This window comes from Vibrio sp. 947, assembly GCF_033339115.1.
GTDB lineage: Bacteria > Pseudomonadota > Gammaproteobacteria > Enterobacterales > Vibrionaceae > Vibrio > Vibrio alginolyticus.
This window is the reverse complement of the sequence record NZ_JAWOTX010000010.1, coordinates 57672-115342: the sequence shown is the minus strand read 5'-3', so window position 1 is coordinate 115342 and position 57671 is coordinate 57672. Positions and strand designations below refer to the sequence as shown.

Annotated in this window: 52 protein-coding genes and 1 pseudogene (2 of these 53 cut by a window edge); 26 read left to right on the top strand and 27 right to left on the bottom strand. The window is 44.5% G+C overall.

What is annotated here, in order from left to right; all coding sequences use genetic code 11:
- The 4 genes from R7Q39_RS14600 to R7Q39_RS14585 form a co-directional block, all read right to left on the bottom strand.
- Positions 1–1526, bottom strand: the 5' portion of a protein-coding gene (locus R7Q39_RS14600) for a bifunctional ADP-dependent NAD(P)H-hydrate dehydratase/NAD(P)H-hydrate epimerase (RefSeq protein WP_005387691.1). It extends 16 nt beyond the left edge of the window; only the first 1526 of its 1542 coding nucleotides appear in the window; it begins with the start codon at positions 1524–1526; its stop codon lies beyond the left edge, outside the window.
- 86 nt (positions 1527–1612) lie between these two features.
- The gene (locus R7Q39_RS14595; protein WP_005373463.1) at positions 1613–2050 is read right to left on the bottom strand and encodes a PAS domain-containing protein; all 438 of its coding nucleotides are present in this window, start codon (positions 2048–2050) and stop codon (positions 1613–1615) included.
- The gene (locus R7Q39_RS14590; RefSeq protein WP_005373466.1) at positions 2050–3054 is read right to left on the bottom strand and encodes a response regulator; all 1005 of its coding nucleotides are present in this window, start codon (positions 3052–3054) and stop codon (positions 2050–2052) included. The genes R7Q39_RS14595 and R7Q39_RS14590 overlap by 1 nt, the downstream gene beginning before the upstream one ends.
- A 367-nt stretch (positions 3055–3421) precedes the next feature.
- Positions 3422–4330 (bottom strand): aldo/keto reductase, encoded by a 909-nt coding sequence (locus R7Q39_RS14585; RefSeq protein WP_005387688.1) that lies wholly within the window; start codon positions 4328–4330, stop codon positions 3422–3424.
- A 95-nt stretch (positions 4331–4425) separates the two neighbouring features.
- Between R7Q39_RS14585 and R7Q39_RS14580 the strand changes: the two genes are divergently transcribed.
- Complete coding sequence (locus tag R7Q39_RS14580; protein WP_005387686.1) at positions 4426–4839, top strand: helix-turn-helix domain-containing protein; 414 nt, start codon at positions 4426–4428, stop codon at positions 4837–4839.
- Here R7Q39_RS14580 and R7Q39_RS14575 read toward each other — a convergent pair.
- On the bottom strand, positions 4820–5434 hold the full coding sequence (locus R7Q39_RS14575; protein ID WP_318076403.1) for a hypothetical protein: 615 nt from the start codon (positions 5432–5434) through the stop codon (positions 4820–4822). The genes R7Q39_RS14580 and R7Q39_RS14575 overlap by 20 nt on opposite strands.
- 456 nt (positions 5435–5890) lie before the next feature.
- Here R7Q39_RS14575 and clcA point away from each other — a divergent pair, with 456 nt between their 5' ends.
- Positions 5891–7294: a H(+)/Cl(-) exchange transporter ClcA gene (clcA, locus tag R7Q39_RS14570; RefSeq protein WP_318076402.1), complete on the top strand. Its 1404-nt coding sequence runs from the start codon at positions 5891–5893 to the stop codon at positions 7292–7294.
- A 261-nt stretch (positions 7295–7555) separates the two neighbouring features.
- A complete protein-coding gene (locus R7Q39_RS14565) occupies positions 7556–8503 on the top strand; it encodes a TDT family transporter (protein ID WP_005373475.1) in 948 nt (315 codons plus the stop codon).
- A gap of 44 nt (positions 8504–8547) precedes the next feature.
- On the opposite strand, the gene folE is transcribed toward R7Q39_RS14565, so the two are convergent.
- A complete protein-coding gene (gene folE, locus R7Q39_RS14560; RefSeq protein ID WP_005373478.1) occupies positions 8548–9201 on the bottom strand; it encodes a GTP cyclohydrolase I FolE in 654 nt (217 codons plus the stop codon).
- Between the two features lie 288 nt (positions 9202–9489).
- Here folE and moeA point away from each other — a divergent pair, with 288 nt between their 5' ends.
- From moeA to R7Q39_RS14535, 5 genes are all read left to right on the top strand, one after another.
- A complete protein-coding gene (moeA, locus tag R7Q39_RS14555) occupies positions 9490–10725 on the top strand; it encodes a molybdopterin molybdotransferase MoeA (protein WP_318076401.1) in 1236 nt (411 codons plus the stop codon).
- A gap of 9 nt (positions 10726–10734) precedes the next feature.
- A complete protein-coding gene (gene moeB, locus R7Q39_RS14550) occupies positions 10735–11484 on the top strand; it encodes a molybdopterin-synthase adenylyltransferase MoeB (RefSeq protein WP_005387678.1) in 750 nt (249 codons plus the stop codon).
- Positions 11485–11659: 175 nt separating this feature from the next.
- The gene (locus R7Q39_RS14545) at positions 11660–13765 is read left to right on the top strand and encodes an LruC domain-containing protein (RefSeq protein WP_318076400.1); all 2106 of its coding nucleotides are present in this window, start codon (positions 11660–11662) and stop codon (positions 13763–13765) included.
- Positions 13766–13777: 12 nt separating this feature from the next.
- Positions 13778–14278, top strand: a complete 501-nt coding sequence (locus R7Q39_RS14540; RefSeq protein ID WP_053307245.1) for a hypothetical protein — start codon at positions 13778–13780, stop codon at positions 14276–14278.
- A 129-nt stretch (positions 14279–14407) separates the two neighbouring features.
- On the top strand, positions 14408–15238 hold the full coding sequence (locus R7Q39_RS14535; protein WP_053304520.1) for a sulfurtransferase: 831 nt from the start codon (positions 14408–14410) through the stop codon (positions 15236–15238).
- Between the two features lie 165 nt (positions 15239–15403).
- On the opposite strand, the gene R7Q39_RS14530 is transcribed toward R7Q39_RS14535, so the two are convergent.
- Entirely contained in the window at positions 15404–16405 is a 1002-nt protein-coding gene (locus R7Q39_RS14530; protein WP_005387670.1) for a sugar-binding transcriptional regulator, read from the bottom strand.
- A 466-nt stretch (positions 16406–16871) separates the two neighbouring features.
- Here R7Q39_RS14530 and tal point away from each other — a divergent pair, with 466 nt between their 5' ends.
- Complete coding sequence (gene tal, locus R7Q39_RS14525) at positions 16872–17822, top strand: transaldolase (protein ID WP_005373488.1); 951 nt, start codon at positions 16872–16874, stop codon at positions 17820–17822.
- Positions 17823–17947: 125 nt separating this feature from the next.
- Positions 17948–19939 carry a transketolase gene (gene tkt, locus R7Q39_RS14520; protein WP_042522667.1) on the top strand — a complete coding sequence of 664 codons (1992 nt, stop codon included), beginning with the start codon at positions 17948–17950 and terminating at the stop codon, positions 19937–19939.
- A 141-nt stretch (positions 19940–20080) separates the two neighbouring features.
- On the opposite strand, the gene R7Q39_RS14515 is transcribed toward tkt, so the two are convergent.
- The 3 genes from R7Q39_RS14515 to aroG form a co-directional block, all read right to left on the bottom strand.
- On the bottom strand, positions 20081–21643 hold the full coding sequence (locus R7Q39_RS14515; RefSeq protein WP_017635201.1) for a methyl-accepting chemotaxis protein: 1563 nt from the start codon (positions 21641–21643) through the stop codon (positions 20081–20083).
- Positions 21644–21852: 209 nt separating this feature from the next.
- Positions 21853–23025, bottom strand: coding sequence for an MFS transporter (locus tag R7Q39_RS14510; RefSeq protein WP_213914925.1), 1173 nt, complete (start codon positions 23023–23025; stop codon positions 21853–21855).
- 159 nt (positions 23026–23184) lie between these two features.
- A complete protein-coding gene (gene aroG, locus R7Q39_RS14505; RefSeq protein WP_318076399.1) occupies positions 23185–24237 on the bottom strand; it encodes a 3-deoxy-7-phosphoheptulonate synthase AroG in 1053 nt (350 codons plus the stop codon).
- Positions 24238–24696: 459 nt separating this feature from the next.
- On the opposite strand from aroG, the gene R7Q39_RS14500 reads away from it, so the two are divergent.
- The gene (locus R7Q39_RS14500) at positions 24697–25689 is read left to right on the top strand and encodes an OmpA family protein (RefSeq protein WP_054577773.1); all 993 of its coding nucleotides are present in this window, start codon (positions 24697–24699) and stop codon (positions 25687–25689) included.
- 88 nt (positions 25690–25777) lie between these two features.
- On the opposite strand, the gene R7Q39_RS14495 is transcribed toward R7Q39_RS14500, so the two are convergent.
- Complete coding sequence (locus tag R7Q39_RS14495; protein ID WP_054574702.1) at positions 25778–26380, bottom strand: beta-phosphoglucomutase family hydrolase; 603 nt, start codon at positions 26378–26380, stop codon at positions 25778–25780.
- Between the two features lie 76 nt (positions 26381–26456).
- On the opposite strand from R7Q39_RS14495, the gene arfB reads away from it, so the two are divergent.
- Together arfB and R7Q39_RS14485 are read left to right on the top strand one after the other, a co-directional pair.
- Positions 26457–26870: an alternative ribosome rescue aminoacyl-tRNA hydrolase ArfB gene (gene arfB / locus R7Q39_RS14490; RefSeq protein WP_017635196.1), complete on the top strand. Its 414-nt coding sequence runs from the start codon at positions 26457–26459 to the stop codon at positions 26868–26870.
- 100 nt (positions 26871–26970) lie between these two features.
- Positions 26971–28740 (top strand): methyl-accepting chemotaxis protein, encoded by a 1770-nt coding sequence (locus tag R7Q39_RS14485; protein ID WP_318076398.1) that lies wholly within the window; start codon positions 26971–26973, stop codon positions 28738–28740.
- A gap of 89 nt (positions 28741–28829) precedes the next feature.
- On the opposite strand, the pseudogene vmeZ reads toward R7Q39_RS14485, so the two are convergent.
- Positions 28830–31232 (bottom strand): annotated as a pseudogene (gene vmeZ / locus R7Q39_RS14480) (multidrug efflux RND transporter permease subunit VmeZ); the annotation flags it as partial.
- An 84-nt stretch (positions 31233–31316) separates the two neighbouring features.
- On the bottom strand, positions 31317–32444 hold the full coding sequence (vmeY, locus tag R7Q39_RS14475) for a multidrug efflux RND transporter periplasmic adaptor subunit VmeY (RefSeq protein ID WP_054577771.1): 1128 nt from the start codon (positions 32442–32444) through the stop codon (positions 31317–31319).
- 419 nt (positions 32445–32863) lie between these two features.
- Here vmeY and R7Q39_RS14470 point away from each other — a divergent pair, with 419 nt between their 5' ends.
- On the top strand, positions 32864–33328 hold the full coding sequence (locus tag R7Q39_RS14470; protein ID WP_005373515.1) for a dCMP deaminase family protein: 465 nt from the start codon (positions 32864–32866) through the stop codon (positions 33326–33328).
- An 82-nt stretch (positions 33329–33410) separates the two neighbouring features.
- Here R7Q39_RS14470 and pepT read toward each other — a convergent pair whose 3' ends face one another.
- Positions 33411–34640, bottom strand: a complete 1230-nt coding sequence (gene pepT / locus R7Q39_RS14465; RefSeq protein WP_054577770.1) for a peptidase T — start codon at positions 34638–34640, stop codon at positions 33411–33413.
- 170 nt (positions 34641–34810) lie between these two features.
- Positions 34811–35674 carry a DUF6279 family lipoprotein gene (locus R7Q39_RS14460; protein WP_318076397.1) on the bottom strand — a complete coding sequence of 288 codons (864 nt, stop codon included), beginning with the start codon at positions 35672–35674 and terminating at the stop codon, positions 34811–34813.
- A 261-nt stretch (positions 35675–35935) separates the two neighbouring features.
- Here R7Q39_RS14460 and R7Q39_RS14455 point away from each other — a divergent pair, with 261 nt between their 5' ends.
- Entirely contained in the window at positions 35936–36109 is a 174-nt protein-coding gene (locus tag R7Q39_RS14455; RefSeq protein WP_005373524.1) for a hypothetical protein, read from the top strand.
- A gap of 91 nt (positions 36110–36200) precedes the next feature.
- Here R7Q39_RS14455 and R7Q39_RS14450 read toward each other — a convergent pair whose 3' ends face one another.
- Positions 36201–36815, bottom strand: coding sequence for a response regulator (locus tag R7Q39_RS14450; RefSeq protein WP_318076415.1), 615 nt, complete (start codon positions 36813–36815; stop codon positions 36201–36203).
- Positions 36816–36819: 4 nt separating this feature from the next.
- On the bottom strand, positions 36820–38556 hold the full coding sequence (gene narQ / locus R7Q39_RS14445; RefSeq protein WP_318076414.1) for a nitrate/nitrite two-component system sensor histidine kinase NarQ: 1737 nt from the start codon (positions 38554–38556) through the stop codon (positions 36820–36822).
- Positions 38557–38803: 247 nt separating this feature from the next.
- On the opposite strand from narQ, the gene napF reads away from it, so the two are divergent.
- The 6 genes from napF to R7Q39_RS14415 all read left to right on the top strand — a co-directional run bounded on the left by napF (position 38804) and on the right by R7Q39_RS14415 (position 43418).
- A complete protein-coding gene (gene napF / locus R7Q39_RS14440) occupies positions 38804–39289 on the top strand; it encodes a ferredoxin-type protein NapF (protein WP_005373529.1) in 486 nt (161 codons plus the stop codon).
- Between the two features lie 47 nt (positions 39290–39336).
- The gene (locus tag R7Q39_RS14435; RefSeq protein WP_005373535.1) at positions 39337–39645 is read left to right on the top strand and encodes a chaperone NapD; all 309 of its coding nucleotides are present in this window, start codon (positions 39337–39339) and stop codon (positions 39643–39645) included.
- Entirely contained in the window at positions 39642–42131 is a 2490-nt protein-coding gene (napA, locus tag R7Q39_RS14430; RefSeq protein ID WP_005389060.1) for a periplasmic nitrate reductase subunit alpha, read from the top strand. Before R7Q39_RS14435 ends, napA begins: the two co-directional genes overlap by 4 nt.
- A 78-nt stretch (positions 42132–42209) precedes the next feature.
- On the top strand, positions 42210–42665 hold the full coding sequence (locus R7Q39_RS14425) for a nitrate reductase cytochrome c-type subunit (RefSeq protein WP_005389061.1): 456 nt from the start codon (positions 42210–42212) through the stop codon (positions 42663–42665).
- 28 nt (positions 42666–42693) lie between these two features.
- On the top strand, positions 42694–43272 hold the full coding sequence (locus tag R7Q39_RS14420) for a NapC/NirT family cytochrome c (RefSeq protein ID WP_005373542.1): 579 nt from the start codon (positions 42694–42696) through the stop codon (positions 43270–43272).
- An 11-nt stretch (positions 43273–43283) separates the two neighbouring features.
- A complete protein-coding gene (locus R7Q39_RS14415; protein WP_005373546.1) occupies positions 43284–43418 on the top strand; it encodes a TIGR02808 family protein in 135 nt (44 codons plus the stop codon).
- Positions 43419–43588: 170 nt separating this feature from the next.
- Here R7Q39_RS14415 and phaC read toward each other — a convergent pair whose 3' ends face one another.
- From phaC to R7Q39_RS14395, 4 genes are all read right to left on the bottom strand, one after another.
- Positions 43589–45364: a class I poly(R)-hydroxyalkanoic acid synthase gene (gene phaC / locus R7Q39_RS14410; RefSeq protein ID WP_318076396.1), complete on the bottom strand. Its 1776-nt coding sequence runs from the start codon at positions 45362–45364 to the stop codon at positions 43589–43591.
- Between the two features lie 66 nt (positions 45365–45430).
- Entirely contained in the window at positions 45431–45778 is a 348-nt protein-coding gene (locus R7Q39_RS14405) for a phasin family protein (protein ID WP_005373550.1), read from the bottom strand.
- A gap of 44 nt (positions 45779–45822) precedes the next feature.
- Positions 45823–47031, bottom strand: coding sequence for an acetyl-CoA C-acetyltransferase (locus tag R7Q39_RS14400; RefSeq protein WP_033906557.1), 1209 nt, complete (start codon positions 47029–47031; stop codon positions 45823–45825).
- A 12-nt stretch (positions 47032–47043) separates the two neighbouring features.
- On the bottom strand, positions 47044–47784 hold the full coding sequence (locus R7Q39_RS14395; protein WP_005373555.1) for an SDR family oxidoreductase: 741 nt from the start codon (positions 47782–47784) through the stop codon (positions 47044–47046).
- 739 nt (positions 47785–48523) lie between these two features.
- On the opposite strand from R7Q39_RS14395, the gene R7Q39_RS14390 reads away from it, so the two are divergent.
- Positions 48524–49144 carry a LysE family translocator gene (locus R7Q39_RS14390; protein WP_021035942.1) on the top strand — a complete coding sequence of 207 codons (621 nt, stop codon included), beginning with the start codon at positions 48524–48526 and terminating at the stop codon, positions 49142–49144.
- Positions 49145–49159: 15 nt separating this feature from the next.
- On the top strand, positions 49160–49426 hold the full coding sequence (locus R7Q39_RS14385; RefSeq protein ID WP_017635186.1) for a hypothetical protein: 267 nt from the start codon (positions 49160–49162) through the stop codon (positions 49424–49426).
- Positions 49427–49486: 60 nt separating this feature from the next.
- Here R7Q39_RS14385 and secF read toward each other — a convergent pair whose 3' ends face one another.
- The 4 genes from secF to R7Q39_RS14365 form a co-directional block, all read right to left on the bottom strand.
- Positions 49487–50389, bottom strand: a complete 903-nt coding sequence (secF, locus tag R7Q39_RS14380) for a protein translocase subunit SecF (RefSeq protein ID WP_005373567.1) — start codon at positions 50387–50389, stop codon at positions 49487–49489.
- A 2-nt stretch (positions 50390–50391) separates the two neighbouring features.
- On the bottom strand, positions 50392–52230 hold the full coding sequence (gene secD / locus R7Q39_RS14375; protein ID WP_005373570.1) for a protein translocase subunit SecD: 1839 nt from the start codon (positions 52228–52230) through the stop codon (positions 50392–50394).
- 164 nt (positions 52231–52394) lie between these two features.
- On the bottom strand, positions 52395–52874 hold the full coding sequence (locus R7Q39_RS14370) for a hypothetical protein (RefSeq protein ID WP_047101211.1): 480 nt from the start codon (positions 52872–52874) through the stop codon (positions 52395–52397).
- A 168-nt stretch (positions 52875–53042) separates the two neighbouring features.
- Positions 53043–53711 carry an SH3 domain-containing protein gene (locus tag R7Q39_RS14365; protein WP_047101210.1) on the bottom strand — a complete coding sequence of 223 codons (669 nt, stop codon included), beginning with the start codon at positions 53709–53711 and terminating at the stop codon, positions 53043–53045.
- A 103-nt stretch (positions 53712–53814) separates the two neighbouring features.
- Here R7Q39_RS14365 and R7Q39_RS14360 point away from each other — a divergent pair, with 103 nt between their 5' ends.
- Positions 53815–54363 carry a hypothetical protein gene (locus R7Q39_RS14360; RefSeq protein WP_047101208.1) on the top strand — a complete coding sequence of 183 codons (549 nt, stop codon included), beginning with the start codon at positions 53815–53817 and terminating at the stop codon, positions 54361–54363.
- Positions 54364–54889: 526 nt separating this feature from the next.
- On the opposite strand, the gene R7Q39_RS14350 is transcribed toward R7Q39_RS14360, so the two are convergent.
- Both R7Q39_RS14350 and R7Q39_RS14345 read right to left on the bottom strand, forming a co-directional pair.
- Positions 54890–55513 (bottom strand): class I SAM-dependent methyltransferase, encoded by a 624-nt coding sequence (locus R7Q39_RS14350; protein WP_005373579.1) that lies wholly within the window; start codon positions 55511–55513, stop codon positions 54890–54892.
- A gap of 5 nt (positions 55514–55518) precedes the next feature.
- Positions 55519–55974 carry an Lrp/AsnC family transcriptional regulator gene (locus R7Q39_RS14345; RefSeq protein ID WP_005373581.1) on the bottom strand — a complete coding sequence of 152 codons (456 nt, stop codon included), beginning with the start codon at positions 55972–55974 and terminating at the stop codon, positions 55519–55521.
- Between the two features lie 148 nt (positions 55975–56122).
- Between R7Q39_RS14345 and R7Q39_RS14340 the strand changes: the two genes are divergently transcribed.
- Both R7Q39_RS14340 and R7Q39_RS14335 read left to right on the top strand, forming a co-directional pair.
- A complete protein-coding gene (locus tag R7Q39_RS14340) occupies positions 56123–57049 on the top strand; it encodes a DMT family transporter (protein WP_025767932.1) in 927 nt (308 codons plus the stop codon).
- Positions 57050–57143: 94 nt separating this feature from the next.
- A protein-coding gene (locus R7Q39_RS14335) for a flagellar brake protein (protein WP_054577766.1) crosses the window boundary here: on the top strand, positions 57144–57671 show its 5' portion. It continues 135 nt past the right edge of the window; only the first 528 of its 663 coding nucleotides appear in the window; the start codon lies at positions 57144–57146; the stop codon falls past the right edge of the window.

The window sequence follows — 57671 nt, the reverse complement described above, 5'->3', positions numbered from 1 at the left end:
TCTTGGGTGATAGCGGTACGAAGAGTGCTAACGACATCACTTGCCAAAAGACCAATTTGACCATTCTGACTCACGTTTATATCAGCAGCATGACTGTGAAGAACCACACCTAAACGTGCGGCAACAGAAATTGGTAAACCTTTGGCTAGTAATGCACCAATGACTCCAGATAACACATCTCCCATTCCCCCCGTCGCCATTCCGGCGTTACCCGCTAGACAGACGTACATTCTCGTTCCATCGTAAATAAGCGTCCCCGCGCCTTTTAAAACCACTACACCGCCATAACGCTCTTGCAGTTGTCTTGCAGCAGAGTATCGGTCACTTTCTATTTGTTGAATGGTTACATTTAGTAGTCGAGCTGCCTCTCCAGGATGCGGCGTGATCACTCGATGGTTGTCGCACACTAGAGTGCCATCGCATCGCTGGCTCAGCATCGCTAGAATATTGAGGCCATCAGCATCAACAACTTTAGGTTTCTGCTCTTGAGCCAGATATTGATAGGCTTGATAAGCCCACTCATCATCTCCAAAGCCAGGACCAAACACTAATACGTCAGCCCAGCGAATGCGTTTAGTTAAGTCGTTCTCAGTATCCCTGAGTAAGTCAGCGGTGATGCTCTGGCTCATTACTTCTGGGCAACCAACCTGCAGTGGAATAAGGCTACTCGTGTGAGTAATTGCGGCAGTTAAACCCGCTCCGGCTCTAATCGCAGCGGAGGAACATAAACGAATCGCTCCAGACATCCCTTGATTGCCACCAACACAAAGCAACTTCCCGTTGTCACCTTTATGGACCGTTGGATTTGGCTTGGGCATTAATCTTGAAACAACCTGATGATCAATACCTAATGCACTTTCTACTTCGATAGTATCAAACTTAGTATTGACGCCTAAACCACAAAAGTAGAGCTCGCCAACTCGATCTCTCGCTTGTCCAGTGCATAAGCCTTGCTTAACCCCAATGAAGGTTACAGTATGCTCGGCACGAATAGCATCACCTAAAACTGCACCTGTATTAGCACACAGACCAGAAGGAACGTCGACTGCAATCACAGGGGTATGAATTTGATTAATTTGGTCAATATAGCGACGATACTCCGAACGAACCTCACCGCTTAAACCAGTGCCTAACATGGCATCGATGATCACATCTGCTTCTAGCAATGCGGTATTCCATTCATCCCAATCATTGTTAACACCGTCGATTGACTGCCAGTCTTGGTATGCGCGCAAAGCATCACCTTTTAGCACAGATACATCACCAATTTGGAAAACATGTACATTGAGTTGAGCTTGTTTCGCAAGAGATGCAAATACGTAACCATCGCCACCGTTATTCCCTTTACCGCAAATCACTAAGATATTTTTTGATTTAGGATACAGATGTAAAAAGCGCTCATACACGGCCATACCCGCGCGTTGCATTAAGCTATACATAGAAACACCAGCCATTTGCGCAGCCAGCGTTTCACCGTTTTTTACTTGCTCAGCGGTGTAGAGTTTTAGGGCGAGATTAAAGTCCATATTCACGTTCTACGCATTGGGAAACACAATTATAAGTATACAAAAAAGCCAAGGCGGACCTTGGCTTTTGAGAAAGTTTTTTATCGCTATTGATTCTGAGACATCAGAGCTTCAGCCGTCGCGTCTTGTATAGACAAAAACAACGAGTTGATTTTTCCAGTCGGTGTGCGCATTGGGTTCAACGTAACATTCTGGTACATAAACTCCGCTTGCTGCGTGACTGGTCGAACATTGCGACAGCAAAATAAGTAAGGTCGTTGTCGCCATGTGATGAAGCTGCGACAGCCTAGGTCATACACTGGTTTTGTTTTTAATTTAAACCACTCCTGTGGGATTTCAGGGAAGATATCAAATATAGAACGACCTATCGCATCATGAGACTGCAAACCACTGTGATGAGTCATAAACCCATTCCAGACCTGTACATTGTAATCTCGATCAATGACCACTAAGCCCATGTCGACGTTTTGTACCATATCCACCATCCAATGGAATTGTTCAAACTCTGCTGGCATATTCAACATTAGAACTCCTCCATTAGATAAGACAGTTTGTTATCAAGCAGCGGCAAGGATTCATCCACAAACATAAACAACAAGTCACAACGAATCGACGTTCCTTCAATGTTGTAGCTCACTTCGAATGTCATCGTGCGGCTGAATGCTCCAGTTGTAGATTCAATGATCGAGTCAATTGAGATATGCTGACCAAGGAGTACTGGTGGACTTTGGAAGAATCGGACTTCAGACTGCTCGCCTAAACCATTTAAGAACGACCCCACCAAAATATTAGAAATATCCATTAGCAGCTCAAGCTCTTCTAGCTCTTCGCTGTCTGCTGGTACTTTCATCAACTTTTTGAGATCAGATACGCTTGAATCACTCAAAATCACTAGCGCTTCGCCAGCAATACCTTCGCCACAAAATCCCTGACAAACGCCCGATACGTTGTCATGCGACGCCAAGTCGCGTAGCGCCATGTGAAGTTCGCTCACTTCAAAGATATTGACGTTCGGCAGAGGTAGTTGCACAAACACGTCAAAGTGACGCGCCAACGCATCGGCTGCTCGACCAATTGAAACGTTAGCCACTTCCATGTAAATATCGCGACGACGTAAAATCGGTAACTCAATAGAGACAGGCGTGATAATTTGAGGACGAGGTTCTGGCTCGACCAACTCTTTAAGCGCCTTCTTGAGTTCATCTTTGGCGATCGGTTTTTGAATAAACGCTTTTGCACCCAGTGCGAACACGCGCTCTTTCGCTTTAGGTTGGATATCCCCCGACACCACAACCACCGGAGTTTTATCCCCCAACCGTTGCATGTGCTCTAGTGTTTCAAAGCCATCCATTTCTGGCATGGTCAAATCAAGAAACATCAATTTAAACTCGTTTTTTTCGAGTTCTTCTAGCGCGTTTTTTCCGTGGATAGCAAACGTAATATCGGCATTCAATGTGGCTGGTAGTGATCTCGCCATCTGTTTGCGTGCTAACGCTGAATCATCACAGATGAGTACGGGAAAAGACATTCAATCACCTTTTTATATTCCACAATCTGCGCCGGAGTCTAACAGATTGTTACAGCATGTAATACGAGAAAACTGACGAGTTTTTTATTTCTTTATTATTCAATAAGCATACGCAATATGAATGAATGAGTGAACAAAATGACTAAAAAGCAAGCATCACATTCGCTGTTTAGTGACATAAAACAAACATGGGTAAAACTCCTCCACCCAAAGTAAGCAAAAAGTTGCAGCTAACATCCAAAGCCCATTTTTGCTCGAATTTCATTCTTTCCATTTCCATAATGGGTAAACAGTAACGCGCTAAAACTAAAAAGGCACCCTGCTAGAGGATGCCTTTAATAACAATTTCATCGATAAGATATCAATTCTATGGCACACCATGACCTTTAGAAGCCACCCATACGCGATACCATTGCTCTCGAGTAAGTTCGATGTTCAATGCATTAACTGCAGTTTGCACACGCTCGATTTTACCAGAGCCAATGATTGGAATAGGGTTAGATGGCAAACGACGTACCCAGGCATAAATTACTTGGTCAATGCTCGCTGCGCCCACTTCTTCACGAATTGCTTCTAATTCGTTACGGACACGAACAGCTTGCTCACTGTCACCACTAAAAATTGAACCTCCACCGAGGCAAGACCAAGCCATTGGTCGCGTACGCAACATTTGCATTTGGTCAAGCGTTCCATCGTGAGCAACCTCAAAGTTAAGTGGGTTGATTTCCACTTGGTTAGTAACCAACGGCTTACCTAAGCGAGATTGCAGCAGTTCAAACTGGCGTGGAGTGAAGTTAGACACGCCAAAGTGCTTCACTTTGCCGACTTTGTGAAGCTCAGAAAATGCTTCTGCAACCTCGTCCGCATCCATTAACACGTCAGGACGATGAATTAAAAGTACGTCGATTTCATCCACATTCAAACGTTCTAGCGAGTTATTCACCGATTGGTAGATATGTGCTGAGCTCGTGTCGTAGTGATTGATCTTACGCTCTGGCGTTTTATCGCCACACAAATTGATGTCGCATTTCGTCACGATCTGAATTTGCTCACGAACACTCTTGTCTAAAGCTAACGCTTCACCAAACAACGCCTCACACTCGTAATTACCGTAGATGTCGGCGTGATCGACTGTCGTAATGCCTAACTCAATGTGTTGCTTAAGAAATGACAAACGCTCTTGAGCCGTCATTCCCCACTCAACTGCACGCCAATATCCTTGAACCAGCTCTGAGAACTCTGGGCCTTTTGGTGCAGTTACTACTTTTGCAACCATGGGTTTTCTCCTTCAATTGATCTGCATTCATCGTAGTCTTGTTTTCGTACCAGCTCAACGGGTAAACTTTCGCAATTCGAACTGGAGTACGAAATATGTCTTTTGCCCAACGCCTAGCCACCCTGATCGGAGAAGAAAGCATCAGCGGGTTCGCTCGACGCGTCGATGTGTCTGAAGCTTTAATACGCAAATACCTTAAAGGCAGTGAACCTAGCCTAACTAAAGCAAATCAAATTGCAATGCGCGCCAATTGCTCTCTTGAATGGTTAGCAACGGGATGTGGTTATTTATATCGCCGTGCTGAAGTCGTGGATATGGATGCGTACAAACTTGCCTTTCAACACGTTATGAATCAGCCGTTGTCAGACGATGCAGAAGAGCTACACCGCAAGCTAATTGCAGGATATCAATACCTGCGCGCTCACAAAAAATCGGATGGTTTTTTGGATGAATCAGCAATGGCGACCTTCCTATCTCTCCATAAAGAATCTAAAAACGAGTCACTTTGACCTCGATAATTTCGCCATCACTGCGCAAGTGCACATTTAAGGACGGTGATGGCGTCAGAAACTCGTCCGGTTTTACCCAAAGCAAACTTCGAATCGTTTCTTGTGGATAGCGGTTCATCAACAAAATAACTTCTTTATCGACAAGCTCGGAAGATTTCTTTTCCAGAGCTTCAACGACATCATAGTGTTCTTTTCCGATAGTGACTCTGCGTAAAACTAACCCATCCTTTCTTAAGTTGAGAAGTAAGTCATTCAGACGCTGCCACTCGTATTCAGTAAGAAACGAGAACTGAGCACTTTCTCTTCTCAAAATCACTTCACCATACAAGTGCTGCTGGTAGTACGAAAAATCATCCAAACAAAATGCGCTGATAAACGTTGAGTTGTCTCGCAACTGCACTTCGCAACCATACCAGCTTCCACTTTTTTCTATACGTTCTTTTAGATTGGAATATGGCATTGCTGACAACGTGTCTTGCCACCAGCTCGGCGTTGAAAGTGCCGGAAACGTTACCGAACAACAACATAAAGAAAGTAAGAGTCGAAGATAAAAGCGCATGCACTGCTCTAGTTGGTTCACATCGAACCAAGACATTACTAACTGCAAGAAAATGTTCAAGAGAAAAATAGTGGCAGGTGGTGATGAAAGTTATAACGCAGAAATTAAGAAGGCGCACATGTGCGTGCGCCTCTACCTCGTTACTCAATCGTGAGTGTGCGAATCGGCGATGTCTATTGATGCATCCCGAACATAAAACGAGGACTTACCGTAGGGTTTGAATCCATCCAAATTGTGTATAAAACCTCACATCCCTCCTTCTGAAGCAGTCATGTTGCTTTACATTTAAAGCATGGTTCATTTTTCTCAAAAAACAAGTTTTTTATCCTAAATTATGAGAGCAATAGCACAATCTGAGTGAATGAATAATATCGCGACACTTCGAACACTCAATAGTGAAAAGCTAAATTGCATCTTTATTGATTAGGTCTAGACTCTGCGAAGCGTATACTTTCTTTCGTCCCTTCCCCCCAGCAACAGGAGAGCTTTTTAATGACCAAACGCGAGAGAATTGTGAAATCTGTGTTGGCGCACGTACCGAAAGATGCGATTAACCAGTTTGTCTCTCGAGGGTCAACATCATTTTCTGTTCTCATTATGGCCGCCATTGTGGGTACGTTGGCTGGTTTTGTCGGTACGTATTTCGAGCTTGCCGTTCATTTCGTTTCTGAAACACGAACAGAATGGTTAAGAAGCGAAATTGGTAATGTTCTACCGTTGTGGCTGGCAGCGGTTCTCATTAGCGCACTTTTAGCTTTTATTGGCTATTTTCTTGTGCACCGCTTTGCGCCAGAAGCGGCAGGTTCTGGTATTCCTGAAATCGAAGGGGCAATGGATAATATTCGTCCAGTGCGCTGGTGGCGAGTTCTACCAGTAAAATTCTTCGGCGGCATGGGCGCACTTGGCTCAGGTATGGTGCTGGGTCGTGAAGGCCCAACCGTTCAAATGGGTGGTGCTGTAGGTCGAATGGTGACCGATATATTCCGGGTAAAGGATGACGATACCCGCCACTCCCTGCTCGCTTCTGGTGCTGCTGGCGGTTTGGCTGCGGCTTTTAATGCCCCACTCGCAGGCATTATGTTCGTTGTGGAGGAAATGCGACCTCAGTTTCGCTACTCTTTGATCTCAATTCGCGCAGTGATCATTTCTGCCATTATGGCGAACATAGTGTTTCGCGCCATCAACGGGCAAGACGCCGTTATCACTATGCCGCAATACCAGTCGCCAGAGCTTCAAACCCTATGGCTGTTTTTATTGCTTGGCGCATTGTTTGGCGTGTTTGGCGTGCTCTTCAATAAACTGATTACCGTGGCACAAGACAGTTTTGTCGCAATTCACAAAAACGATCGTAAGCGCTACTTGATTGTAGGTTCGTTACTGGGAGGCGTGTTTGGCTTGCTTCTTTTGTACGTACCCCAACTAACTGGTGGTGGTATCGGCCTTATTCCTGACATTACTAACGGTAACTACTCGGTATCTATTTTAGTTTTGCTTTTCTTTGGTCGTGTAATTACAACCCTGCTCTGTTTTGGTTCTGGTGCGCCGGGAGGCATCTTTGCACCTATGCTTGCTCTGGGAACCTTATTTGGCTACGCGTTCGGAGCAAGTGCTGATGTCTTGCTCCCTGCGCTTGATATCGAGCCTGGTGTATTTGCGATTGCGGGCATGGGTGCCCTGTTTGCTGCAACGGTACGTGCACCGATTACTGGTATTCTGTTAGTGATTGAAATGACGAATAACTACTACTTAATCCTGCCATTGATCATTACTTGTTTGGGCGCTGTGATTATTGCTCAATTGTTGGGTGGACAACCTATTTACAGCCAGTTGCTGCATCGCACAATCAAAAACGAAAAGTTACGCCAACAGGATCTACCGGAGAATCAATCAACATAACATCCTCTTTGTTATCACTTCGCTCCAGACTATCGAAGGGTTTGGAGCGATAAACTCTGCATTTTTACATCTTTTCCCAAATATTCGATACCAAACTCACAAAATTATCATTCTCTGATATTTGCCCACCACCTTTCATGAGAAACCCCTCTCCATACTTGTTAGTATTTGCTACTTAAATAGAGCATTTCATCCAAATCGTCATGTTTCGTTTCATTCAGGCAAAAATCAAATGGAGTAGATTTGAACTGGAGAAGACTTGTGCAGTTTTATAGTGTCCCGCCGTCTCAAGCCGCGTTGGCACTAGGTATGATAGGTTTAGGGCAAGCTTGGGCACTCTATGTTCCTGAGATTGGTGAACCGATACGTCCATTTTTGGCGTCACTCGGCGCACTTTTACTCGCCCCTGTACTCATAAAATATGCCGCTAATCCACGATTATTCATGGTCGACATTCGTCACCCGCTGAGTGGTAGTTTAATGGCACCAATGAGTATGGCGTTACTGATCCTTGCAGATTATCTTGCCGCTGTAGCGCCTATCATCGCTTATCCACTTTGGTTTATGGCGCTTTTGCTGCATTTTACTATGATGGTGCTGTTTTTTAGCTTTCAGCTAATGAACTTCAAAATGTCCAATATCGTACCGAGTTGGTTTCTTTATCCGGTGGGGCTGATCAGTAGTTCACTAGCCGGTTCTCAACTAGGTCACAACTTATTCTCCGAAACGTTAGCGATGATGTGCATCGGCATTTATTTCTTCATGCTGCCACTCGTGTTGTATCGTTTGGTGTTTTTCGGCTCTCTACCAAGGCGAGCAAGACCGACCCTCGCGATTATGGCCGCGCCGGTAAACTTGTCATTAGCAGCATACTTGGTGAACTTTCCCTTACCTGATCCGATACTGACAGGCGCATTGGCCGGGATCGCCATCACTATGACGTTATTGATCTACTTATGTTACTTCCGCTTACTTCGCTTGAAGTTTCAACCTTCTATCGCGGCAGTAACCTTTCCTTCCGTGATCAGCGCCATCGCAATGCATCGCTTGACCTCTTTTTTCGCCGAATCGCACCCTCACTGGCACTGGCTACACGACTTTGGTTTTCTAGAGCTCAGTATCGCGACTGTATTGGTTGTTTGGGTATCGGCAGGTTACGTCAAAATGTATTGGCCAGAAATCATGAAGTCATTTTCTAAACAAGCATAAAAAAGGATGGCGTTTGCCATCCTCTTAGAATAGTGCTTGGTTACCTAACGTAAACCGTGCAGAAACTCGGCACGCGTTGCTGGGTTGCTTTTGAAGATACCGCCCAATGCTGTTGTCGTGGTTTCGCTGGTTGCATCCATCACACCGCGAGATTTCACGCAGTAGTGTGTTGCGTCAATCGTCACTGCCACATCATCGGACTCAAGCAACGTTTGAAGTGCAACAAGAATTTGCTGAGTCATACGCTCTTGAACTTGTGGACGCTGGGCAAAGAAGCGAACGATACGGTTGATCTTTGACAGGCCAATGATCTTGCCACGTGGAATGTAAGCCACAGCAGCCTTGCCATCGATGGTCACAAGGTGGTGTTCACAAGTACTGGTCACTGTGATGTCCTTCACGCGAACCATCTCGCTCACGTTCATCTTGTTCTCAATCACCGTGATTTTAGGAAAGTTGGAGTAATCCAGACCAGAGAAGATTTCGTCAACGTACATCTTAGCAATGCGGTGAGGGGTTTCTTCTAGGCTATCGTCAGTGAGGTCAAGTTGAAGCAGACCTAAGATCTCACGCATGTGGTGTTCGATCTTCTCTTTCTTCTCTTCACGACTTACGTTGTTTGGACGCATTGGCGTTTCCAAACCGCGTTGCTCTAGCGCTTCTTTTACTAACTTCGCTGACTCGCTAAGACCTGACATTCCACTTCCTCTTTTGTTTTACTTCAGCCTTCGTACAAACCCAATCAAAATTGCATTCATACTTTTCGCTTTGAGTTGCTCAGTTCGTGTCTTTACACTAAGTCACATCAGATGAAGGTACTGAGCTGATTTTCTTGAGCTCCGCGGGCTTTTTACCCCTTTCGGATGGCTGACAAGGATACTCGGATTTTTGAATAATTACACCCATATTTTATAGGTGGACATTCTTACTCGGTCCCCTTTTTATGGTAAAGTTGCCACAAAACAAAAGAACACAGGATTTTCTCAATGGGCTGCTGCGACGCACCTGGCTTGATGCCAATTGAAGAAGCGATGGACAAAATGCTATCGCGAATCAAACCTATCCAAACAACGCTTTCTCTTCCACTTGCTGACGCACTCGGTTTTGTACTGGCAGAAGATATCTTGTCTCCTATTCACGTACCGCCATTCGATAACTCAGCAATGGATGGCTACGCTATTCGCATTCAAGATCTTGAGTCGTCTTCTGTTTTGCCTCTGGCAGGTAAATCATTTGCAGGACAACCTTTTGAAGGTGAATGGCCTCAAGGTACCTGTGTTCGCATCATGACTGGCGCAAAAATCCCACATGGTTGTGATGCCGTTATCATGCAAGAAAACACAGAAGTGACGGATGCTGGCATTCAGTTCAACCAAACTGACGTGAAGCCACAAAACAACATCCGCCCAACAGGTGACGACATCAAACAAGGCGACATCGTACTGGCAAAAGGTGCACGTTTGACACCTCGCGATATTCCGATGATTGCGTCGCTTGGTGTTAGCCATGTGACAGTAGTACGTAAGCCAAAAGTTGCTTTCTTCTCTACTGGTGATGAACTTAAACCACTGGGCGAACCGCTAGACGAAGGTCAGATCTACGACAGCAACCGTTACGGTATTAAACCACTTATCGAGAACTTCGGTTGTGAAGCCGTTGATCTTGGCATCATTCCAGATTGCCCAGAGACTCTGAAAGCAACCTTTGAACAAGCGCAAACATTGGCAGATGTGGTTGTGACCTCAGGCGGTGTTAGTGTGGGCGAAGCGGATTACACCAAAGACATTCTTGAAGAGCTTGGTGAAATCGGTTTCTGGAAGTTAGCAATCAAGCCGGGTAAACCTTTCGCATTTGGTAAGCTAAGTACAGCTTGGTTCTGTGGGCTGCCGGGTAACCCTGTTTCTGCAGTTCTTACTATGTACGTGCTTGTTCAACCAATGCTGGCAAAACTTGCAGGCCATACAGAATGGAAAGCACCCGAATCTATTCCAGCAACAACCAAAACCGCCTTTAAAAAAGCGCCAGGTCGTACCGATTACCAACGTGGTATCTATACATTGGAAGATGGCAAGTTTGTCGTTGAAACAACCGGTAACCAAAGCTCTGGTGCATTCCGCTCAATGAGCCTAGCGAACTGTTTTGTTGTATTGGAACGTGAACGCGGCCGAGTTGAAGTGGGCGAAACGGTTCAGACTCAACTATTCAACTCAACCCTTTACTAGGAAGACGTTGTGGATATTCTTTCCGATCAGGAAATGTTGCGTTACAACCGCCAAATCATTCTTCGTCAGTTTGACTTTGAAGGACAAGAAGCACTCAAACAAGCATCGGTATTGATGCTTGGTGCTGGCGGTTTAGGCTGCGCATCAAGCCAATATTTGGCGACTGCTGGTGTCGGTAAAATCACGCTGATTGATGATGATATCGTCGAGTTGTCTAACCTTCAGCGCCAAGTACTGCATCACGATGCGGATATTGGTCGTAAGAAGGTAGAATCAGCGGCCGATGCACTACGCGAGCTTAACCCGCACATCATTGTAGATACCATCGCAAAGCGTCTTGATGATACAGAGCTAAAAAGCTTGATCGAACAGCACACTATTGTTGTCGATGCATCAGATAACGTCGATACGCGCAATCAACTTAACCGCCTATGTTTTGCGACCAAAACACCGCTGATTTCAGGCGCGGCCATTCGCATGGAAGGCCAAGTGAGTGTGTTTACTTACGATGATCCAGCGCAACCATGTTACCAGTGCTTAAGTGCCCTCTTCGGCAGCGATGCGCTAAGTTGTGTCGAAGCCGGAGTAATGGCGCCTGTTGTGGGTATTGTTGGCGCAGTGCAAGCGATGGAAGCGATTAAAGTGATTGCTGATTACGGCCAACCAAAGAAAGGAAAAATTCTGATTTTGGATGCGCTCAGCATGTCTTGGCGAGAAATGAATCTGATGAAAATGCCCTCCTGTCCGGTTTGTAGTTAGTTCTATACCTCTAATCATTCCCAAAAAGCCCAACTCGATGTTGGGCTTTTTCTCATTTTGACAATCAGATTTACAACCCTTCTTCTTACAAATCTTAGCTCTATAAAATTCAACAACTTAAAAGTTGGCACATTCCTTTCATTGCATATATCACGAACCAATGAGAGGGCGAATTATGAAAAGGACATCACTACTACTTGGGTCTCTAATAGCGAGCGCTTACGCACAAGCGGCGCCATTTGATACGTGCCCAAGCCAAGCATACCTATTCCAATCAACCCCGGTTCAAATCTATGGCGTCAATTTGGTTACAGGCTCTACGACTCTTTTAGAGGACGACACAGGTTTGGCTTCGGGCATCAACGGTGTAGGCTTTAACTTCACTGACCGTTATATCTACGGCTACGACACCACAAACAAAAAGATTGTTCGTCTTGGTCAAGACTTCCAAGCAGAGACACTTAATGTTTCGGGTCTTCCTACCGACCACACGTTTTACGTAGGTGACGTTTACAACCACGTCTACTACTTGTACCGCAAAGGCAAAGGACTTTTCTCCATTGACCTTTCTCCGCTCGATTCTGATCCAAATGCGACATTGAGCATCGTGAAAATTAGCTCAACAGCGACAGTGAACCTAACCGACTTTGCATTCCATCCAGGTGATGGCTCCCTTTACGGCATCGACAACAACTCTGGTGTGCTATATCAGTTCAACCCATCAAACGGTAGCGCAACTGCGATAGGTGACACAGGTGAGAAAGGCACATTTGGTGCTGGCTACTTCGATGTAAACGGCAACTACTACGTGTCACGTAACCAAGATGGCAAAATCTATCGCGTTGACCTTTCGGAAGGTAACGCAGCCAATATCGCAGCAGGTATCGTTCCTGCGGTTGAGTTTGTATCCAACGGTCCAAGCTCAAGCCAAAATGACGGTGCACGTTGTGCAAATGCTCCGGTGATTAACGAAGACGAGCCAATTGATTTCGGTGATGCTCCAGACAGCTACCACACAACACTTGCGTCAAACGGTCCTCGTCACGAAGTGGACGGTGCAACTTGGCTTGGCTCTGTTGCTCCAGATGGTGATGCCGACGGTCAAGCAAACGACAACTCTGTGGGCACAGCCGATGAAGATGGTGTTGGTTTTGTATCCGCACTTGATCCAGGCTTAAGCTCAATTGTGAATGTGACAGCTTCTACTTCTGGCTACCTATCAGCATGGTTTGACTGGAACCGCGATGGTGACTTTGATGATGAAGGTGAGCAAGTCTTTACCGACCAATTACTGTCTGCGGGTAATAATCCCCTACCGTTTGTAGTTTCAACCGCTGCAACGGAAGGGTCTAGCTGGAGCCGATTCCGCTTTAGCCAACAAACCGGATTAAACTACGATGGTGGTTCGACATCTGGTGAGGTGGAAGATTACCCAATTACCATCACTGGTAATGGTTACTCAGTGGAATATTTCCCGAGTGCAGAAGATTACGCCACCGTCGCTTACGAAGATAACTGGCCATACACCGCAGACTACGACATGAACGATGTGGTCGTAAAATTCCGCATCACCGAAACCAGTCTTGCGGGTCATGTTGAGAGTATTCAAATTACTGGCGACCTAGCGGCTTACGGTGCAAGTTACAAAAATGGCTTCGCAATCCGACTACCGGGTGTATTGAGAAGCTCGATTGAAAACGGATTAACAACACTATCCTTCAATGGTGTAGAACAAGCATCTAATGGCTTGGAAAGTATTTCTGATGAAGCAATTTTCATCATCAGTGAAGACTTAAGCACACACGCGGCGAGCAGCTGTAGCTACTTCCGCACAGAGTCTGGCTGTGATGATAACGTCTCACTCACCTTTACCTTGAATGTGTACTTCACTGAAGGATCTGACCGTTCAGCCATTCAAGCCATGCCATACGACCCGTTCATCTTTGCAACACCGGGCACTTACCATGGCGATGGTATTACTTTCCAACCAGGGCGTAAGTGGGAAGTTCACTTAGCAGACCAAGCACCAACAGAACAGTTTGATGACCAAAACCTCTTCGGTGTCGGCGTCGATGCAAGTGACCCTGCACAAGGTGTGTACTTCAAAACAGCAAACAACTTACCTTGGGCACTGTTAATAGTAGAAGATTGGGATTGGCCGCTAGAGCGTGTAGACATGGTCGATGCATACCCTCACTTCCAAACTTGGGCTGAGTCTGGTGGCGAACTAAGCACAGATTGGCACACCGCTCCAACACCTAACAAATGCTACATTCCATAGGGAGATAACATTATGAAAGCACTTATCACAATCATCATGGGATTAGCACTAACGGCTTGTGGCGGCGGCGGTGGCGGCGGAGGTGGTAACAGTACACCACCTCCACCAACCCAAACCACCGTTGCAGAGGAAGACACAACCCAACAGGAAGAAACAACCGTAGAAGAGACTACCGTAACTGTAGAAGATGCAACCATGCAGGATCTAGTAGTACCAGATGGCTTTAGCTACAACCCAGTGACGGAAGGTACGCTCAATGTAGACATCAGTGGTTTCTCTTCACAACGAGCACACCTAAGCGTGTACAAAGAGTTTGTCGAGAACAGTTCAGGTAACTACGATGCAAAATACCCAAGCAAAGTCGCATCGGTTCCACTCAACAATGGTACAGCAAATGTCGACTTTAATGTTTCTGATAGCCAAGGTAGCCTACTTGTTGAAATTTGGTTCTATGACGGTAGTGACCCAATTCAGAAAGTGATTACTTCTGGAGACAACACTTGGACCATGTAACTGGGTAAATCGAAAGCTGTCTTTCAGAACAAATCTTCAATCTTTAACTTAAAAATCGCATCGTTCTTTTGAACATGCGATTTTTTTGTTGTAAAACAGTAAGATTATCCACCTAGCAAACTAAAGACAATGCAAGCACTGATTAGTACTGATGAACTCAATAGCCTTCTCGGCCAACCTAACGTCAAGCTCCTCGACGCTAGTATTGCGTTTCAAATCCCTTCTGAAGGTAAAAAGATTCAAGATAAGTGGATTCCAAATACTTTACGCTTTGATTACGACAATGACTTTTGCTTACCCGGTTCTTCCCTGCCGCATATGATGCCAACAGAAGAAGGCTTCAACCAAAGTGCGCTACAACTCGGTTTGAACAACGAAGATTTGATTGTGGTTTACGACAACTCTGGCACTTTAGCCGCGCCAAGAGCTTGGTGGATGTTCAAAGCTATGGGACATGATAATGTTCGAGTCTTAAATGGCGGTCTTCCAGCTTGGATTGAAGCCGGATTCCCTGTTGAAAGTACCCTATCGCAACCAAGCGAAAGAGGTAACTTTGCGGGTAAGCTCAACCAAAATGCCTTTTTGAGTGCACAAGATGTTCTTGCTCATTCAACCAATAAAAGTGCCAACATCATCGATGCCAGAGCCAAAGCACGATTCCTTGGTGAAGTGCCTGAGCCACGAGAAGGTCTACGTAGTGGTCACATTCCAAATTCGGTTTGCTTACCGTTTCAAGAACTCTTGACCAACGGTCACATTAAACCAAACTCAGAGTTGCAACAGATATTTAGCGCACTAACGATAGATAGTGACAATTCGATTATTTTTAGTTGCGGTTCCGGTGTAACCGCATGCATTTTATTACTCGCGGCGTATCAAATTGGTCTAGACAATCTGTCGGTGTACGACGGTTCTTGGACCGAATGGGGTGCTGACCACTCTCTACCTATCGAGCGTTAAGACAAGTGTCTGTTTAACATAGTATCTTACGTTTATCTAAAGATGATGTGTTCCAATAAACTAAACGCAGCTTTTAAACCAAACTTGTCATTTCGAAATAGAAACTGGCTATGAGTGATTTGTCCCTCCTCATAGCCTGACTACATCAAAAGCCGACTATTTCCGTTAGCGTTCAGATGTCGCGTTACCGTGCATTTGCTCATCTAAGTTGAGCACGGTTAATGCGTTGCTAACGCTCGTGGCGATCACGTCTATCGCTCCAGTTCTTAATGCTCCGAGTAGAGCGAGCGGCTTGCTGTTCTCTGCTGCGATCGCAATGACTTCCGAGATCGGCCGAAACTCTTCAATACCAAGTCCAATTACTCGGTCACTCATTACCGTGTTCGCTACATTACCGTGAATATCAAAGAAGTCATAACCTGCAAAATCCCCTACCACACCTTGTTGAAGTCTCGACTGAACCACTTCATCAGGCGTAAACCAACCTAAGTCGACCATGTAACTGTTTTCGCTCATGTCACCAATACCAACCAAAGCGACATCGGCTTTACGTGCTAGGTCGAGCGTTTGTTTCACGGTTGCATTTTGCATAAAGGCCAACTTCTGTTCTCTGTTTTCTGCGTAAGCCGGCGCATAAAGGGTTTCAGAGGTCCCCCCATATTTCTTCGCCAACTGACGACAAATATGGTCGGCGTTATACATACCGCCACGCGGATGAATACCACCAATGCCACACACAAATTTACAATCACGCGGCGTAATAACACCAATATGGTGAGCGACAGACGACACGTTGCGCCCTTGTCCGACCGTCACCACCATGCCGTTTTTGAGCGTGCTAGTGAGATAATTGGACACCAATCCCGATACCTGTAGTCGTTGCGCTTCTTCATTCGGTTGATCAAGAGCAACAAGCGCGCGCTTAACGCCGAATCGCTCGATCAAACGTTGTTCGATCTTGGCGCTGAACACCGGATGGTATTTAACGGTAATTTCAACAATGCCTTCATCACGCGCCTGCTTGAGCATTCGCCCAACCTTTGCGCGTGATATGGCAAATTTTCTCGATATCTCTTCCTGAGTCGCACCGTCTTGATAATACGCGACGGAAATCTCTGTCAACAAATCCGTGTTTTCAATGGAAATATCTTGATTAGAACTGCTCATGGTTTCTCTCGCCCTTTAAGAGGATCGATATTGTATGCAATAAGTGAACATATGCTCATTGACTTAGCATATGTTCTTTATCAATTTAAACGCTACATTTGCTCATCGCAATAACATTTTCTCACTACAATTTTTTACCCTCTTGGACAACGCTCAAGCTTTGAACAATAAGGGCAAACGTTTATTTGGGTTAACCACTAAACACACAGTAAAAAAACGTTGATGAAGTTCACTATAAGTCCATTTCAGCGATTGACTTTCAGCATAGATAGGATAAATATGGACACATCATTTACTCAGCTATCGATCAAATGTTCATAGCATTTGTTCGGTAACGAAATTTTCCGTAGTTGGCTGAGCAGATGTCTCATTAAATGCGATGAGACGGTTAGCTAACTCGCTTGCAAATGCACAAGCTGTGATAACAAAAATCACGCTTAAGCCCATTTAAATAGGATGATCGATTATGAGCAACAAGTTAGAGCAACTTCGTAAACTAACGACTGTAGTAGCAGACACTGGCGAAATTGATGCAATTAAAAAGTATCAGCCAGAAGACGCAACAACTAACCCTTCTCTTATCCTTAAAGCCGCTCAAATCGCAGAGTACGCACCTCTAATCGATGCTTCAATCGAATACGCTAAAGCACAGAGCAACGACAAAGCTCAACAAGTTCAAGACACTTGTGACATGCTTGCAGTAAACATCGGTAAAGAAATCCTAAAAACTATCCCAGGTCGTATCTCTACAGAAGTAGACGCTCGTCTATCTTACGATATGGAAGGCAGTGTAGCGAAAGCTCGTCAACTAGTAAAAATGTACAACGATGCTGGCATCACTAACGACCGTATCCTTATCAAACTGGCTTCAACTTGGGAAGGCATTCGCGCAGCTGAGATCCTAGAAAAAGAAGGCATCAACTGTAACCTAACGCTTCTATTCTCGTTCGCTCAAGCACGTGCTTGTGCAGAAGCGGGTGTATTCCTAATCTCGCCATTCGTTGGTCGTATCATGGACTGGTACAAAGCGAAAGAAGGCCGTGACTTCGAAGCTCAAGAAGATCCAGGCGTACTATCTGTAACTAAGATCTACAACTACTACAAAGAATACGGCTACAAAACTGTAGTTATGGGCGCAAGCTTCCGTAATATCGGTGAGATCTTAGAGCTAGCTGGTTGTGACCGTCTAACTATCGCTCCTGCTCTACTTGCAGAACTAGAAGCAGCTGAAGGTGAAGTAGTTGAGAAACTAGTTGATTCTAAAGGCGCAGCTGAGCGTCCAGCACCAATGACTCACGCAGAGTTCCTATGGGAACATAACCAAGACCCAATGGCTGTTGAGAAGCTGGCTGAAGGTATCCGCAACTTCGCCGTTGACCAAGGCAAACTAGAAGCGATGATCGAAGCTAAGCTTTAATTGCTTACCAAAAGCGAGTAGCCCGTCTACTCGCTTTTACCATCAGCACTATTTTCAAAAAATTCTATTTGAACTTGTTTCGGCGAGTTCCCTCTATTTAAATCAAATATCGAGAAGTAATCACTATGGATCGTAAACATCTAGCAAATGCAATCCGTGCGCTAAGCATGGATGGTGTTCAACAAGCTAACTCTGGTCACCCAGGTGCACCTATGGGTATGGCTGACATCGCTGAAGTTCTTTGGCGCTCTCATCTAAACCACAACCCATCAAACCCTGAGTGGGCAGACCGCGACCGTTTCGTACTGTCTAACGGCCACGGCTCAATGCTGATTTACTCTCTACTGCACCTTGCAGGTTACGAGTTGTCTATCGACGATCTGAAAAACTTCCGTCAGCTTCACTCTAAAACTCCTGGTCACCCAGAGTATGGTTACGCGCCAGGTATCGAGACCACAACGGGTCCGCTAGGTCAAGGCATCACTAACGCGGTTGGTATGGCTCTAGCTGAAAAAGCGCTAGCAGCACAGTTCAACAAAGAAGGCCACGACATCGTTGACCACTTCACTTACGTGTTCATGGGCGACGGCTGTCTGATGGAAGGTATTTCGCACGAGGCATGTTCTCTTGCAGGTACTCTAGGTCTAGGCAAGCTGATCGCGTTCTGGGATGACAACGGCATCTCTATCGACGGTCACGTTGAAGGTTGGTTCTCTGACGACACACCTAAGCGTTTCGAAGCTTACGGTTGGCACGTAATCCCTGCAGTCGATGGTCACGATGCTGACGCAATCAACGCAGCAATTGAAGCGGCGAAAGCGGATCCACGTCCTACACTTATCTGTACTAAGACTATCATCGGTTTTGGTTCACCAAACAAATCTGGTTCACACGATTGTCACGGTGCGCCACTAGGTGCAGAAGAAATCGCAGCAACACGCAAAGAACTAGGTTGGGAGCACGGTCCTTTTGAAATTCCGCAAGAAGTCTACGCAGAATGGTCAGCGAAAGAAACAGGCGCAGCTAAGGAAGCAGCGTGGAACGAGAAATTTGCAGCTTATGAAGCAGCGTACCCTGAGCTGGCAGCTGAATTTAAACGCCGCGTAAACGGTGAGCTTCCTGCACAGTGGGAAGAGAAAGCAAGCCAAATCATTGCTGATCTTCAAGCTAACCCAGCAAACATTGCATCACGTAAAGCGTCTCAAAATGCTCTAGAAGCATTTGGTGCTCTACTACCAGAGTTCATGGGTGGCTCTGCTGACCTAGCACCTTCTAACCTAACAATGTGGTCTGGTTCTAAGTCTCTAGAAGCAAGCGACTTCTCTGGTAACTACATCCACTACGGCGTACGTGAATTCGGTATGACAGCGATCATGAACGGTATCGCGCTACACGGTGGTTTCGTTCCTTACGGCGCAACATTCCTAATGTTCATGGAGTACGCACGTAACGCAATGCGTATGGCTGCGCTGATGAAAATTCAGAACATCCAAGTGTACACGCATGACTCTATCGGTCTTGGCGAAGATGGTCCAACTCACCAACCAGTTGAGCAAATGGCATCGCTACGCCTAACACCAAACATGAGCACATGGCGTCCATGTGACCAAGTTGAGTCCGCTGTAGCTTGGAAACTAGCGATTGAACGTAAAGATGCACCGACAGCACTTATCTTCTCTCGTCAAAACCTTGCGCAACAAGAGCGCACAGCAGAACAAGTAGCAGACATCGCGAAAGGTGCTTACATTCTGAAAGATTGCGAAGGCAAGCCTGAGCTAATCCTTATCGCAACAGGTTCTGAAGTTGAACTAGCAGTAGAAGCAGCAGCACAGCTAACTGCTGAAGGTAAGAAAGTACGCGTGGTTTCAATGCCATCAACAGACGCATTTGACAAACAAGACGCCGCTTACCGTGAAGCTGTACTGCCATCAGACGTAACAGCACGTATCGCAATTGAAGCAGGTATTGCTGACTTCTGGTACAAGTACGTAGGCTTTGACGGTCGCATCATCGGTATGACTTCATTTGGTGAATCTGCACCAGCTGGCGAACTATTCAAAATGTTTGGTTTCACAACTGAAAACGTAGTGAACACAGCAAAAGAGCTACTCGCGTAATTGCAGTAAAAAGATAGTCAGTTTTCTCTATTGCGAATGTGAAAACTGAAAAGCCCCACCAGCAATGGCGGGGCTTTCTTTTATCTGGCTCCTATTCGCATAAACGCAGCCAGGGCATAAACATCACAACTTTCGTTACGACTATTTGTCTTCAAATCGAAGGGCGAGCTGATAGAAATCTTGTACTTGGTCTTTCAACTGTCGGCTATTTTGCTCAACTGAATGTGTTGCTGCCAAGTTTTGTTCTGCGGTCGAAGCGATAGAATGAATGTGCTGGTTTACATCACTAGATAGCTTTAACTGGTTATTCGCCGCTTCTGCTACATCAACCATCAGCCCACTCATGGTTTGCATCATCTGTTCAACTTCAGACAAACGCAACGCGCTTTGTTCTGCTACTTGAGAACAGGCATCGGTTTGCTCTTTGTTTGCCAGAATATCTTTCTGCCAACTTTGAATCGTTGCCAACATAGTGGAGATAGAAGCTTGGATTTGTTCAGTTGCATTGGATGTACGCCCAGAAAGCGCGCGGACCTCATCAGCTACAACAGCAAAACCACGACCTTGCTCCCCTGCCCTTGCTGCTTCAATCGCCGCGTTAAGTGCCAGTAAATTGGTTTGCTCTGCGATCCCACCAATCTCTTCCATCAAATGGTTCACCTTCTGCGCCTGATCACTCAGTTGATACGTCGTTTCCGTCGCTTTTTCAGCTTGAAGGCTTAATTGCGCTAGATTGGTGTGCGTTTGATCGATGGTCTCCTTCGCCATCAAGCATGACTTCAATGTATCATCAATCAACATATGGGCATCATTGGTACTCGAAGAAACCGAATTTGCCGACAACTCCACCTCTTGGGTAGCATCTCGCACACGATGAATATCGGTATTTTGCTGATTTAATGCAGCCGAGACTTCTGCCGTTGTTTGACTAAGCTCTTCGGCGCAATGCTGCAAAGGCAATGCGGAGTCAGTCATTCTTCCTAACACGGTTCGAATTCTTGCGGATAGCATTTTGATATGGAAATCGGCAATCGAAAATGCCGTGTTACCGGAATAGATCAAGCGACTTACGCTGTCATATTGCTTTTGTAACTTTTTAAGTTGCTGAGGTGTATCAATTAACTCTTGGCGGAATAACAGAGCCAGAACACTTGCAGGTAACGCACTTGCAAGCCAAGCCAACGGCCCTTCAACAGACAACGCATATGCGGTTGCAGGTGCGGTTAGTGCACCAAGTAGAATCGCATAGCGAATGGTTTCATTGATTTTCAACGACCAAGTTCGACCAGACTCCTCTGCAGTACGCATGCTTTTGTAGGCTTTTGTCGCAATATCAACCCACTCTCGCTTTGGTTTCACGCGCACTGATTGATACCCAACAACATGGTTGTCTTCGTAGATAGGGGTGACATAAGCATCAACCCAATAGTAACCGCCAGACTTAGTGGCATTCTTAACCATTCCACGCCAGGCTTTACCTTGTTTAAGGCGTGCCCACATGTCACCGAAAGCGGCTTTAGGCATATCATTATGACGAACTATATTGTGGTTCTGACCGACAAGTTCTTCGTGAGTGTATTCAGCAACGCGGCAAAAGGCTTCATTACAATATGTAATAACGCCTTGTAAGTTCGTTGTTGAGACGAGTTCCTCAGACTCCCTCACGAGAGTTTCTTGAGCTTTATGAGAAATATTGGCTGACATAGACGAAACTTCTTTAGTTTTTATTGATTTTCGGCAAGATATATACAGGATTTTTATTTTTATTACAAAAAGTTAGATAAAAAGTCTTATCAAATCGACATTTTTATTGTGGGAATTCACATTATCGATAAAAACATAAAGAGGAGATTGTTGATTTGAGCTAATAAACAAACCCGACACGATAGGCCGGGTTATATATTAAGACTTAATTAAGCGGTTTGTGATTCTGGCTTTTTATTCGTTTTTAACGCAAACATCGCGATAACGAGTAACACAAATGGAAGAACATACAAATTAAGATTCTGCCAACCTACGGTAGACTCAAGCCAACCAGATAGTAATGCGGTGATGGTGACACAACTGAACACGAAGAATTCATTAAACGCTTGAGCCTTGCTTCTGTTTTTCGCTTCATAGCTTTGACTAAACAGCCCGGTAGCTGCGATAAACATAAAGTTCCACCCTATTCCTAACAGGATTAAAGCAAGACTAAAATGCCAGATAGACACTCCATGTATATTAATTCCAATACAAGCAACAAATAGCAATCCACCCGCCAAAATCATATTCTTAGCGCCAAACCGCTCTATCAGACGGCCCGTGACAAACGCAGGTGCAAACATACCCAACACGTGCCATTCGATCACTCCCGCCGCTTTATCAAAATCAAAGCCACAACCAATCATCGCTAAAGGAGTTGCTGTCATTAAAATGTTCATCACCGCGTACGCAACCATTGCCGCGATAACTGCCAGCATGAAATTAGGTCGACGAATAATCAGTCTCAGCTTATCCGCCTTAGCGTATAGCGCCTGCGTGTGTGCAGGTGGAAAACGAATGGTTTGTAGCACAACCAACGCGGTTATATAAAGAACGACAAGCACAGCAAATGCACTAATGTATAAGCCATCACCTGACCACTGCTGCGAGTACACGGCCAGATTAGGCCCAAGGATCGCCGCTAACACCCCACCCGCCATAGATATCGAAATCGCCCTATGTCTTGCCGACTCTTCACACACTTCAATGGCAGCAAACCTGTATAGAGTACCGAAACCTATACCAACACCAAGCAAAAACGTAGACATGCAGAACAGATAGAAGTTTTGTTGACTTAATGCATACGTCGCTAGACTAGCACCCAAAATGCCAATGACATTACCAAGGCTAAAACCAAGGCGACGCCCTAACTTGCCCATAATTAGCGACGCAGGAATTGTCGCGGCCATCAGTCCCAAAAACTGCAGTGCAACTGGTAATGTGATAAAACTTGATGACGGCGCAAGTGTTTTGCCAATAAGGGCAATAACAGATATGAGTAAAATATTCCCTGTCATTAATAAGGCTTGGCAGAGGGATAGAAGCCATACATTACGATTCAATTCCAAATTCCTTTTGGTTACGACGTATACAGATAACATATAGGAAAGCAGAAACAATAGAAAGATATGAGAGTAATTCTCAACAAAAAGAGCCAGAGGCATAGTACCTCTGGCTCTTCACTATTCACTTTTCGCTTTTAAAAAGTTTTTCTGTTGAGCTTACTTGTTGCGGCGCGCTTTTACTGCATCAGAAAGCTGACGAAGTACCGTTTCCGTACCTTCCCAACCAATACATGCATCAGTAATCGACTGACCATAAGTGGCTGCTTTGCCATCCACTAAGTCTTGGCGACCTTCAACTAAATGAGACTCGATCATCACACCAAAAATGGCTTCTTCGCCAGCAGAGATTTGCTCGGATACATCATCAGACACCAGCATTTGACGCTTGAACTGCTTCGAGCTGTTAGCATGGCTAAAATCAATCATCACTTTTTTCGGCAGACCTGCGGTGTCCAGCTCATCTTTAATTTGAGCTACATGTGCTGCACTGTAGTTTGGTTCTTTACCGCCACGTAGAATAATATGGCAGTCTGGATTACCAGCGGTTTCTACGATCGCGGAATGACCGTATTTTGTTACTGAAAGGAAGTGATGGGAAGCGCTTGCAGAACGAATCGCGTCGCTCGCTATTTTAATATTCCCGTCTGTACCGTTTTTGAAACCTACAGGACAAGAAAGACCAGAAGCTAGCTCGCGGTGAACCTGAGATTCTGTCGTACGAGCACCGATAGCGCCCCAACTGATCAAATCCGCCACGTACTGAGGTGTGATCATATCTAAGAATTCACTTGCCGTTGGCAAGCCCATATCGGTTAGATCAAGAAGAAGTTTACGTCCGATACGTAGACCATCATTTAGCTTATAGGTGTCATTTAAGTAAGGGTCATTGATAAGGCCTTTCCAACCAACGGTCGTACGCGGCTTTTCAAAATAAACTCGCATAACAACCTCAAGCTGCTCGCCCAGTTCATCACGTAGTACTTTTAGCTTTTTGCCGTACTCAACCGCGGCAGCCGGATCGTGAATAGAACACGGGCCAACGATCACGAGTAATCGATCGTCTTTTCCTTCAAGAATATTGTGAATGGCGTTACGGCAATCAAAAGTGGTCGAAGAAGCGGTTTCAGTCGCTGGGAACTTCTCTAATACTGCAACAGGTGGCAATAACTCTTTTACTCTATTTATTCTTACATCATCAGTTTGAAACATTACTTCTACTTCCTGGTTTTATTTCCGACCCCATTTTTACCAACTGAACTCATTGCAACATTGTTCACAAAGCGAGCAGCATCAAGGGCTGTGGTCATTTTCTGTCTAGCGTTTAAGTAACTTATCGGCTTAGGCGTAGACTTGCAATCAGTTTTTGCAAATAAATGCAAATAAAAACCACCTGTTAACCACCGCGCACAATGTAAAGTAAAGTTTACGAAAAAAAGTTCAAAATAATCATCAATTTTCTTATGCACCAAAAAATCTTTACTACAATGTAAGAAATATCAGAAGTTTGTGAGGTATTTTTGGGTAGTAAATGTTGATCAAGTTCAAATATATTGTTGCTTGATATGAAATGATTAGAATATTAAACTAATTTCTTATAAACGCTGGTTTTTTCTAATTTTTTGATAAAACGAAGTAGAAGTTAATATGCAATCAATACAAGGAAACATTATGAACAAAGTAGCAATTGCAGTAGCAGCAGTGGTAGCTGGTAGTAGCGCGCTTTTAAACTCTGCTCAAGCTGAAATGTACATCGGGGGCAAAGTGGGCATGACTACACTTGACGACGCTTGCTATCTAAATAGCCCTTGTGATGATGAAGCGTTCGGTGCAGGACTACATATCGGTTATGACTTTACCGATATCATTGGGCTAGAGTACGGCGTAGACTTCTTAGGCGACTACAAAGCTAACTCGATGTCAGGGGCTAACACGGTTAATACGATTGACGGCAATCTAACGGCTTTAACACTTGCACCTAAATTCAACTGGCACTTAAACGACTCTTGGAATCTGTTTGCTAAGATCGGTGGTGCTTACATGATGTCTGATGACGAAACAGACTTTGTCCCAACAGGTTCTTTGGGGGCTGAATACTCGATCGATAGAAACTGGAGTGTTCGCGCTGAATACCAACGCTACCAAGACATGGCTGACGACGTGTGGGACGACATGGATGCTAACTTCTTTGGTATCGGTGTTAACTACAAATTCGCAGCAGCTCCAGTTGTTGCAGCAGTTGTAACGGAAGAAGTGATCGAGCCAGATCCAGAACCAGTGATGATGAGCAAGGTGCACAAAGAAGAGTACGGTACAGGTACGTTTGAATTCGATAGTGCTAAGTTAACAGAGTCCGTTTCTGAACGTCTGGACAACTTTGTTTCATTCTTGAACGAATATCCTCAAGCTCAAGTAGAGATTACTGGTTACACAGATAGCTCAGGCCCTGCGGCATACAACCAAAAACTGTCTGAGCGTCGTGCTCAATCTGTTGCTGATTACCTAACCGCAGCTGGCATTGGTTCAGATCGTTTGACAGTTAAAGGTATGGGTGAAGAAAACCCAGTTGCTGACAACAGCACTCGCGAAGGTCGTGAGAAAAACCGTCGCGTAGAAGTTGTGGTACCTTCATTTGAATACCAAGAGCTAGTTCAACCAGAATAAGCATCTATGATTCATGATCGATGATGTGGTAAAAATTAATGGGGTGCATTTGCACCCCATTTTGATCTCATATTAAGGGATATTGCCACTATGGTTTTGGGAAAAAGATCAACTCATTATCTTGCACCATAACGCAATCCATACCAGCTGCATGCGCCGCTCGCTTCCCCAGCTCAGTATCCTCGAACACAAGACACTGTGACGCCTCCAAGTCGAGTTGTTTCGCGGCCATCAAAAAGGTATCTGGAAAGGGTTTATGGTTCTCTACATCACTTGCGGTTACTACAACATCCAACTTGTCTAATAAACCTGCATGACTTAATAAGCGCATGGCACTTTCTCGTTGGCTGCCAGTACCGACTGCAATTTTCTTATGGCCTAAATATTCCTCTAACACGATGTTCGTGCAAGGAATAACGTCACCATGAAGCTCCATAGCAGCGAATGTTTCCATTTTAAATGTCGCGACAGTTTTAGGATCTAATAAAAGCTCATGCACACGATTTAGTTCCTCAACAATTTTAAAGCTCGGCATCCCTCCCAAACTGTGAAACCATTCCTGGCAAAACGGAAAATCAAAACGCTCAGCAGTTGCTTGCCAAGCTGCCAAGTGGGCTGGCATGGTATCGATTAGAGTACCATCCATATCAAATATGAATCCCTCATAGGGTCTAAAATCAATCGTGCTCATGTCTTTTCTTCTATTTGTGCATCTGTAATGTTAATTTATCAGCTCTTTCAATCGTCCTTACCGGCATTTACTTATCATGCTCAAAATTTCGAACTCCGTCACAATTCAAGAGTGGGAAATTCAATTATCCCCAATTAGAGCTCAAGGAAATGGTGGCCAGAACGTTAACAAGGTAGCGTCCGCTATACACCTGCGCTTTGATATCCGGCATTCCAGCTTACCTGACTTTTACAAAGAGCGATTACTTGCACTTTCTGATAGTCGTATAAGTAAAGATGGCGTGATCATCATCAAAGCGCAACAATTTCGGACACAAGAACAAAATAAGGAAGACGCCCTAAATCGGCTTCAAGCATTGATAAAAGCTGCCGCTTTACAGGAGAAGAAGCGTATTAAAACGAAACCAACCCGCGCTTCTCAACGCCGACGACTTGATACAAAAAACAAGCACGGAGCGAAAAAACAGCAACGTAAAAAAGTGCTGTATTAGTGAATGTCGTTTTCTCGACATGTTAGTTGAACAACGTTTGCTAGCCCTTGGAAATCTCATTGGATTTCTCTTTTTAGTTACTTATTCAGGAAACAACAATATGACTATTAGGCAAAAACTCTACTTCCTCGGAGTTATCGCCATTTTAGGCATCGTGGCCCTTTTGGGTACGTCATCCCATTTTGAAAATAAGAGCAATGATCTTAATCACGCCATCAAACTCGTTGGTGATCTAGAAATACGCTTACTCAACTTACGCAGAAATGAAAAAGATTTCCTACTGCGTAGTAATGACAAATATCTAAATAAGTTTGACGCCAATGTTGACAAGTTTATAGACACAGAAAAAGAGCTTGCGAACATACTCAAGAGTAATGAATTACCTTCCAGTCAACAATTTAAGCAAGACTTGCTCGCATACCAAAGGGGCTTTCAGAATCTGGTCAGCGCTTACCAACGGTACGGGCTTGATTCAAAGAGTGGGCTTCTCGCCGGTTACGAACAAGCACTATTAGAAGCTAAACAACGTTCAGACCACCAGCAGTTATTGACATTAGTCCGTTTTGACTCTGCGGTAAAAGCAGGACTATTCAATAGTGACTTGCTTGAGGGGCAATATGCTCCGGAGCTTATCAAAACAGGTAAGCAATTGGCGGCCCAAAAGCAAGTTGTTGGGGTTGCTTATGACAAAGGCCTACTCGGTGAAACTCGCGCATTATCCCATGCCGTAGAAGAGCAATTTGAAACCTTTTCCACAGCCCTTAGCTCTGCTGCCGCACAACGTGATGAACAAATGTCGACCATCAAGCAGGTCATTACAGCTCTGATCTTAGTCGTTATTTTCGCATTGATTTGGCAAATTTCACGTTCAATCAATACGCGAGTGAATAGCTTACTTGGCACCATTCGAAGTATCAGCGAAACGAACAACATGGGACTTCGATCTGATTTGAAAGGTCAAGACGAGCTATTTGATATCAGTCATCACCTCAATGACCTATTGGATAAGCTTGAGCATCTAATTAGTAGTACCCAAGAAAAATCGGCGCAACTCACTGCAAGTACCGATAATATGCATCGTGAGTTAGAAGGCGTTATGGAGCAATTCCACACTCAAACTGACCACACAGCATCAATGGCGACGGCAGTTCAGCAAATGGTTGCCACAATAGGTGAAATCTCTGAGAGCACATCAGTTGCGGTAGAAGGCGTACATCAGGCAGCGAATAATGCCGAACAAGGTCGAGGAGTTGTTGAGGCGACGGTAACCAACATCGGTCAACTAACCACGATTTTATCAAACAGCCAGCAGTCGATTGGCTCGCTGAATCAGCATGTAGATAAAATTGGTGGTGCCGTGAACATCATCCAAGAGATTGCAGAGCAAACCAACCTACTAGCTCTCAACGCAGCAATTGAAGCCGCGCGAGCAGGCGAACAAGGCCGCGGGTTTGCAGTTGTTGCCGATGAAGTACGCGCCCTAGCTAGCCGAACTCATCAATCCACTGAGGAAATCACGCGGGTCGTTGCAGATATTCAAACTCAAATGTCTACAGTTGTTGCTGATATTGATCAATGTAACGATCAAGGGCAACAAACACTTAATGCTTCTGAAAAACTGGATTCTAGCCTGCAACAGATCATTACTGACATGCATTCAATTCAAGGTAATTCGGAGCGCATAGCTTCAGCAATTGAAGAACAAGGTATCGTGATGAACCAAGTTAGCGGTTCAATCACCGAGCTAAACGCCATATCTGAGAATAACATGCAATCCGCTCAGGAATGCTTGCACGAAGTGAACTCTGTCTCTGCTCAAGCTCATGATATGGATGAAGCCGTTGCACAATTCAAAACTGCGCTAAAATAACCCTTTTCAAAATAGAAAGCCCGAAGCAATCATTGCTTCGGGCTTTTTTTCAATTGTCACTTCGTGCTTACTGCGCACTTCGGATGTAATTATTCATCATCAAGAGGAACCAGCTTGGTGTTGCCGCCATGAACTTTCTCACGCTGTCTTTGCACCAGAGCGTAGAAGCCTGGGATCAAGAATGTACCTGCTAGAAGCACACACAATAGACCACCAATCAGCGACACGCCGAGTGAGTTTTGACTCACGTGCCCCGCGCCAGCGGCAAAGATAAGCGGGAAGATACCCAGGATAAATGACCAAGATGTCATATTCACAGCGCGGAAACGTAACGTGCCTCCTTTAACCGCTGCACTATCGATATCAGCATCTTTTTCTTCACGCTCTTGCTTGGCGAACTCCACAATCAAAATTGCGTTTTTCGCCGCCAAGGCTATGAGCAAGACAAGACCAATTTGGGCATACAAGTTAAGCGGCGTGCCAGTTAGATTTAACGCAAGGAAGGAACCTAACGTGGCTACTGGGACCACCAAAATAATAGCCAGTGGAATACTCCAACTTTCATACTGAGCCACCATAAACAAGTAAATGAAGAGCAAAGCCAGCGCAAACGCATAAATGGCTTGGTTACCCGCGAGCACTTCCTGATAAGCCATACCTGTCCATTCATACGTGTACCCTTGCGGAAGAACTTCAGCAGCAACGCGTTCCATTGCGGCAATCGCATCACCACTAGAGTAACCCGGAGCTGGTTGGCCTTGAATGATAGCACTGCGGTACATGTTGTAACGCCATGCCACATCAGGCTCAAACACTTGCTCGTAGCTCACTAGCGTACTTAACGGAACCATATCACCGTTCGAAGAACGAACATGGAAACGCTCTAGATCTTCCATGCTGCTACGGTGCTGGCTATCAGCTTGCATGGTTACGCGGAAGTTCTTACCAAACATGGTGAAGTCATTCACATAAAGCGAACCTAAGTTGCCTTGCAAGGTTTGGAAAATAGACGACAGCGAAATACCTAATTGCTGCGCTTTCTCACGATCGATATCAACGTAGTAGTGCGGAACATTCGCGCGGAACGTGCTAAACGTGTAGGCAATTTCAGGCGCTTGGTTAGCCGCTTGGATCATTTCTCCCATGACCATCGACAAATCGGTACGACTTCGCCCTAGCGTGTCTTCAAGCACAAACTCAAAACCAGACGCAGCGCCCATACCAGGAACCGCCGGTGGTCCCATCGCAAAAACAACCGCTTGAGGTAGCTCTGTCGCCGCTCGACCGTTAATACGTGCCGCGATAGCATTAGCAGAGTGCTCTCCTTGCAGCGAGTTACGAGTATCCCAGTCATGCAATTTGATAAATACAGAAGCACCGTTTGATGCTGCTGCGCCTGTCATAAACGAGTAACCGTTCGCAACCGTCACACCATCCACACCAGGCTCTTCACCGATCATTTTCATTAAATCATTGGTGACTTCTTCAGTACGTGATAAAGAGGCTGAATCTGGTAGCTGTACGTTAACCAGCAAAATGCCTTTATCTTCTTGAGGAACAAACGCTGTAGAGGTGGTTTTCGCAAAGAAAGTGACCGCTGCGATAGCAACTATAAAGAACGTCACGAGCAGTAAAGACTTCTTCACCAAGAAACCAGCGATCTGGCCATAACGCGTAGTGATGCGCTCTAAGCCTCTGTTGAAAGCCTGGAACCAGTTAGCGGTATTGCCCCCACCCTGCTTCAATACCAGAGAACAAAGTGCTGGAGACAGCGTCAATGCATTGATGGATGAAATCACAACCGAAATACAGATGGTCAAAGCGAACTGGCGATACATGATACCGGTGATACCTGGCAGCATGGCGACGGGTATGAATACCGCAAGTAGAACCAAGGTCGACGTGATGATTGGTCCCGTTACTTCTTTCATCGCTAGCAACGTCGCTTTACGCGGTGAAATGCTTGGGTCTTTCGCCATGGTAGTATCGACGTTTTCGATAACCAGAATCGCATCGTCCACCACGATACCAATCGCAAGGATCAAGCCAAACAAAGTAACCGTATTAATGGTGAAGCCCGTTGCCTGCATGATGGCAAACGTACCAATCAGAGAAACGGGGATCGCGACAACAGGAATCAACGTTGCACGCGCACTACCCAAGAACAAGTAAGTTACAGCAATCACCAATAGAATCGCTTCAATCAGTGTTTTTACTACCCCTTTGATCGATTCAGATACGAACACGGTTGTATCGTAGCTGGTCTCGTATTCCATTCCCTCTGGGAAGTTTTTGCTCAAGCCTTCAAGGAGCTCCATGACGGCCTGACCACTTTCTAACGCATTCGCATCCGATTGAAGAGACAACGCAACGATTGACGCGTCCTGGCCACGGAACTTACCGTTACCATCGTAGAACTTTTTGCCTAGTTCAACGCGAGCAACATCTTTCAGATAAACCGTAGAGCCATTGGGATTAGCTCGAAGGACTATCGCGCCGGCTAGCGTTAATATGATCGAAATAACCAGCGCGAATTTAGGTCTCTGAATAAAGAAACGACTTAACATAGTGCCCCCCTACTGCTTATCTTCAGCAGGTGCTTGAAGGCGCACTTCTACACCATTACGCACACGTTGTAGGCCTTGTGTAATAACCGTATCTTCCTGATCGAGCCCTTCTCGAATGATAATGCCTTGTTCAACCTGAGGGCCAAGCTCGACGTTACGACGCTCTGCCACACTTCCCTCAGCCATCACCATCACAAAGTCACCTTCTAAGTCAGTCTGTACGGCACGTCGTGGGATAACAATAACGTCTTTCGTGTTCTTATCTCTCAAGTTCACTTTGATGTGTTGACCCGGAAGTAACTTCTGCTCTGGGTTTGGCACTAGCGCGCGCATAGCAATCGTACCCGTTTTGGTGTCAATACGATTACCTAAGAAATCAAGCTTACCAAGATGCTCAAAAAACTGTCCATTTTCCAGTTCAAGCTGAACTTCAACGCGGTTTGATTCAGCCGAGCCATCACCTTTTACTTGATCCATACCCATAGCTAAACGCTCACGCTCACTCACACTAAATGAGGTATGAACGGGATCTAAACTCACCAGAGTTGTCAGCACGCCAGATGACGGAGAAACCAGATCACCCGTACTCACTTTGGTATCACTAATACGTCCGCTAAAAGGTGCTCGGATTTGAGTATAGGAAAGGTTAACTTCAGCAAGTTTAAGTTGAGCATTTGCCGCTTCTAGCTCTGCTCTCGCACCAAGAAGTGCCGCAGTTAAAGCATCAAACTCAGATTGAGAGATACTACCGCGAGGCAACAAGTTTTTACCTCGAGTATGATCTAATTCGGCTTTTTTTAGCGCCGCTTTAGCTTGTGCAAGTGCGGCTTTAGCACTCGCGACTTGGGCTTCAAAAGAAGATGGCTCGATAGAGTAAAGGAGCTGCCCTTTTTCTACCATTTGCCCCTCTTCAAAGTGACGAGCTTTTAAGTAGCCAGAAATCTGCGCGGTAATATTGGTATCTTCTACTGCTTCAATGCGACCGATATAAGACTTGCTCGGTTGGTAGTCGATAACCGTGACATCCTGAGTCACTACGAGAGGCGCTTGACCTTTCGTTTGGGCATTATTAGCTTCCTCGCATCCAGCGAGGATTGCTGTAGCCGCCATTAGTGCGACAAGTGGTTTCTTTTGCATGTATTTACCGTCTTTATAGAACAGGATATTGTTGAATTCCTATCAACCTTACTCCTTGCTGCCACTGAAAACTTCACTGAAAAGCGCCCAAGGTGTTTCTAAATGTAAACATGAGAAACAAAAGGAAAATAAAGTAATTTAGTTAACAGTGGTATTCAATGAGCAATATACATACAACTCAATCATAACTATTTAATATACGCCTTAGGAGATCGCGAATTTTAGCGTGTGCTTGGAAACACTAACGGGAGTATTGTATTCGGGCGTAAAGTGAGATTCAGTGCTCAAGATAAGAACGTTTTGTGGCTAAAAAGGTAAAAAGTGACGCCTTCATACTCAAGACCCCGATTTTGACTATTTTTTTAATATAAATGGGTTATCATTCAATTAATTCAACGCCTTCGACAGAGAGGATGACTATGATTTCTAAATGGGCGAAACGCTTTTACCAGATGGCAGAACTAGTGGCGTCTTGGAGTAAGGACCCATCAACACAAGTCGGTGCCGTTATTACTAAACAGAATCGCATTGTATCTGTTGGATTTAATGGCTATCCGCATGGTGTTTCTGACAGTGTCGACACCGATGAGCGCGAGTTGAAATACCTTAAAACACTGCACGCGGAAGAGAACGCAATTTTGTTCTCAAAACGTGACTTAGACGGATGTGATATTTGGGTAACGCATTTTCCTTGCCCTAACTGCGCGGCAAAGATCATTCAAACAGGGATCTCACACGTACACTGCCCTGAGCAGTCTGAAGACTTTTTATCTCGCTGGGGAGATAAAATCCAAGTCAGTCAAGATATGTTCGATCAAGCGGGTGTGAAAGTCGACTGGTTACCACTAGAAGACATTGAAATTGAAGACAAAGACGTGCGCTAGTATTCCATCTTAATATTTAAATAGCCCAGGAAGATCTGGGCTATTTTGTTATTAAATCTGCAAGAGGTCTCGACGTGGTCTTTTAACTGTGTTTTTTCGCTGTGAGCTCAGCAATTTTGACAATAACGAGTACTGATTTTTCCATCATTTCAACAGAAATAAACTCATGAATTCCGTGGAAGTTAAAACCACCGGTGAAGATATTCGGGCACGGCAAACCCATAAAAGATAAACGAGCGCCATCTGTACCACCACGAATAGGTTTTATAATCGGTTCCACATCACACGCTTCCATCGCTTGCTTTGCCAGCTCAATGATATGAGGGTAAGGCTCAACCATTTCTCTCATATTGTAATAGCTGTCTTTTATTTTTAGCTCTACAGAACCATGGCGTAAACCCGTGTTCATTTCATCGACGAGTTTCTGCATAAAGGCTTTTCGATCCTCAAGTCTTTGACGGTCAAAGTCTCTAATAATGTAACCTAGCTCGCTTCGTGCAACGCCCATTTCTGCCGATTTTAGATGGAAGAACCCTTCGTAACCTTCGGTTGTTTCCGGAGTTTGATCTTGGGGCATTTGAACTTGAAATTTCGCAGCCAAGCTCATCGCATTGACCATTTTGCCTTTTGCAGTACCTGGATGAACGCTAACACCATGAAAAATTACATCAGCGTTTGCTGCATTAAAGTTTTCGTATTCCAATTCACCTTGCGGACCACCATCTATAGTGTATGCCCATTTCGCGCCAAATTTTTTAACATCAAACAAATCTGCACCACGACCGATTTCTTCATCCGGAGTAAAGCCGATACAAATGTCGCCGTGTGGAATGTCTGGGTTTTCCAGTAGCAGAGCTACCGCGGAAAGAATCTCTGCGATACCGGCTTTGTTATCCGCGCCAAGTAATGTAGTGCCATCGGTAGTAATAAGATTGTGGCCATGTAGGTGATGTAAATCTGGGTATTGCACGGGAGATAACACTTCATCCCCCAACCCTAATGCAATATCGCCACCCTGGTAATCTTCGATGAATTGCGGCTTTACGTTTTTGCCAGATGCATCCGGCGCGGTATCCATATGGGCAATGAAGCCGATAGGAGGAACCGCATAATCAACATTGGCTGGCAGTTTAGCCATCAAGTAGCCATTTTTATCCAAAGTCACGTCACTTAAGCCAAGTTCGAGCATCTCTTTTTTAAGTAACTCAGCAAACACAAGCTGGCCAGGTGAACTTGGGCAAAGCGTCACATGTGGATTGGATTGGGTATCAAACGTGACGTATCGAAGAAATCTTTCAACTAAATGTTTCATATTTATTCTCATTGTTTTGTACGATGAGGCCTTATCACGCATTGATAAGCTGACGTTGCCTCATCAAACCTCACGCTATGTTACGCTCTTAGCTCAATAAGAATTTGCTTTGAATCATTTTTTGATAAGAAAGGCTTTTGCGCTTTGCTTTCGCTCATTGAAGTATGAATTTAATCTAAAAGTTCCTCAGCCAGTACTCGCCACTCTTTAACCTTTTCACGAAAATGACGCCATTGCTTATCGGTCATCGAACGAGAAACATCTAATGTCAGTTGATCAACCAATGCAAAGTTAGAATCAATATTCAGAGAAAGCTGCTCACTATAATAACTCTCTGGCTCGAACAAGAGTCGCATAAATATATCTTGATAAGTCACAACATTAGATTTGTTGTCGAACAAGTATTCGAGCTCTTGATATACCGTGGCTCGATAATCTCTCCATAAAGGGCTGTTTAAAATAACTTGCTGAGAAAATGTTTGAGCTAATTGACGCTGATTTCCTGATAGATTCCCTAGCCATTCTTCCATCCACTCTTCAGTGTTATCCAGAATAATTTCACGCACTTCGTCTTCTGTCTTATCGGCATATTTTGCGTTTCGCTCTTGATAATGTTCTTGTACATTACTCAAAAACTCGCGTTCTTGATCTTTCGTTAATTGCAAACTTAACGCAAAAAGATCTGGTGCTGCTTTGCTGACCACTCTATCGTAATGCGCTCGCATTCTATCTCGATTTTGTTGCAAGTAATTTAAGGTGACATCGCTCGCTTTTAATCTCTCAAGGTCTTTTAAATGTTCGATATATATTGGTAACTCCTCTTTCTTGTGCCAGTCTGCCAACAATAATAAGCGCTCTTCCACCAGGACTTCTTGTTCCCCTTGCAACGAGACATAGTCCTCTAAGTAATCGAGCACGAACCAATCGATATTGCTGTATAAAAACTTTTTCGCACAACCGGCAAGCAGAAATACGAAACAAAATAGAAGGCCATAACGAAGCGCCTTATTAGATACATCCTTTAATTTAGTCACTTATTCGTATTCCCTTTTCTGTTGATTAAGTTCTATACTCAACCTGTATCACTTAGTATTGCGGCAAACTTACACCAGTGTGACAAATATTGATTGCCACCTTAATAATATATAGAGTTTGAAATTAACTTTTTGATCACAGCTATCCGCAAAAAAGTGAGTTAGAGCGCAATTATCGGCTAAAAAACGTACCGAACGACGCTCCCTATAACGGCATATAATTTGCATGGATGTTTTTTGGATGGTTTATGGAGGCGAAGTATGGCAGCCGCTGAGCAACTTGATACCAGTGTAGAATATGAGATTCGATATTTTGAACAGGGGAAAATGCACTGCATGAGAGTCATTGCTGAAAGCAAAAAAGTGGCTTATCAGTACTATTTGGAGTGTGGTAAGCACAACAGTGACTTGTACTCTATTCGCCCAGACAAGTAAAAAAAACCGCCTAACAGGCGGTTTTTTTATTCGTCAGAATAAATATAACTGTTTGATTTTATTTATTATTACAGATTCAAATCCAACAATGTTATTTGATGTCGCCAAAGCGCTCAAGATAAAGGACGGTTGCTGCAGTACGAGAAGGAACTTGAAGCTTTTTAAGTAAACTCTTCATATGTACTTTAACCGTAGACTCAGAGATAAAAAGACGATCGGCAATTTGCTTGTTGCGGAAACCTCTTGCCACCTCTCTTAAGATCTGAGATTCACGATCGGTCAGTGTATCAAACACGTCCTCTTGCTCTGAACGTTCACTCAAATACTTAGAAACTTCTTGGCTGTATGCCTTGTCCCCTTGGTGCGCTTGTTTTAGCAACTCAACCAACTCATCGGGCTCAGTGTCTTTCAATAAATAGCCATCGGCACCACTTCGAACTATTGCTTCGATACCTGCTGGGCTATCTGAAACGGTTAGAATGACAATTCTGGCTTCACAGCCATCTGCACGCAGTGCTTGCAAAGTATCAAGGCCAGACATGCCTTTCATATTAAGATCAAGAAGTACAAGATCCAGTTCCAGCTCATGCGCTTTCGCTACTGCATCCGCGCCATTACTTGCTTCTGCAATGACCTCAAACTCAGGCTCAAAGCTTAAAAGCTGGTGGATACCTCTTCGCATGAGTGGATGATCATCCACCAGCATTACTTTACACACTGTCACTGTTTACTTCCTTACTATGTTGGAATTCTAATTTTACGGTACAACCTTTGTTTATCGATGCTTCGATGTGCAGATCGGCATGCAGTCTAGCGGCCCGCTCTTGCATGATACTCATACCGTAATGATTTAATTTTTCGTCTTGATGTTCAAAGCCTATTCCATCGTCGCTAACGGTTACTGTGACTTTTCCATCATTATCGAGACATTGAATGTGAATATTATCTGCTTGCGCATGTTTGATAGCATTAATTGCCGCTTCTCTTATCAACTGTAGTAAATGAACCTGTTGATGTGCATCCAGTTCAGTTGATGAAAGTCTATTTTTTAGCGTAATGTCTGCAGCAGTTTGTTCACTGAGCGTTTCAACCATGTCTTGCAATGCTTGGCCAAAACTGCCCTCTTTAATCGTAAGACGAAACGTCGTCAGTAACTCGCGTAACTGCGTATAAGCCGCAGATAAGCCCGTATCTAGCTCAGCAATAACTTGATTAGCCTGCGCGATCGCCTTTTCGTCAGAAAAGTTCTTTACGCTTCTCTTTAACAAAGCGACCTGAATTTTTAAGTAAGAGAGTGCTTGAGCCAATGAATCATGCAACTCCCGAGCAATAGTGGCTCGCTCTTCCATCAGCAGAATTTGTTCTGCTTGGCGCTGCGCCCGATTGTAATACACGGCGCGTGATAAAATCTGCACGAAGTTGTCAATAAGAGCCTCGTTCGGACAAGGTAACCCTGCTTTCCAATATAAATAGCCCAAGTGCTCACCATCTAGCATCAGGGCTTTACCGTGGCAATCTTCATCACAATCTTGGCAGCATTCTTCTCCTTCCATCAATATCCAGCTCGGTTCTCCCAGCTGCTCGATTTCAAGTTTGACCGCTTTAATGCCCTCAAGACTGACGATATGCTGCAAAATCGCCTGGAAATTGTCTTGATTAATACGCGACGCCGTGAGTTCTTTTGACGAGTCATACAGCACCTCTAAAGACTGGTTGGCATGCTGCAATTTACGTGTTTTCTCATCAACCGCTTGTTCTAATCCTCGGTACAACTTACCAAGGTCTGTCGCCATCCGGTTAAAGGTTCGAGTCAGTATTCCCATTTCATTATCGCTAGATACATTGAGCGATATATTGAATGAGCGATTTTTAATTTGCTCGCTAGCAAAAACTAAGGCACGCAGAGGCCGAACAACTTCGAGGCGCACAAAGTGAACGACAAACATACTGACACAAAGGATGCCACCCAACCCTAACCCGCCGATCCAGGCTAAGTTAATCAGTTTTTGCTCCGAAAAGCTTTGCAGCTTAAATACAAACTCATCGATTTGTTCAACAAAACCGGCCACTAGGAGTTGATATTCTGCCGGGTTGTCTCCTCTAAGCACCGCCTTGAGTTCATGCCATCTGATAATAAGACGGTAGTAATCGTGAGTGATGTCTTCAGGCACAGACCAATGCTGAAGCGCTTTCATTGAAGGTGAATATATCGAATGTTCAAATGCGTCGATATGTGAAGAATAGTCAACAGATTTAACCTGAATATCATTCGCCAGACGGTAGCTTTGCATTCGCATCGAGCCAGCAACATTGACGGCTTCAGCATCGTTCAAGCTAGACGCTAACGTAAAAATCGCAAAACCAGTCGTAGCGACTGAGAGCAGCAAAATAAGAAGCATCGCGGACGCAATCGTGCGCGTCACTGACTTTTTCACATTTTTAAACAATCTGAGTTCCTCGCCCATTAACAATCCTATTTGTACGTGCAATGAACCCATTACCTTTCAACTTTATCAATATGTGATCACCTGCGACGGAATTTATTGATCCAAAACAATATTGCATACCATTTACCCCCTAAGAGGTATTTATACAAATATGTCAAAAACTACAATTTCGTTAGTTTAAATGACAGTTTATTAATGAAAATTGTGGACTATGCTTAGTTTGGGTTCCAAGTTTCGAGGTGACTAAGTGGTAGACCTTTCCAGAAGAAGACTCTTTGCAAGAAAAGCGCACCCCGACAACGCCGTACGTTTGCCTTGGTTAACTAAACCGCAACAGTTTACGGACGATTGCACTCGCTGCGGTAAATGCATTGAGGCCTGTGAAACAAAGATTATAACCAAAAGTGATGGCGGATTCCCCTCGGTCGATTTTTCCATCGATGAATGCACATTTTGCTATCAATGTGCAAACGCCTGTCCTGAGCCCCTTTTCTTGCCAGAAACAGAACAACCTTGGCAAGCAAAAGCAAGTATCAACGATAACTGCTTAGCAAAACAAAATGTCGAATGCCGAAGCTGTGGGGATATGTGCGACCCGATGGCAATTCAGTTCAAATTAGAACTGGGGAAAGTAGCACAACCCAATTTAGACCTTGATGAGTGTAACGGCTGCGGCGCCTGTGTTTCAGTGTGCCCGACTTCATCCATCAATGTGAGCAATACAACAGCCTAAGCCGAATGTCGTCGGCCAAAGGCAATAAAAATAAATGAGAGAGCTATATGTCACTAAATGAAGTGCATATTTCAAGTTTGGTAGTACATGTGCTGCCGGAACATTTGGACGAAATCAAACAAAAGATAGAAGCACACGAAAATGCGGAAATCTATGGTGACAGTCCTGAAGGCAAGATTATCGTCGTACTTGAAACTGAGAACCAAGGTTTCATCACAGACACTATCGATGCCATTAATAATTTACCGAACGTCTTAAGCACGGTATTGGTTTATCACCAAATCGAAACTGGGCTTGAAGAAACGGATGAAGAAGACACTGGAACACAACATTCCCAAATCGAGGGTGAAGTATGAAAATGACAAGACGTGCGTTTGTGAAAGCAAACGCGGCTGCATCAGCTGCTGCTGTCGCAGGTGTGACACTACCAGCATCTGCAGCCAACCTGATTGCAAGCTCTGATCAAACCAAAATCACATGGGACAAAGCACCTTGTCGTTTCTGTGGTACAGGCTGTTCTGTTCTTGTTGGCACTCAAAACGGCAAAGTGGTAGCAACACAGGGTGACCCAGAAGCACCAGTAAACAAAGGTCTGAACTGCATCAAAGGTTACTTCCTTTCTAAGATCATGTACGGTCAAGACCGTCTAACTCAACCGATGCTACGAATGAAAGATGGCAAATTCCACAAAGATGGTGAATTTACACCTATCTCTTGGGATGACGCTTTCGACATCATGGCTGAGAAATGGAAAGCTTCCCTCGAGAAAAAAGGCCCAACAAGCGTAGGTATGTTTGGCTCAGGCCAATGGACAGTAATGGAAGGCTACGCTGCGTCAAAGTTAATGAAAGCAGGCTTCCGATCAAACAACATTGATCCAAACGCTCGTCACTGTATGGCTTCTGCCGTTGTAGGTTTCATGCGCGCATTCGGTATCGATGAGCCAATGGGTTGTTACGATGACTTTGAGAACGCAGACGCTTTCGTTCTTTGGGGCTCAAACATGGCAGAGATGCACCCGGTTCTATGGACTCGCATTACTGACCGCCGCCTAAGCCACCCTCACGTTAAAGTGAACGTGCTTTCTACTTACTACCATCGTTCATTTGAGTTGGCAGACCACGGCTACATTTTCAATCCTCAGTCTGACCTTGCAATTGCTAACTTCATCGCAAACTACATCATCGAAAACGATGCAGTAAACTGGGACTTCGTGAACAAACACACGAACTTCACTCAAGCAGACACTGACATCGGCTACGGTCTACGTGACGATGATCCGCTACAAAAAGCAGCGAAGAACCCGAACTCTGGCAAACTCACTTCTATCTCATTCGAAGAGTACAAGAAATCAGTAGCGCCATACACAGTAGAAAAAGCATCTGAAATCTCTGGTGTTGAGAAAGAGAAGCTTATCGAGCTTGCGAAGCAATACGCGGATCCAAACACGAAAGTGATGTCTCTATGGACGATGGGTATGAACCAGCATACTCGTGGTGTATGGATGAATAACTTGGTTTACAACATCCACCTACTAACCGGTAAGATCTCGACTCCGGGGAACAGCCCATTCTCACTAACGGGCCAACCATCAGCATGTGGTACCGCTCGTGAGGTTGGTACGTTTGCTCACCGCCTACCAGCGGACATGGTGGTTGCTAACCCTAAACACCGTAAGATTGCAGAAGACATCTGGAAACTGCCAGAAGGTACGATTCCACCAAAACCTGGCTTCCACGCCGTATTGCAAGACCGTATGCTGAATGACGGCGTTCTGAACTGTTACTGGGTTCAATGTAACAACAACATGCAAGCCGGTCCAAACATCAACACAGAACGTCTTCCAGGTTACCGCAACCCAGAAAACTTCATCGTTGTGTCTGACCCATACCCGACAGCAACAGCACAAGCAGCAGACCTTATTCTTCCTACCGCAATGTGGATTGAAAAAGAAGGTGCTTACGGTAACGCAGAGCGTCGTACCCAAGCTTGGTACCAACAAGTGGGCACAGTCGGTCAGGCAAAATCGGACCTTTGGCAGCTAATGGAGTTCTCGAAACGCTTCAAAATGGAAGAAGTGTGGCCTGAAGAGCTTCTAGCGAAAGCGCCTCAATACCGTGGTAAAACAATGTACGACGTACTTTACCGCAATGGTAACGTCGACAAATTCCCTATCGAAGAAGCTCGTGAACTGAATGACGATGCTCACCACTTCGGTTTCTATGTTCAAAAAGGTCTGTTTGAGGAATACGCAACATTTGGCCGTGGTCACGGTCATGATTTGGCTCCATACGACCGCTACCACCAAGTACGTGGTCTACGTTGGCCTGTTGTTGATGGTAAGGAAACACAGTGGCGCTTTAAAGAAGGTTCAGACCCATACGCGAAAGAAGGTTCTGGTTGGGACTTCTACGGCAATGCTGATGGCAAAGCGAAGATCATTTCCGCGCCATACGAAGCGCCACCAGAAGTACCGAACGATGAATTTGATATGTGGTTATGTACTGGTCGTGTTCTTGAGCATTGGCACACAGGCACCATGACTCGTCGTGTACCTGAATTATACAAAGCAGTACCAGACGCAGTGTGTTACATGCACCCAGAAGACGCAAAAGCACGCAATGTTCGTCGTGGTGAAGAAGTACTCATGGCAAACAAACGCGGTGAAGTACGCGTTCGTGTTGAAACTCGCGGTCGTAACCGTCCGCCAAAAGGCTTGGTATTCGTACCGTTCTTTGATGCACGTATTTTGATTAACAAGCTTATCCTAGATGCGACTGATCCACTGTCTAAACAGACAGACTTTAAGAAGTGCCCAGTCAAAATCACTAAGATTGCTTAACCTTCAGATACTGAATGCTACGGCCGTCATTATGGCGGCCTAATAAAGAATTTAAGCCATAAAGGCGGAGATGAAATGATGAAAAAATTACTTGTCGCAGTTTTATCTGTAGGTGCGTTAGTGACAGGCATTGCGCAAGCTGAGTTGGATAATCCAGGTGGTATTGGTGGTCTAGAATCTTTACGTGGAATGTCTCAATTGGAAGATACGCGTCCAGCAGACGAGTTCAAAGACTTCCCTAAAGATCAAATCGTTGAAGACAGCTATGTTTATCAACCACCGTTGATCCCACACAGCATTCGTCACTACGAAATTTCGTTAAATGCTAACAAGTGTCTTGCATGTCATAGCTGGAAAAATGCAAAAGAGTCAGGTGCGACTAAAATTAGCGTAACGCACTATGTAAACAGAGAAGATGCGGTACTGGCAGATATGTCTCCTCGTCGTTACTTCTGTTTGCAATGTCACGTTCCACAAACGGATGCAAAACCACTAGTGGAAAACGAGTTTAAGGCAGTCGATTCGCTTCAGTAATTGAAACGCGAGTACTAAGAGGTTACTTATGAAAATACTTAAAGCGTTTTGGAAGAGACTGTCGAGCCCGAGTAAAGCTGCCGCTGGTGTGGTTTTATTTCTAGGCTTCGCTGGTGGCCTTCTATTTTGGGGCGCATTCAACACAGGTATGGAAGCAACCAACACAGAAGAGTTCTGTTCTGGCTGTCACGCGCCGATCGTTGCTGAAATTCAAGAAACAATTCACTACTCCAACCGATCTGGTGTTCGTGCGATTTGTTCAGACTGTCACGTTCCTCATGAATGGACGGATAAGATCGTTCGTAAAGTACAGGCATCTAAAGAGCTATTTGCACACTTCGTAACGAAGACGATCGATACGCCAGAGAAGTTCCAAGAGCGTCGTGGACACCTCGCAGAACGAGAGTGGGCACGTATGAAAAAGAATGACTCTCTTGAATGTCGTAACTGTCATGAGTTTGATTTCATGGATTACTCTCAGCAAGGATCACGTGCGGCAGAACAACACTCCACCGCTCTAGCTTCAGGCGAGAAAACATGTGTAGACTGTCACAAAGGTATTGCGCACAAACTACCCGACATGAGCGGCGTTGAAGGCTGGCACTAAGGAGACTTACCATGAGTACATTAGAATCTGTAATTTGGCATATCCTTGGCTACAGTGCTATGCCAGTGATTATTCTTTCCGGCTTTGTGGCGGTAGCAGCAATCTCTCTCTGGCTGCTGTCATTTGGTAAGGATAAAGAGGTGTAACGTAACGCATCTCTACTCGTCAACTAGCCTATTTGTTGACACTGAGCGCCGAGCAAATGCTCGGCGCTTTTTATTTATTACTCAATGGTACTTGCCAACAATAAACAAGCAATCATACATAAAAAAAGCGACCATAAAGGCCGCTAAGATTTACTGCTATAGGGAGTTGTTTAAGATTCTTTTACTGGCAGAACCTGTTTGACGTATTGTCCTGGCGCCTCATCAATAACCGGATGGTTTTCTGAGCCAATAGGGAAAGGCTCAACTTGCTCTTTAGGGTTGAATTGGAGTAACCACTCGTTCCAGTGTGTCCACCACGATCCCTCTTTGTGTTCCGCGTTATTCAACCACTCATCAGCAGAGTCATCCAAATTATCGTTCAACCAATAACCATACTTATTTTTAGCTGGAGGGTTCACGATGCCCGCAATATGACCAGACTCACCGAGGACAAACGTTTTGTTACCACCCGTGTTCAGCGCACCACGGTAAGTTCCCTGCCATAACGCAATGTGGTCTTCTTTCGTTGACACAAAATAGCTAGGAATTTTGATCTTATTTAGATCAATCCATACTCCACCAATTTTGACGCCTTTATCTTGCACCAGCTTGTTCTCTAAATAGAGCGCGCGAAGCAAGAAATTGTGAGATGCAGCGCTGACGTTGGTGCTATCGCTATTCCAGTACAACAAGTCGAAATCAACCGGACTGTTACCCTTCAAGTAATTGTCGACGTAGTAGTTCCAGTACAAGCTGTTTTCACGCAGTAAACTAAACGTCACGCTTAAGGAACGGCCGTCCATATACCCTTTTGCGTTATTTTGCGCTTCAATTGCACTAACAATGGTGTCATTGATATACGCGCCGACTTCACCTGGTTGAGAGAAGTCGAGCAATGTGGTGAAGAAAGTGGCAGACTTAATGCGCTTCTTCATACGTTTTGCAGCGTAGTAGGCAACCGTGCTTGCTAAAACAGTACCACCAATGCAATAACCAGCCGCATTGATTTGCTCTTGTCCTGTTATATCTTCAATTGCAGCGACGGCTTTCACTACGCCTTCTGTCACGTAGTCACCAAACTCTATGTGCGCTTGTGCCTTGCCTGGGTTACGCCAAGACATCATAAATACACTGTGCCCCTGCTCTAACAACCATCGAACCATTGAGTTCTTTGCTGTTAAATCAAGGATGTAGTATTTATTGATGAAAGGTGGGACGATGAGCAGCGGCGTCGCATTCACTTTCTCTGTTAGAGGTCGATATTGAATCAACTCAAACAATTCGTTTTGAAAAACCACATTGCCCTGTGTCGTCGCAACGTCATCGCCCACGCGGAATGCATTGTTATTCGTCATACGAATTTTTAAAATGTCTGCGCTCGACTCAACGTCTTCTTTCAACTGCTCTAAGCCTGCCAGTAAGTTTTGACCGTTTTGCTCAAGTGTCAGCTTCAAAAGCTCTGGGTTAGTGGCGATGAAGTTGGAAGGAGAAAGGGCGTTAATGGCTTGGCGAGAGAAAAAAATAATACGTTCTTTCGTCTTTTCATCTAAGCCTTCCAAAGACTCGATGGTGTCCAGATAGGTCTTACTAAATAAAAGGTAGGATTGTTTGATGAAGCTATACATGGCTTCATTTTGCCACGCTTCGTTTGAGAAACGCTTATCCCCTTTTTCAGCTTCGACGATTTGTGCTTGGTTCCCTGCCAATGCAACATTCTGCCAAATTTGCAGCTGCTGTTCCCACCACTGTGCTTGCAGCTTTAAAATCGCAGCAGGCTGATTGGCAGCTTGTTCGAACAGTTTGGCAGTATCCTCAAAGTTCACTTCTTGCATGGCCTTGTTTAAAGGAGAGTTCACGACTGCCTTGTTCACTTCGACATCATGCCACCACTGATGATTGGTTTCCTGAAGCTTCACAAGATAGTCCGAAAAGAAGTGTTGAAACATAGTCTTACTCCTATATTCGGAAAAAACAACGCCGCCCAAATCTAGGGGCGGCGAGAATCGGACAAATTACGCTGGAGTAACAGTCTTTAGATTTTCCGAAGTCATTTTCTCAACGTCTTCTTTGAACTCTTTTGCAATCGCTTGAAGCTTGTTGCTGTCATCCATCATTTGTTGAGAAAGTTTAGTAAGTACGCTTAGTTGCTGACTGTTGAAAGCAGTCAATGACGTTACGTCTTTGATTTCTGTCGCTGCTTTCATCTGGTTTAGACCCACTTCACTGTATGTGCGAATGGCGTTCAATTGAAGCTCGGTCAACACTTCTACGTTTTTTGTCACTAGCTTGTTGAACTTCAAGTAAGGTTCTAGATTTTTTTCAGTTTGATCGCTAAATGTTTTGAAGAAATCTGTGTACATGGTTTGTCTCCTAGAGAAAGAATTAAAAATGTCCGTTTAAATAATTACTTAACTGTCTTTACAACCACAGCCGTGCCCATGCCGCCGCCCACACAAAGTGAAGCAACGCCATATTGACCATTTTGCTTATGAAGCTCGTGAACCAGCGTGACTAAGATTCGGTTTCCAGATGCACCAAGCGGGTGTCCTAGCGCGATAGCACCACCGTTAAAGTTCGCTTTATCTTGAATCGCGTTAACTGGAACTTGGTTTGTTTCCGCCAACTGATGAATCACGCCAAGTGCTTGCGCTGCAAATGCTTCGTTTAACTCGTAAACGTCGATATCATTTACTGTGAGTTCTGCGTTTTCGAGTGCTTTATTGACCGACTCAACAGGACCTAGGCCCATGATCTTCGGATCAAGACCCGATTGCGCATAGCTTACGATCTCAGCAAGCGGCGTTAATCCATGCGCTTTAACTGCGCTTTCAGACGCCACGATAATCGCACTCGCTCCATCGTTAATGCCTGATGCATTACCCGCAGTCACAGTGCCTTCGCGGTCAAAAGCAGGACGTAGCTTGCTTAAGGCTTCCATTGTCGCGTTCGCTTTTGGGTATTCATCCGTATCAAACATCACGGTTTCACGGCGTTGCTTTACTTCCACTGGCACAATTTCGTCTTGAAATTTGCCAGCTTCGATAGCGGCTACCGCTTTCTGTTGGCTAGACAGCGCGTATTCGTCTTGCTGCTGGCGAGTTAAGCCGATTTGTTTTGCTACGTTTTCTGCCGTCACACCCATGTGATATTGGTTGTAAACATCGGTTAAACCGTCCGCTATGAGCAGATCTTTTAGCTCCAGATTGCCCATTTTGTTGCCATCACGAATGCTGCTTGGTGCAGCAAACGGAATCTGAGACATGACTTCAACACCCGCTGCAACAACGATCTCAGCATCGCCACTACGGATATGGGACACGGCATCCATGACCGTTTTCATGCCACTACCGCAAACCATGTTTACGCCATATGCAGGAACAGATTCAGGAATCCCCGCAAACAGTGCCGCTTGGCGGCCAACACCCATTCCTTGACCTGCACCAACAACGTTGCCAACAATCACTTCGTCAACCTTGTCGCCAGGCAACTTTGCCGCTTCCAACGCGCCCTTAATCGCTACTGCTGCCAGATCGCCAGCAGAAGTATTTTTCAGGCTACCACCAAAAGCACCAATTGGAGTACGCTTCGCCGCTACGATAAATACTTTTTCCATCATCTTCTCTCCTTAGTGCATGTATAAGCCGCCGTTCACCGACAAAGTCTCTCCGGTGATGTAGGCGCCCGCATCGCTGACCAAGAAGCTCACTGATGCTGCAATTTCCTCTGGTGTCGCAAGACGTTTCATTGGAATTTGGTTCGTAATGGATTCCAGCACTTCTGGCTTCATTTGCTCAACCATTGGCGTACCCGTGTAACCCGGAGCGATAACATTAACTGTCACACCCGAGCGAGCACCTTCGTATGCTAAGGCTTTAGAGAAACCGATCATCCCAGCTTTCGCCGCCGAGTAGTTTGCTTGACCAAACTGCCCTTTAAGACCATTGACTGAAGAGATATTGATGACACGACCACCGCCTTTTTCGCACATTGCAGCGAAGAGGGGTTGCGTAACGTTGAATAAACTATTGAGGTTGGTATTGATGACATCATTCCAAGCTTGCGCAGTCATCTTTTTAAACACGCCATCACGTGTGATTCCTGCGTTGTTGACAACAACATCAATGGTTCCCTCCTCCCCAAGCAATTGCGCCAATTTCTCTGCACACTCTGTCGTGTTTGTTACATCCAACTCAAAAAGGCGAACCTGATCTTTGGTAAACCCTTTGCTGTTGAACCACTCCAGCGCACATTCGTAGTTACCTGTGAAATAAGTAGCGATTACACGGTAACCGTCATTGACTAATTGAGAGGAAATAGCAGAACCAATTCCGCCTTTTGATCCAGTGATCAAAGCGACTTTCTTCATTGAAGACTCCATTCTTAACGGCATTTAAAAAGCAAACTTAATACACTGATGAAATAGTTCACCAACTGACGTGTTTATTTATTCTTTTGACAACCAATCCCGTGCTGCCTTTATTTTAAGTTAACCTAGAAATATTACATTTCAAATAAAAAACTCACCCAATTGCATAAGATTGATTTAGATCTCATTACCCGTGAAATGTTATAAAATGGTTAATTTTACATAAGTCATTGTTTTAAATCACACTTCCACAAAAGCCACACCAACAGAAATAGAAACATAATTATTAAATATCATGAACTTACATACAGAATGGTAGACGTTACATTATGTCATGATTTAAGATCTGAATTTTAAGCCTATATGATTACAACAAACTTGAGATTAGAATAATAATTCAATTATCGGTAAAAATAATTATCAAACATATCATTTAATTACTGCATTTAATGATAATTTAGTTATCAATTCGATTTTTTTAATACAATGATGATTAATACCGATAAAATATAATAAATTGAATATATTTAATCTAAAAATGATATAAGAGCTTGTCTCATACTGGTGCAATACGCACTATTATGACGCATAGATTAAAATATAATTTCATTTTAAATTTATATATTCGAAGAACATCAACTAGCTACTAGTGAAAGTAATCGCTCGCTTTGTAGTAGCATCCTTTTCCACTTTGCACTATCTTTGTGGCTTCTCTTTAATCACTAAATCATCAACAGATATGAATCTTGCATTGCTCAGTATGTTCATCCCTACTTTCTTTTTTGTCTCAATCACGCCTGGTATGTGCATGACTCTCGCCCTAACGTTAGGTATGAGTATCGGTTATCGTCGCACGTTATGGATGATGATAGGAGAACTTCTCGGTGTCGCGCTGGTGTCAGTCTCTGCGGTGTTAGGTATCGCTGCGATTATGCTCAATTATCCTTGGATGTTTATCGCGTTAAAGTTCATTGGTGGCGGTTATTTACTCTATCTTGGAGTTGAAATGTGGCGATCGCGAGGGAAACTTGCGATTAATGTCGACAACTTAGAAACACCAAAGAGTGACAATATCGCACTTATCATGCAAGGCTTCGTTACCGCAATCGCAAACCCAAAAGGCTGGGCATTTATGATTTCTCTTTTACCGCCTTTTATAGACCAAAACGCAGCACTTGCACCGCAACTGATCATACTTGTCTCCATTATTTTACTGTTTGAGTTCATTTGCATGTCTCTGTACGCTACTGGTGGTAAAGGGTTGAAACACGTCTTAGGTCAGTCTAAGAATGTACGTCTAATGAACCGTATCGCAGGCACTTTAATGATGGGAGTTGGTGTCTGGTTGCTACTAAGCTAAGGCAAACTGGAAACAATGAAAAATATTCTGAATAAAATCGCTAAAGTCATGGGTGAAGTATTGGACTTTCAAGCCCGAGTTTGGGTTGTGAACGTCTATAGCGGTGAGCATAAAGGCGAGTCTTATGTCGTTAATGAAGATGCTTTCTCTGTACCTCTTCAGTGGATGAAGAAGAAAGGCTACCAAGAGTCGATGTTGAATAAAGTCGAAGCAATGAAGCGCTCACAAGTCTTAGAGTTCGATTTGGGACTTGTGAAACATCGCTTGATGCGCGTGAAATAAGCACAAAAAAGCGCCACTCAAGATGAGTGGCGCAAGCACTTTTACCTTAAAAGAACGATGCTATGGCGCAGCGTCGATCTCAACAGGCAGATAATGTTTCGGCTCCAGTTTCAACCACTCCGGCAGCACAGTACCAATCGAAATCGAAGACCATGTACCCGACAGAACGCCAATAAACATGGCGGTTGAGAAACCAGCCAAAGGCGCTCCTCCCATAATCCATAATGCACCAACAGTGATCAATGTCGTACCAGATGTCACCATAGTGCGTGAAAACGTCGCGATAACAGCTTGATCATTGATGTCTTCTGTTTTCCAACTCTGTTTCGCAATCAACAGCTCACGGATTCGGTCTGCAATGATGATCGAGTCATTCAATGAGTAACCTAAAATTGCTAACACCGCTGCAAAAACGGTTAAGTTGAACTCCATTTGAGTAATTGCAAAGAAACCAAGCACTAAGATCACATCATGGGCCAAAGCAAACAGTGAACCACTGGCCAAACGCCACTCAAAACGGAAACACAAGTAACCGAGAATACTCAACACACAAATCAACAATGCTAAGCCACCTTGTTCAAACAAGTCTTGGCCAACTTGAGCGCCAACTATACTGTTGCTGACAACATCAACTTGGTGAGAGATTGGCTTCAACACCTCTTCTACACTTGGCAACGTTTGTCCATCTTCCGGCGCAGAGTAACGAATCACCCAACGGCCATCTTCACCAGAGCGTGTCACTGACGCAGATTCACCAAGCTTTGGTTGCAGAACGTCAAGCAGATCATGGTTAGTTAGCTGCTTATCTACCTTTACTTCTGTCACCATACCGCCAGTGAAGTCCAAACCTAGGTTCAACCCTTTAAAGCCTAGAGCGACGATCGCGATCACCGTTAAAATGATGGAAACTAGCGTAGTAAAGTAGCGAATTTTACGAATATTTTGTTTTAGCATTTCGACCATGATTAAACCCTCACATCACGACGGGCATCGCGGCCCCAAATTAAATTGATCATTGCTCGAGAGGCAAATACGCCTGTAAACATACTGGTTAACAAACCTAATCCGAGTGTTAAGGCAAAGCCTTGGATTGGGCCATTACCGATGGCGTACAAAATCACGGCGGTGATCATGGTAGTAATGTTGGCATCAAGGATGGTCGAGAATGCGCTGTCAAAGCCAAGGTCAATCGCTTGAGCGAAGCTGCGACCTTCACGCATTTTGTCCTTAATACGTTCGAAAATAATAACGTTGGTGTCCACTGCCATACCGACGGTTAACACTAAACCGGCAATACCCGGAAGCGTTAGAACCGCTCCTGGTAACAAGGCGATTAAGCCAAGCAAACAAAGCATGTTGGCACAAAGCGCCACGTTTGCTACCCAACCTAAGCGGCGGTACCAAAGTGCCATAAAGGTCAGTGTTAAACCCATACCTAAAGCCAGTGCTGCAAAACCGTTTTCAATGTTTTCTGCACCCAGAGAAGCACCGATTGTTCGCTCTTCCACAATAGTAACCGGCGCAGTTAGTGAACCCGCTCGAAGTAATAGCGCTAACTGCTGTGCATCGTCCATGCTACCTGCACCAGTAATACGGAACTGGCTACCAAGTTGAGATTGAATAGTTGCGACGCTGATAACGCGCTCACTACGCTCAGTTACACCGCGATCGTTTGTTTTGTACTCTCGGTAAACGGTCGCCATTGGCTTGCCGATGTGAGTTGCTGAGAAGTCACTCATTTTCTTACCACCAGCGTGGTCAAGAGAAATATTTACCTCTGACATGCCCATTTTGTCGACACCAGCACGAGCGTTCACGATGTGCTCGCCCGTTAGAACTGGTCGTTTTGCCAAAATCACAGTACGGCCGTCATTATCTTGAAGAACAAGATCTTGGCTGCTGTGTGCTTGGCTCGCATCTTTCACTTCATAAAACGCCAAGCTTGCTGTTGCACCAATAACGTTTTTCGCTTGAGCAGGATCTTGTACACCAGGGAGCTCAATTCGAATGCTCTCTTTACCTTGGCGTTGCACTAGTGCCTCTGTGATACCAAGTTCTTCAATACGACCACGCATGATCTTCAGGTTTTGTTGAAGAGTCGACGATTGAAATTCTTGGATATTTTGTTCACTCGGTTCAAGCACAAAGCCACGAGATGAACTTTTTGAAATCCAGCCCGGGTAGTTTTGACGCAAAAACTTGTTCACTTCCGACAATGCTTGCTCGCTGTCACTGTTTACCGTAATTCGGTTGCCACTTTCTGCTCGAACTTGCACACCACGAACACGTTGATCACGTAGGTTCGCTTTAATTTCATCAATCAACGCATCACGTTGTTCTTCAAACGCTTTATTCACATCAACATTCAACAGAAACTGAACGCCACCACGAAGGTCAAGACCGAGCTTAATTGGGCTAAAGCCCATCTCATTCAACCATTCTGGCGCAACCGATACGTATGAGAAAGTGATGCTGTCGTCTTTATTTAGCTCTTTGTTTAACAACGCACGAGCTTTACTTTGCGCATCTTCACCATCGAATACAATGGTTGTTTTGCCGTCTTTTTCGATGATTTTGTCGGCTGAAATATGGTTGGTTTTTAGCAGTTGATTCAGATGAACAACCGACATTTCACTGTTGTTTTGATCCGCAAACGTCAACTGGATAGAAGGCTGTTCGCCAAACCAAGTTGGTATAGCACTTAGGGTTAAAATAATGACTGTCGTGATTAATACGACATATTTCCAAGCTGAGTAGTGATTCATCAGCTTTCTGTTCTTTTGCTGCTTTGGCGTTTTTTTCATGTAAACATCATCCCTTCACAATGAAGTGAAGCTTTTAATAACAAGGCTTAACACACGACAGATGCTCCCAGAATAAATTCAGGGTATGAAATGCTCAGAACGCTCACGTCCTGTCGAATACAATCGTCGTGTTAAGAGTGCACAATGGTGCAAATAGATGGTGTTTAGGCAGAAAACTGACTATTGAGTGCGACGTACATGGCATTGGTATCTTTCCAACCAGAAATGCGATGATCGCTTGTGAAATGATAAAATGTGGACTGGTTGTGACGCCAGTTAATGTCCATCAAGCTGTATGCGTAACCCGCATCAGCGTAAAACGGAGTCGTGAGATCGCCGACAAAATCTACGTGCTCGTCATCAAGCCCTTCCCGTAAGTAAGACGTCCAGCGCTGAGAGTTAAACAAAGCAACGGAATCGAGACTTGCATGACCTTCAGATACTGGAGATTGAGAGCTTTCTTCTGAAACTTCAGAAAAATCGACGGAAGAGTTTGGCGATACACTTACGGCTACAAAAGGTTGTAGCTTAGAAAAGTGCGGTACGTGAGCCTTGTGATCGATTTGCGCAGCAGATACATGCACTGGTAGCAATACCATTGCAAATAGCAGCAAAATCAATTTTCTAAGGTAAATCCAAGGCATAGGAACTCACTAAAAAAACAAAGAACCAAGTTAGGTCACTTGGCTTAATGATAGTATTCCTATTGATTATGGTTCACAACTAAAAAGTTATAAATCTCTGATTTCAGGTTTGCATCGTTATTGCTTTTATCAAAACGTCTTTAGAGAACGAGTGTAATTAGTGGTGAGCTATCGATAAAAAATCTCGCCCTTATCAACATCTAAGTAGATCTTATTCTCTTGCTCCAAACCGCCACAATAGATGAAGTAAACGTTGCGCTTTTTGAACGTCACAGAACGCACCCAACCACCGAGCTCCTCAAAATCACTCGGATCACAGGTTTCATCGTCTAACAATTGCTGTGTTTTCTTACGGAAAATATCCAAGTGAACTTTTAAATCATCCGACTTCTGTAGGTATTCATCCAATATCTCTAAGCGCTCTTGCTCTTTAATAACTGGCTCTGCATCCGATAACCCTTCAGCATTCAACCATTCGGCTTTTTCTTCTCCACCCTCTTCATAGACAAGATAACCGGAGATTCGGTACCACCCATCTACTTTTTCTAACACCGATACTTTTTCTCCCTTATAGAGCGTATCGACAACTAAAGCATTAAGGTTAGGCTTGTTGTAAACATTGACACGACGCTCAATAACGTAGTACTCGGTAACTTCCGGGGGAGCGGCTTCTAAATCCAGAATCGGTTTGGATGTTTCTTTTTGCAGTGACGATTGCTCGACTTGTGTAGCCTTTGGTGCTTCAGGTTCATCTTTCTGCATAAAGAAGAAATAGTATCCAGCCCCCGCTCCGCCGAGCAACAGCATGACAATCAATGCGACGAGAATTTTCTTCATGCCCTTTTCCTTTTCATTCTTTATTCTTATCCCACCAGCAGCACGCATGTCGTAGAAATTTGGGTATATACTCAAAAGAGCAGGTCAACTAACGCGAGCAATAATGATCAACAGACTCAATTGGATACTACTATTTCTTCTGTTCCCGATAACGGGGCACGCCAATATTCAATGTAACCCATCGTCGTGGAATGACAATCTTACCCAATTCAATCGTTTAGAGTCCAATTACAATCAGCATGTTGAGGTATTCAATACACTTTTAACCGAACATAAACAGCGTCAGTTATTGTCCGAAACCTTTTCACTGCATGAGCTCGTGCTACTTTGGCGTGCCAAGTCGAACCAAAATGTGTTCAAAGCGCAATTAAAAGCATCGATTCAATACAAAGAAGAGCTCACAACTAAAGCGAATCAGCTGCTTAAATTGAGCACACAATCCCAATGGTCAGCAAATGGGTGGGAGATACTGGCCCAAAAGTGCCGCGAGTCAAACAAAATAGCCAATCAAATAACCGCGGAATGGTATAACACCAACGCTTTGGAACTTGCTGAAGATTACAAGCGCCTCTCTTCACAATATCAAACTCTGTCACAAGTCTATGATAAAGAAGCTCGAGCGCTTCAATACGCTCAAGATGTTTCGAAGTAAAAACAGAGCCAGTTCTGAATAGACGATGTTGGTTTTTCACTCCAATATTGGACGTTATTCGTGCTTTTTATCTTTCCTTAGTCGTGAATGATATCAAATGTAAATAATGGGATTGTTCCTTTTGACAAACTTGACTAAACCATGACCAAGACAATCAATTTATAGAGACATACGTCACATTAATGCTTTACTTATGGACATTTTTTGGTTAGTTTAGCCATTAATAAAATTTAATAAAAAGTCACATTTGGCTGGAGATGATGCTACAAACATGGTTATCAATCGATTAAGTAACAGGGAATGTCCTAATGCTACCAAAGCCAAGTTTTTGTCAGTAGTTAGGCACGTAAAAGAGTTCGGTTCAATCAGTGATTTGGATCTGTGTAAAATCTTCGGAGAAACAATATGGAGTGATGGGAGGGAATACCATTCAGCCGCGTTCTCATTCAAGGTTGATAGATACACAGGTAACTGTGAAATCTCACAATACAAAAACCAATAAGGCTTAAGAATTTATAAAGCGGAGTCAGGAAACGGACTCCGCTTTTTTGATCATGGCAATCGTAAAGTCGTGCTCGGAGTACCCCTCAATCAATCGTGTATTCGGACACAGCAACCGACAATAGCGAAAGACACCTTCTTTATTGTGCGACGCTAACATTTTCATGCTGGGTAGTTTGGATTCATCCAACAAGTTAAACACACAACCTTTCTCTGTCGCTCGGTACATTTTATCAATCATTTCAATGGTATGATTTGGGTTGGTGGATTGATAGTTCAATGATCCGGAAGCAAAAACAAAATCGCAACGAGGCAATACCAACGTTGAAAAGTCACCGCATATAAACTTACTTTGCGTGCGAAAATCTCGTTTTCTGGCTTCAGAGATAAACTGTTTTTGCTGATCAATGCCAATGTAGCTTTGAGGAAGCCCCCCCGTAAGTTCGATAAACGCTAACAAGTCTCCGTAGCCGCACCCAATATCTAAAATACTTGAACCGTCTAACGTTAACCCTCGGCACAACGCCTCAAAACGGCTGATCTGACTATACTTATCTGCCCATCCCAGAGTTCGGGCTCTGTCTTTACCAAACTGTCTATATCGCTTTCGATGATAGTGGGCAATCTTAAGTCTATCGAAAAATTTCATCTTTCTTATGCATAAATCGGCAAACTGCCATTTCCTTTCACTTGTCTAATCGCTAGGTGGGTATGAATATCTTTCACATTTTCTAATCGCTGTAACTTTCTAGTAAATGTTTCATAACCAGCGAGATCTTTACTGACCACCTCTAACAGGTAATCATAGGCCCCTGATACGACATGGCATGAGATCACTTCATCCATCTCAACAACGGCATGTTCAAACTCATCAATCGAAGAAGCTTGGTGGTTATTTAAACTCACTTCAACAAATACAGTCATCGCGATGCCTACAGTGTCTCTGGACACAATAGCTCGATAACCACTAATTACACCTTCCTGCTCCAAACGCTTAATGCGCCTTGCACAAGGTGATGCCGATAGCCCTACTTGGTCAGCAAGTTCTGCAGTTGTCAGAGTGGCATCCTTCTGCATTAGGTTGATAAGTTGCCTGTCAATTTTATCCATTTATTCTTCCGTGCCTTTAATCACTAATAATTAACATTTATACGCAATTTATCACCAACATCAAGCCTAATTACGTCAAACTTTGCCTCCCTTTGGCAAGAGTTTTATTCAACAATTAACACATCATTTACAAATGGACATGTCGATAATGATCTTGGGATACGCAGCTATATTAACGACCTTACTGCTTTGGTCTGGTTTCTTTATTTCTTTAAAAGGGGGCGCAATTTCTGCCTTGCAGCCAGCCGATATCGCGTTAGTTCGCTTTCTCATCCCAAGTATAATTTTATTACCATTTGTGATTAAGCATAAACAGTCGCTGCGCGTAGTGCCTAAACGCTACCTGGTTGGTGTTGTGGTTGGAAGCGGCCTTCCCTATCTTCTGGTCGTCGGAACGGCTATGCATTTCGCTCCCGTGGCGCACGGCAGTGCATTAGTACCTGGCACTTTGCCATTGTTTGTTTCTGCTATCGCGGTACTTTGTTATCAACAGTCGCTGAGTGCTCACCGCTTAATCGGGCTTTCTACGGTGTTGTTAGGGATTTTCGTATTCCTTCTTTCTAATAGCGGCGCAGAGTACAACTGGTCTCAATTACAAGGGCATATCCTGTTTCTAACTGGCAGCATCATGTGGGCTGCTTTCACCATCAGCGCTCGTGTCGCCAATCTTAATGCACACGTCTGTGCAGGATTCGTTGCAATCGCGTCTTTGGCTCTGCTCATCATCGCCGTTGGTTTCGGGTGGGTAGACAGTTATTTGGTGGTAACACCGTTCAGCCAGTGGCCATGGGAGGAGTTATTTGGCCACGCGATGCTACAAGGTGTTGGCGCAGGTTTAATCGCTTCTTTCACTTTCATTTATGCAATTAGGATCATCGGTGCCGAAGCCAGCGCTGCTTTTGGTTCATTAACTCCAGTCGTCGCGACACTTCTTGCCGTTCCAATTTTTGGTGAACAACCAGATTCTCTCACTTGGTTAGCGCTGATGTTGGTCACATGCGGCAGTATTGTGGCAAGCCAAATCTTTATGAAAGATGGAATGAACCAAACTTATCGCCCACCACTTCACAGATAGCGATGATTTTACAAAAACTTATGCCTTACTATCTTGAATAACAAAATGGCGTTTTGATAGCCTCAGCTTAACTAAAAATTAAAACGCCAATGTGATGCCAGCCACTCATAGTAAAGATGAACTGCATAGGTTTCTCAAACCGGGAATGAAACTTTCTACTAATTTCGAATTTGGGCCTAAGGATCAATATACGTATTCCACCACCTATCTTGGGATGAAAGAAAATGCTTATTTGATTCTTGATATACCAATGCGTTTGCTTGAAGAGCAAGTGATGAGGAAACTCCCCAACGCCGATGTCATCGTGCGTGGTGTATCAGATACGGAGTTAGGCCATGTCATTGCGTTTAAGTCCAGCGTACTGACGACGACCGTTCGACCATCCCCCCTTTTGTTTATCCGCATTCCAGGAACATTTGCAACCAAACCAGTTCGAGAACATGAGCGTTACAAGTTGCAAATGAACTGTAACGTTATTCATGCAGGGAATGTCTACGACGGTAGCCTTATCGATTTCTCTCTAGCAGGTGTTGGTATATCAACCTTGATTGAGCCCGAATTCAACGTGGGTGAGAGTGTTACCATCGAATGTCCGTTAAGCCACTATATCGGAGAAGAAAAT

What these genes read in the sequence shown, in the direction of transcription:
- arfB (WP_017635196.1), top strand. Translation starts at nt 26,457, where the DNA reads ATGCTCAAAATTTCGAACTCCGTCACAATTCAAGAGTGGGAAATTCAA.
- R7Q39_RS14435 (WP_005373535.1), top strand. Translation starts at nt 39,337, where the DNA reads ATGTCACTAAATGAAGTGCATATTTCAAGTTTGGTAGTACATGTGCTG.
- secD (WP_005373570.1), bottom strand. Translation starts at nt 52,230, where the DNA reads ATGAAAAAAACGCCAAAGCAGCAAAAGAACAGAAAGCTGATGAATCAC.
- R7Q39_RS14585 (WP_005387688.1), bottom strand. Translation starts at nt 4,330, where the DNA reads ATGGTTGCAAAAGTAGTAACTGCACCAAAAGGCCCAGAGTTCTCAGAG.
- R7Q39_RS14545 (WP_318076400.1), top strand. Translation starts at nt 11,660, where the DNA reads ATGAAAAGGACATCACTACTACTTGGGTCTCTAATAGCGAGCGCTTAC.
- R7Q39_RS14540 (WP_053307245.1), top strand. Translation starts at nt 13,778, where the DNA reads ATGAAAGCACTTATCACAATCATCATGGGATTAGCACTAACGGCTTGT.
- R7Q39_RS14360 (WP_047101208.1), top strand. Translation starts at nt 53,815, where the DNA reads ATGATCAACAGACTCAATTGGATACTACTATTTCTTCTGTTCCCGATA.
- moeA (WP_318076401.1), top strand. Translation starts at nt 9,490, where the DNA reads ATGGGCTGCTGCGACGCACCTGGCTTGATGCCAATTGAAGAAGCGATG.
- R7Q39_RS14390 (WP_021035942.1), top strand. Translation starts at nt 48,524, where the DNA reads ATGAATCTTGCATTGCTCAGTATGTTCATCCCTACTTTCTTTTTTGTC.
- R7Q39_RS14500 (WP_054577773.1), top strand. Translation starts at nt 24,697, where the DNA reads ATGAACAAAGTAGCAATTGCAGTAGCAGCAGTGGTAGCTGGTAGTAGC.
- R7Q39_RS14385 (WP_017635186.1), top strand. Translation starts at nt 49,160, where the DNA reads ATGAAAAATATTCTGAATAAAATCGCTAAAGTCATGGGTGAAGTATTG.
- R7Q39_RS14470 (WP_005373515.1), top strand. Translation starts at nt 32,864, where the DNA reads ATGATTTCTAAATGGGCGAAACGCTTTTACCAGATGGCAGAACTAGTG.
- secF (WP_005373567.1), bottom strand. Translation starts at nt 50,389, where the DNA reads ATGGTCGAAATGCTAAAACAAAATATTCGTAAAATTCGCTACTTTACT.
- R7Q39_RS14455 (WP_005373524.1), top strand. Translation starts at nt 35,936, where the DNA reads ATGGCAGCCGCTGAGCAACTTGATACCAGTGTAGAATATGAGATTCGA.
- R7Q39_RS14530 (WP_005387670.1), bottom strand. Translation starts at nt 16,405, where the DNA reads ATGAGCAGTTCTAATCAAGATATTTCCATTGAAAACACGGATTTGTTG.
- R7Q39_RS14365 (WP_047101210.1), bottom strand. Translation starts at nt 53,711, where the DNA reads ATGAAGAAAATTCTCGTCGCATTGATTGTCATGCTGTTGCTCGGCGGA.
- R7Q39_RS14590 (WP_005373466.1), bottom strand. Translation starts at nt 3,054, where the DNA reads ATGTCTTTTCCCGTACTCATCTGTGATGATTCAGCGTTAGCACGCAAA.
- R7Q39_RS14350 (WP_005373579.1), bottom strand. Translation starts at nt 55,513, where the DNA reads ATGAAATTTTTCGATAGACTTAAGATTGCCCACTATCATCGAAAGCGA.
- napA (WP_005389060.1), top strand. Translation starts at nt 39,642, where the DNA reads ATGAAAATGACAAGACGTGCGTTTGTGAAAGCAAACGCGGCTGCATCA.
- folE (WP_005373478.1), bottom strand. Translation starts at nt 9,201, where the DNA reads ATGTCAGGTCTTAGCGAGTCAGCGAAGTTAGTAAAAGAAGCGCTAGAG.
- R7Q39_RS14485 (WP_318076398.1), top strand. Translation starts at nt 26,971, where the DNA reads ATGACTATTAGGCAAAAACTCTACTTCCTCGGAGTTATCGCCATTTTA.
- R7Q39_RS14535 (WP_053304520.1), top strand. Translation starts at nt 14,408, where the DNA reads ATGCAAGCACTGATTAGTACTGATGAACTCAATAGCCTTCTCGGCCAA.
- R7Q39_RS14340 (WP_025767932.1), top strand. Translation starts at nt 56,123, where the DNA reads ATGATCTTGGGATACGCAGCTATATTAACGACCTTACTGCTTTGGTCT.
- tkt (WP_042522667.1), top strand. Translation starts at nt 17,948, where the DNA reads ATGGATCGTAAACATCTAGCAAATGCAATCCGTGCGCTAAGCATGGAT.
- aroG (WP_318076399.1), bottom strand. Translation starts at nt 24,237, where the DNA reads ATGTTTCAAACTGATGATGTAAGAATAAATAGAGTAAAAGAGTTATTG.
- R7Q39_RS14495 (WP_054574702.1), bottom strand. Translation starts at nt 26,380, where the DNA reads ATGAGCACGATTGATTTTAGACCCTATGAGGGATTCATATTTGATATG.
- R7Q39_RS14395 (WP_005373555.1), bottom strand. Translation starts at nt 47,784, where the DNA reads ATGAAGAAAGTCGCTTTGATCACTGGATCAAAAGGCGGAATTGGTTCT.
- R7Q39_RS14425 (WP_005389061.1), top strand. Translation starts at nt 42,210, where the DNA reads ATGAAAAAATTACTTGTCGCAGTTTTATCTGTAGGTGCGTTAGTGACA.
- R7Q39_RS14580 (WP_005387686.1), top strand. Translation starts at nt 4,426, where the DNA reads ATGTCTTTTGCCCAACGCCTAGCCACCCTGATCGGAGAAGAAAGCATC.
- R7Q39_RS14345 (WP_005373581.1), bottom strand. Translation starts at nt 55,974, where the DNA reads ATGGATAAAATTGACAGGCAACTTATCAACCTAATGCAGAAGGATGCC.
- R7Q39_RS14420 (WP_005373542.1), top strand. Translation starts at nt 42,694, where the DNA reads ATGAAAATACTTAAAGCGTTTTGGAAGAGACTGTCGAGCCCGAGTAAA.
- R7Q39_RS14405 (WP_005373550.1), bottom strand. Translation starts at nt 45,778, where the DNA reads ATGTACACAGATTTCTTCAAAACATTTAGCGATCAAACTGAAAAAAAT.
- R7Q39_RS14400 (WP_033906557.1), bottom strand. Translation starts at nt 47,031, where the DNA reads ATGGAAAAAGTATTTATCGTAGCGGCGAAGCGTACTCCAATTGGTGCT.
- vmeY (WP_054577771.1), bottom strand. Translation starts at nt 32,444, where the DNA reads ATGCAAAAGAAACCACTTGTCGCACTAATGGCGGCTACAGCAATCCTC.
- tal (WP_005373488.1), top strand. Translation starts at nt 16,872, where the DNA reads ATGAGCAACAAGTTAGAGCAACTTCGTAAACTAACGACTGTAGTAGCA.
- R7Q39_RS14450 (WP_318076415.1), bottom strand. Translation starts at nt 36,815, where the DNA reads ATGCTGGTGGATGATCATCCACTCATGCGAAGAGGTATCCACCAGCTT.
- R7Q39_RS14415 (WP_005373546.1), top strand. Translation starts at nt 43,284, where the DNA reads ATGAGTACATTAGAATCTGTAATTTGGCATATCCTTGGCTACAGTGCT.
- phaC (WP_318076396.1), bottom strand. Translation starts at nt 45,364, where the DNA reads ATGTTTCAACACTTCTTTTCGGACTATCTTGTGAAGCTTCAGGAAACC.
- pepT (WP_054577770.1), bottom strand. Translation starts at nt 34,640, where the DNA reads ATGAAACATTTAGTTGAAAGATTTCTTCGATACGTCACGTTTGATACC.
- clcA (WP_318076402.1), top strand. Translation starts at nt 5,891, where the DNA reads ATGACCAAACGCGAGAGAATTGTGAAATCTGTGTTGGCGCACGTACCG.
- R7Q39_RS14515 (WP_017635201.1), bottom strand. Translation starts at nt 21,643, where the DNA reads ATGTCAGCCAATATTTCTCATAAAGCTCAAGAAACTCTCGTGAGGGAG.
- R7Q39_RS14575 (WP_318076403.1), bottom strand. Translation starts at nt 5,434, where the DNA reads ATGTCTTGGTTCGATGTGAACCAACTAGAGCAGTGCATGCGCTTTTAT.
- R7Q39_RS14595 (WP_005373463.1), bottom strand. Translation starts at nt 2,050, where the DNA reads ATGTTGAATATGCCAGCAGAGTTTGAACAATTCCATTGGATGGTGGAT.
- R7Q39_RS14370 (WP_047101211.1), bottom strand. Translation starts at nt 52,874, where the DNA reads ATGCCTTGGATTTACCTTAGAAAATTGATTTTGCTGCTATTTGCAATG.